The following is a 54932-nucleotide window of genomic DNA, read 5'->3' on the forward strand; positions in this document are numbered from 1 at the left end:
CGCGATGGTGCGAAGTCACCCAGATCCTCGCGTCGAGGTCGGCCACCGAGCGCAGGCTGCGGCGGAAGGCCGTCAGGTCGGAAGTGGCGTCGCCGTAGTACGGCCCGAAACCGGTGAGGTCGATGTCGCCGATGAACGCCAGTCCCACGCCCTCCACCACCAGGGCGCAATGGCCGGCGGTATGGCCCGGCAGGTGGTGCGCCCGGACCGTCACGCCGCCGCCCAGGTCCCATGAGGCGCGGTCGGCATAGCCGGTCGCGTCCGGGCGGGGAGCGTAGTGGAAATCGCGCTCCAGGACCGGGCGGAAGGCCGACAGCACGTCGTGCGGATAGCCGTAGTGTCGCGCGAGCCCTGCCCACGACTGCGCGGCGGCCAGGTCGGCCTCGTGCACCTGCACCTGCGCGCGCGGCACCCGGTGCAGCCCGGCCATGTGGTCCTCGTGCACGTGGCCGAGGATCACCAGGTCGACACCATCGAAGGTCGGGCCGATGCGGTTGGACACGAGCGGCGTGTCGAACGCGACCCGCGTGTCGCTGCCCTGCACCAGCACCTGGTTGCCATCGGGGTACTTGCCGGCTTTGTCGCCGAGGAAGATCGAGACGGGTCCGAAGCGCAGGGAGGGGTCCATGTGTCGGGGCCGGTGTTCTGGCGGACTGTAGCAAGGCCAGGCCAATGGGAAAGGGCGGCCTTTCGGCCGCCCTTCTGGATCCCCGCTTCACGGGGTGGCGCTTCGCGCTCCCTAGATCCCCGCATTCGCGGGGATGACCTCGCGTGCGGCCTGCGGCCGCGCGGCGAAGTCAATTGCGGGTCTGGTCGACGAGCTTGTTCTTCTTGATCCAGGGCATCATCGCGCGCAGCTTCTCCCCGACCACTTCGATCTGGTGCTCGGCGGTCAGGCGGCGGCGCGATTGCAGGGTCGGCGCGCCAGCGCGGTTTTCCAGGATGAAGCTCTTCGCGTACTCGCCCGTCTGGATGTCCTTCAGGGCCTGGCGCATGGCCGCACGGGTCTCGTCGTTCACGATCTTCGGGCCGGTCACGTACTCGCCGTACTCCGCGTTGTTGGAGATCGAGTAGTTCATGTTGGCGATGCCGCCCTCGTAGATCAGGTCCACGATCAGCTTGAGCTCGTGCAGGCACTCGAAGTACGCCATCTCGGGGGCGTAGCCGGCTTCCACCAGCGTCTCGAAGCCGGCCTTGATCAGCTCGACGGTACCGCCGCACAGCACGGCCTGCTCGCCGAACAGGTCGGTCTCGGTCTCCTCGCGGAAGTTGGTCTCGATGATGCCGGCCTTGCCGCCACCGTTGGCCATGGCGTACGACAGCGCGAGGTCGCGCGCCTTGCCGCTGCGGTCCTGGTGCACCGCCACCAGGTGGGGCACGCCGCCACCCTGCGTGTAGGTGCTGCGCACGGTGTGGCCCGGCGCCTTGGGAGCGACCATCCACACGTCCAGGTCGGCACGCGGCACGACCTGGCCATAGTGCACGTTGAAGCCATGGGCGAAGGCGAGCGAAGCGCCCTGCTTGATGTTCGGCTCGACATCGTTCCTGTAGACGGTGGCGATCTGCTCGTCGGGCAGCAGGATCATCACCACGTCGGCCATCTTCACGGCCTCGGCCACCGCCGCGACCTTCAGGCCGGCCTTTTCGACCTTGGGCCAGGAAGCGCCGCCCGGGCGCAGGCCGACCACGACCTTCACGCCGCTGTCGTTCAGGTTCTGCGCATGCGCATGGCCCTGCGAGCCGTAGCCGATGATGGCGACCGTCTTGCCCTTGATCAGGCTCAGGTCGCAGTCCTTGTCGTAGTAAACCTTCATGGTCTCTCCAGGAAAAAAGCGAAATTCAGTGACTTGGGTCCAGTGCCACCGCGGAACCGGCTTTGCCGGGCCGCTGGTGGCGCCCCCTTGAGGGGGAGGCGCCGCAGGCGCTTCGGGGGTGGGTCATACCCGCAGGACGCGCTCGCCGCGGCCAATGCCGCTGGCGCCCGTGCGCACGGTCTCGAGGATGGCGGTGCGGTCGATGGCTTCCAGGAAGGCATCGTTCTTGGACTGCACGCCGGTCAGCTCGATGGTGTAGCTCTTCTCGGTGACGTCGATGATGCGGCCGCGGAAGATGTCGGCCATGCGCTTCATCTCCTCGCGCTCCTTGCCCACCGCGCGCACCTTCACCATCATGAGCTCACGCTCGGTGTAGGCGCCCTCGGTCAGGTCGACCACCTTGACCACCTCGATGAGCCGGTTCAGGTGCTTGGTGATCTGCTCGATCACGTCGTCCGAGCCCGTGGTCTGGATGGTCATGCGCGACAGCGACGCGTCTTCCGTCGGTGCGACCGTCAGCGATTCGATGTTGTAGCCGCGGGCCGAGAACAGGCCCACGACGCGGGAGAGTGCGCCGGGTTCGTTCTCCAGCAGCACGGCGATGATGTGTTTCATGTGCGATTCCTCTTTTCGCCGCCCTCCCCCGGTGCCGGTAAGCCCCGGGCTTGGCGGGCAATAGATTCGTCTTCGGTCCGGGAGCATGCCACCGAGGCTCGACCCGCCATCCATCGCTGTTCGTGGATCGCGGCCCAGGACCGGGATGACGTGCCCCTGGGCCGTTAAAGGTCTTCGCTCCCCACCAGCATCTCGGTGATGCCCTTGCCCGCCTTGACCATCGGCCAGACGTTCTCGGTGGGATCGGTGCGGAAGTCCATGAAGACCGTCCGGTCCTTGAGCTTGCGCGCCTCGCGCAGCGCCGGCTCCACGTCCTGCGGCTTCTCGATCAGCATGCCCACGTGGCCGTAGGCCTCGGCCAGCTTGACGAAGTTGGGCAGTGCGTCCATGTAGCTGTGGCTGTAGCGGCCCTCGTAGTCGAGTTCCTGCCACTGGCGCACCATGCCCAGGTAGCGGTTGTTCAGCGAGATGATCTTGATCGGCGTGCTGTACTGCAGGCAGGTCGACAGCTCCTGGATGCACATCTGCACCGAGCCCTCGCCGGTGATGCAGTACACCTCGGAATCGGGCTTCGCGAGCTTGATCCCCATGGCGTAGGGGATGCCCACGCCCATGGTGCCCAGGCCGCCCGAATTGATCCAGCGGCGCGGCTCGCGGAACTTGTAGAACTGCGCCGCCCACATCTGGTGCTGCCCCACGTCGGAGGTGATGTAGGCGTCGGCGTCGCGCGTGAGGTTCCACAGCGTCTCGATCACGTGCTGCGGCTTGACCACCTCGCGGTTGGCCCGGTCGTACTTCAGGCAGTCGCGCTTGCGCCAGCCGTCGATGGTTTCCCACCACGCCGCGAGCGCCTGCGGATCGGGCCTGGCGCCCGACTCGCGGATGTGGGCCGCCAGGTCGGCCAGCACTTCCTTGACGTCGCCGACGATGGGGACGTCGACCTTCACCCGCTTGGAGATGCTGGACGGGTCGATGTCGATGTGGATGATCCTGCGCTCGGCCGAGCCGAAGTGCTTGGGGTTGCCGATCACCCGGTCGTCGAAGCGCGCGCCCACGGCCAGCAGCACGTCGCAGTTCTGCATGGCGTTGTTGGCCTCGATGGTCCCGTGCATGCCCAGCATGCCCAGGAACCTGGGATCGTTGCCGTCGATGGAGCCCAGGCCCATCAGCGTATTGGTGCACGGGCAGCCCAGCAGGTCGGCCAGCGCCCGCAGTTCGGCCGTGGCGTTGCCCAGGATGGTGCCGCCGCCGGCATAGATGTAGGGCCGCCGGGCCGCCATCAGCAGCTGCATGGCCTTGCGGATCTGCCCGCCATGGCCCTTGCGGACCGGGTTGTACGAGCGCATGTCGACCCGGTCGGGATGGCCCTGCCAGGCGGCCTTGTTGAAGGACACGTCCTTGGGGATGTCCACCACCACGGGGCCCGGACGGCCGCTGCGCGCGATGTGGAAGGCCTTCTTCATCACCAGGGCGAGGTCGCGCACGTCCTTGACCAGGAAGTTGTGCTTGACCACCGGTCGGGTGATGCCGACGGTGTCGCATTCCTGGAAGGCGTCGAGGCCGATCGCCGCCGTCGGCACCTGGCCGGTGACGATCACCATCGGGATGCTGTCCATGTACGCCGTGGCGATGCCGGTCACGGCGTTGGTGACGCCCGGCCCGGAGGTGACCAGCGCGACGCCGACTTCACCCGTCGCGCGCGCATAGCCGTCGGCCGCGTGGACGGCGGCCTGCTCGTGCCGCACCAGCACGTGCTGGATGCTGTCCTGCTTGTACAGCGCGTCGTAGATGTGCAGCACGGCGCCGCCGGGATAGCCCCAGACGTACTTGACGCCCTCGGCCTGCAGCGCGCGCACCATGATCTCGGCGCCGCGCAGTTCGGTGGGTGTATGGGGATCGGCGCCGGAGCCGGCCGCCGCCGCGGAGGTGATCTCCGCCTTCGAGATTTCCATGATCAACCTTTCGGGTTTCGGGAACGAAAAACCAGTTGGGTGCCCCTTCGCGAACTCTCGTGAAGCCGCGTCGGGACTTGGAACCCACAGAACATGGACGGGCCGATTGCGCCGCCGGATCCGGGCTCGTTTGCCTGTGACTTGCAGCGCGCATTATGTCACTGCGGCAGCCACAGGCCCAGCCGCAGGGGGCGGATGCCATAATCGCCGCCGCCTCGACCACCCCGACGGCGAGCCGCTGCGCCCCGAAAGGCCCACCGCCCCTTGGCCACCGAACGAGAACTGTCCGACTTCCTCAAGAGCGTCGAAAAGCGGGCCTTCAAGCGCTCCGTCTACCACGTGCGGGACGAGGAAGCGGCGCTGGACATCGTGCAGGAAAGCATGATGAAGCTGGCCGAGCACTACGGCGACAAGCCGGCGGACGAATTCCCGATGCTCTTCCAGCGCATCCTGTCCAATTGCACGCTGGACTGGTTCCGCCGCCAGAAGACGCGCAACGCGCTGTTCTCCAACATGAGCGACTTCGAGCCGGCCTCCGGCGAGGGCGATTTCGACCTGCTGGAAACTTACCCGGTGCTGCAGGATTCCCAGCAGTCGGAGAGCGCCGAGGATGCCAGCCGCCGGGCCGAGGTGCTAAGGGAGATCGAGGCGCAGGTCAAGGCCCTTCCCCCCCGTCAACGCGAGGCTTTCCTCATGCGTTATTGGGAGGATATGGACGTGGCCGAAACCGCCGCGGCCATGGGCTGCTCCGAGGGAAGCGTCAAGACGCACTGCTCGCGGGCAGTCCAGGCCCTCAGCAAGGCACTGAAGGCAAAGGGAATGCAACCATGAATGACGTCACCGCCCTGGCCCAGCCCCGCCAGGACCAGTTCGGCCGCCGGGTCGCCGCCCGGCTCGACGCCGCGGCTGCCGAGTTGCCGCGCGACATCTCCGAACGCCTGCGCGCCGCGCGCGAGCAGGCCGTCTCCCGCCGCAAGACACCCGCGATGCAACCGGCGCGTCCAGCCACGCCCGCCGGAAACAGCCAGGCCGCCCTGCGCGGGCCGGACCGCTTCAGCCCCTGGCAGCGCATCGCGCTCGCGCTGCCCATCGTCACGCTGGTCGCCGGGCTGGTGACCATCCACGTCGTGCAGGACGAGCGCCGTGCCACCGAGGTGGCCGAGGTCGACGCGGACCTCCTCACCGACGACCTGCCGCCCGCCGCCTACGCCGATCCGGGATTCGTCCAGTTCCTGAAGACCAGCCGCTGATGCAAGGGCACCACTGGCACACCGGGTGCTGCCCGGGCAGCAGCCGGCTCGGCCGGCGCGGGGCGCGCACGCTGGCCGTGCTCGCCTTCTGCGCGCTGGCTCTGCACGGGCCGCTCGCCCAGGGTGGCACCTCCTCGACCGCCGCGTCGGCCGCCCCCTCAGGGGCCACGAAGGCGCCCGCCACGCGCGTCGCGCAGGCCGGCCGCAGCCGGGCGGGCGCCGAAAGGCGCTCCGGCTGGACCGAGCTCAGCGCCGACCAGCGGCAGGCGCTGCAGCCCCTGTCCGGCGCCTGGCCCACCCTGAGCGAAGCACAGAAGCGCAAGTGGCTGGCCCTCTCGCGCAACTACCAGCGCATGTCGCCCGACGACCGGGCCCTGCTGCACAGCCGCATGACCGACTGGGTGGCCCTCAGCCCCCAGCAGCGCACCCAGGCCCGCCTGAATTTCGCCGAAACCCGGGGCCTGTCGGCCGACGACAAGAAGGCCAAGTGGGAGGCCTACCAGGCCCTCTCGCCGGAGGAAAAGAGCAGGCTGGCAGCCGGCGCTCCTGCGCGCACGCCGCCCGCGGCGGCAGCCATCAAGCCGGTCCCTGCGCAGAAGCTGGCCAAGGTTCCGCGCGGCAATCGCAAGGCGAAGCCGCCTCGCATCGCGGCTTCCGGTTCGCCGGCCCCCGTGCAGCCGCACTCGCCGGCGCCGGACGGCCCCAACTAGCCGCTTGCCGATGACGCATCCGCCGGGCCCCGCCCGAGGCACGGGCGTTTCCACGCCCGCTGTCCCCGACCTCACCGCGCCCCCGCTGCGCCGCCGCATGGCCTGCTGGGTGTACGAGGGCATGCTGCTGTTCGCCGTGGTGTTCGTGGCCGGCTGGCTGTTCAGCACGCTGGGGCAGGTGCGCAGCGGCATGGATGAGCGCCGCCACCTCCTGCAGGCTTTCCTGTTCGTGGTGTTCGGCATCTACTTCGCCTGGTTCTGGAGCCGGGGCCAGACGCTGGCGATGAAGACCTGGAACATCCGCGTCGTCGATCGGGCCGGCCGTCCGCTGGCCCAGGGCCGCGCCTTGCTGCGTTACCTGTGCAGCTGGCTGTGGTTCATGCCGCCGCTGCTGGCCCTCGCCCCGTTCCGGCTCGGGGCCGGCGAGTACGCGGTGGTCGTGTTCGGCTGGGTGGCCATCTGGGCGGTGCTCAGCCGGTTCCACCCCCAGCGCCAGTTCTGGCACGACGCCCTGGCCGGCACGAGGCTGATCACGGCCGGCCCGGCAAGGGCCGCGTCCGGCTCGTAGACAATCGGCTGCCATGTCCCGGTCGCCGCAAGCCCTAGCCCCTGCCATCAATCCGTCCCTGTCGCGCACCGGCTCCGGGCCCGGCCCTGCAGCGGCAGGCCGCCTCAACCCCCCACCGTTTTCCATCTGCGTGTACTGCGGCTCGCGCACCGGCCTGGCCGAGAGCTTCGTGCAGGCGGCCCGCGACGTGGGCCGGTGGATAGGCGCACGCGGCGGGCAGCTGGTCTATGGCGGCGGCAACGCCGGACTGATGGGCATCCTGGCCGATGCCACCCTGGCGGCCGGCGGCACCGTCATCGGCGTGATCCCGCAGGCGCTGGTCGACAAGGAGTACGCCAAGCACGACTGCACCGAGCTGCACGTGGTCGCCAGCATGCACGACCGCAAGCGGATCATGGCCGAGCGGGCCGGCGCCTTCCTGGCGCTGGCCGGCGGCATCGGCACGCTGGAGGAGCTGTTCGAAGCCTGGACCTGGCGGCAGCTGGGCTACCACGCCAAGCCGGTGGGGATCCTGGATACCGCGGGCTACTACGCGCCCCTGCTCGATTTCCTGCGCAGCAGCGTGGCGCACGGCCTGATGAACGACTGGCAGATGGACCTGGTGCGCATCGCCGGCGAGCCCGAGCCGCTGCTGCAGGCGCTGGTCGACGAGTCCACGCCGGCGTCGGCGCAGGACCTTTCGCAAATCTAGGGCGGCGGGCCTGCGCCCTCCCTTTCGGCGGAAGGGCGCCCTCAGACCGCCGATTCGTCGGTCTCGCCGGTCCGGATGCGCACCACCCGCTCGACGCTGGTGACGAAGATCTTGCCGTCGCCGATCTTGCCGGTGCGGGCCGCCTTGACGATGGCGTCGACGCAGCGCTCGACGTCGTCGTCCTTGACCACCACCTCGATCTTCACCTTGGGCAGGAAGTCGACGACGTACTCGGCGCCGCGGTACAGCTCGGTGTGGCCCTTCTGCCGGCCGAAGCCCTTGACCTCGGTGACCGTCAGCCCGGTGACGCCGCACTCGGCCAAGCCTTCGCGCACCTCCTCGAGCTTGAATGGTTTGACGATGGCGGTGATCTGTTTCATGGATTCTTTCCTGGGGCCCTAGGCCCCGAACTTTCCAGTTATAGGATAGCGCCAATCCTTGCCGAAGCCGCGGTGCGTGACGCGGATCCCTACCGGCGCCTGCCGGCGCTTGTACTCGTTGATCCTCACCAGCCGCGCCACCCGCTCGACCACCGCGCGGTCGAAGCCCTCGGCCACGATCTGCTCCACGCCCTCGTCCTCCTCCATGTAGCGCGAGAGGATGGCGTCCAGCACCTCGTAGGGCGGCAGGCTGTCCTGGTCGACCTGGTCGGGGCGCAGTTCCGCGCTGGGCGGGCGGGTGATGATGCGATCGGGAATCGGGTGGGCGCCGGTGCCATACGGGTCGTTGGCATTGCGCCAGCGCGCCAGCGCGAACACGCTGGTCTTGAGCACGTCCTTGATCACGGCGAAGCCGCCGGCCATGTCGCCGTACAGCGTGCAGTAGCCGGTGGCCATCTCGCTCTTGTTGCCCGTGGTCAGCACGATGCTGCCGAACTTGTTGGACAGCGCCATCAGCAGCACGCCGCGGATGCGGGCCTGGATGTTCTCCTCGGTCGCGTCCTCCGGCAGGCCCTCGAAATCCTTCGCCAGCGCGGCCTTGAAGGCCTGGAACTGCGGCACGATGGAAATCTCGTCGTAGCGCACGCCCAGGCGGGCCGCCATGTCGCGCGCGTCGATCCAGGAGATGTCGGCCGTGTAGGGCGAGGGCATCATCACCGTGCGCACCTTGTCCCGGCCCAGCGCATCCACCGCGATCGCCAGCACCAGTGCCGAGTCGATCCCCCCCGACAACCCCAGCAGCACGCCCGGGAAGCCGTTCTTGCGGATGTAGTCGTGCACGCCCAGCACCAGGGCATCCCACAGGTCGGCCTCGGGCTCGCGCGCCGACGCCATCGGCGCATTCAGCACCAGGGCCGCTGGCGTGCCGTCGACGTCGACCGTGAACAGGTCCTCGCGGAAGGCCGGCGCGCGACCGGCCAGCGTGCCGTCGGCGGCGACCGCAAACGAGCCGCCGTCGAACACCACCTCGTCCTGCCCGCCCACCAGGTGCGTGTACACGATCGGCAGCCCGACGGCGCGGGCCCGCTCGGCCATCCGCGCAATCCGCTCGCCGCCCTTGCCCATGTGGAAGGGCGACGCATTGATCACCGCCAGCAGCTGCGCGCCGGACTCGGCCGCCAGCAGCGCCGGCTCCTCGAACCAGGCGTCCTCGCAGATGAGCAGGCCCACGTTCAGGTCCCCGACCTGGAACACGCAGCTGCCGCGGCCCGGCGTGAAATAGCGGCGCTCGTCGAACACCTGGTAGTTGGGCAGTTCGCGCTTGGCGTAGGTCTCCAGCACCTTGCCTTCGCTAATGACGCTGGCCGCGTTCAGGCGCCGCTGCACCTGCACCGACCGGCTGCGCACGTCGCCGCCGACCGGGTGGCCGACCACCAGGTGCAGCCCCTTCAACCCCGCCAGTTCGCGGGCCACGGTTTTGACGGCATCATCGCAGGCCGCGATGAACGCCGGGCGCAGGAACAGGTCCTCGGCCGCGTAGCCGCAAATGGAAAGCTCGGGCGTGAGGACCAGCCGCGCCCCGTCCTGGTAGGCCCGGCGGGCGGCTTCGACGATCCTGCGGGCGTTGCCGGGCATGTCGCCCACCACGAAGTTGAGCTGGGCGTTGCAGATCCGGAGGGCCATGTCAGCAGTGCGAAAACAGCCGGACGATTATGTCATTCGACTTCTCCGGGCGCCCGGCGATGTGCCGCGGCGTGCGTGGAACGAACTGCTGGCGGCACAGGATCTGCCCACGCCCTTCATGCGTCAGGAGTACCTGGCGGCGCTGCACGACAGCGGCAGCGCCGCCGCGGCGACGGGCTGGCAGCCGGAGTTCCTGACGCTCTGGCGCGGCGATGCGCTGCAGGCCGCCTGCGCCTTCTGGCTGAAGGCGCATTCGTACGGCGAGTACGTGTTCGACTGGGCCTGGGCCAACGCCTACGAGCAGCATGGGCTGGACTACTACCCCAAGGGCCTGGTGGCGGTGCCGTTCACGCCGGTGCCCGGCTCGCGGCTGCTGGCTCGCGACCGCGCTGCGCGGCGGGCGCTCGTGCAGGCCCTGGTGGCCCTGTGCCGCGGCAACGGACTGTCCTCGCTGCACCTGCTGTTCCTGTCGGATGTCGATGCCGCCGCCTGCGAGGAGGCCGGCCTGATGGCCCGCCACACGGTCCAGTTCCACTGGCTCAACCAGGGGTGGCGGGACTTCGAAGGCTTCCTCGCCGGCCTGGCACAGGACAAGCGCAAGAAGATCCGGCAGGAGCGGCGCAAGGTGGCCGGCGCCGGCGTCAGCTTCCGCGCGCTGCGCGGAAACGCCATCCGCGCAGCCGACTGGGATTTCTTCTACCGCTGCTACGAGCGCACCTACCGCGAGCACGGCAATCCGCCCTACCTGCGGCGCGAGTTCTTCCGGCGCATGGCAATCGACCTGCCAGCGCACTGGGTGCTGTTCATCGCCACGAGAGCGGGCCGCGACATCGCCTGCAGCCTGGTGGCGCTGTCGGACGAGGGGCCCGCGCCGCAAGCCGCCTACGGCCGCTACTGGGGCGCGCTGGAGCGGGTGGACTGCCTGCACTTCGAGGCCTGCTACTACCAGCCGTTGCAATGGTGCATCGAGCACCGCGTCCAGCGCTTCGAAGGCGGCGCCCAGGGCGAGCACAAGATGGCGCGGGCGCTGCTGCCGGTGAAGACGCACAGCGCCCACTGGCTGGCGCAGCCCGCCTTTGCCGATGCCGTGGAGCGCTTCCTGGAACGCGAGGGCGCCGGCATCGACAGCTACATGGAACAGCTGGAAGGGCGCTCGCCCTTCCGCCGCGACGGCGACCGGCCCTAGGCGGCGCGGGGCATGCGCCGGAAGTTCTGGATCCCCTCCAGGACCTCCTTGCGCGCGGCGTCCGGACCCTCCCAGCCCAGCACCTTGACCCACTTGTTGGCCTCGAGGTCCTTGTAGTGCTCGAAGAAGTGGGAGATGGTCTTCAGCCGCAGCGGGTTCAGGTCCTCCGGCTTCTGCCAGTGCGAGTAGATCGACAGCACGCGGTCCACCGGGACCGCCAGCACCTTGGCGTCGTCGCCCGCCTCGTCCTGCATCTTCAGCACGCCCAGCGGGCGGCAGGTGACGACCACGCCGGGAATCAGCGGCACCGGGGTGATCACCAGCACGTCGACCGGGTCGCCGTCGCCGCTGATGGTCTGCGGCACGTAGCCGTAGTTGGTCGGGTAATGCATGGACGTGCTCATGAAGCGGTCCACGAAGATGGCGCCGGAGTCCTTGTCCACCTCGTACTTCACGGGGTCGGCATTCATCGGGATCTCGATGATGACGTTGAAGGCATCGGGGGCCTGGCGGCCCGGCGTGACGTTGTCGAGGGACATGGGTGGGTTCGGGTGGAAGTGAAAACCTAGGACTAACCCTGATTTTACTTTCGCGACCCTTGGGCCAACCGGGCCGTCGCCGGTCCCGGTCGAGTTTGGATTTATAGTCAGCCGGTTGGCCAATCGTCTCCCGACCGGAGGGAAGCGGCGAGGAAGCAACGCAGCGGGGGGACCGCTTGCGGTGCCTCCTCCAAGCAGACAAACGGACAGGAGATCGAAGAAATGAGTGGCAACTCGGCGCTGATACTGGCGCTCGTCTGCGGCCTGGCGGCCGTGGCCTACGGGTTCTGGGCCCGAAGCTGGATTCTCTCGCGCGACCCCGGCAATCCCCGCATGCAGGAAATCGCCGCGGCGGTGCAGACCGGCGCGGCCGCATACCTGGCACGGCAGTACAAGACCATCGCCATCGTCGGCGTGGTGCTGGCCATCCTGATCGGCGTCTTCCTCGATTCGCAGACGGCCATCGGCTTCGTCATCGGCGCGGTGCTGTCCGGCGCCTGCGGCTTCATCGGCATGAATGTCTCGGTGCGCGCCAACGTGCGCACCGCGCAGGCAGCCACCCACGGCATCGGCCCGGCACTGGACGTGGCCTTCCGCGGCGGCGCCATCACCGGCATGCTGGTGGTGGGCCTGGGCCTGCTGGGCGTCTCGGCCTTCTACTGGTTCCTGGTCGGCAACGGCCGCCTCACCCCCGACGCCAGCCTGGCCAACCTGCTCAATCCGCTGATCGGCTTCGCCTTCGGCTCCTCGCTGATCTCCATCTTCGCGCGCCTGGGCGGCGGCATCTTCACCAAGGGCGCCGACGTGGGCGCCGACCTGGTGGGCAAGGTGGAGGCCGGCATCCCGGAAGACGACCCGCGCAACCCCGCGGTGATCGCCGACAACGTGGGCGACAACGTGGGCGACTGCGCCGGCATGGCCGCCGACCTGTTCGAGACCTACGCCGTGACGCTGATCGCCACCATGGTGCTGGGCGCGCTGCTGGTCGGCGCCGCCGCCTCGCAGGCCGTGCTGTACCCGCTGGCCCTGGGCGGCGTTTCGATCATCGCCTCCATCATCGGCTGCTTCTTCGTCAAGGCCAGGCCGGGCATGACCAACGTGATGCCGGCCCTGTACAAGGGCCTGGCCGTGGCCGGCGTGCTGTCGCTCATCGCCTTCTACTTCGTCACCGTCTGGCTGATGCCGGACAACGCGATCAGCGCCAGCGGCTCGCAGATCCGCCTGTTCGGCGCCTGCGCGGTCGGCCTGATCCTGACCGGCCTGCTGGTCTGGATCACCGAGTTCTACACCGGCACCCAGTACTCGCCCGTGCGCCACATCGCGCAGGCCTCCACCACCGGCCACGGCACCAACATCATCGCCGGCCTGGGCGTGTCGATGCGCTCCACCGCATGGCCGGTGCTGTTCGTCTGCCTGTCGATCATCGCGGCTTACTGGCTGGCCGGGCTGTACGGCATCGCGGTCGCCGCCACCTCCATGCTGAGCATGGCCGGCATCGTGGTGGCGCTGGACGCCTACGGCCCGATCACCGACAACGCCGGCGGCATCGCCGAGATGGCCGAAATGCCCTCTTCGGTGCGCGACATCACCGACCCGCTGGACGCGGTGGGCAACACCACCAAGGCCGTGACCAAGGGCTATGCCATCGGCTCGGCCGGCCTGGCCGCGCTGGTGCTGTTCGCCGACTACACCCACAAGCTGGAAAGCTACGGGCGCGCCATCAGCTTCGACCTGTCCGACCCGATGGTGATCGTGGGCCTGTTCATCGGCGGCCTGATTCCCTACCTGTTCGGCGCCATGGCCATGGAAGCGGTCGGCCGCGCCGCCGGCTCGGTGGTGGTGGAAGTGCGCCGCCAGTTCCAGACCATCAAGGGCATCATGGAAGGCACGGCCAAGCCCGAGTACGGTGTTGCCGTCGACATGCTGACCAAGGCCGCCATCCGGGAAATGATGATTCCGTCGCTGTTGCCGGTGGTGGTGCCGATCCTGGTCGGACTGATCCTCGGCCCCAAGGCGCTGGGCGGCCTGCTGATGGGCACCATCGTCACCGGCCTGTTCGTCGCCATCTCCATGTGTACCGGCGGCGGTGCCTGGGACAACGCCAAGAAGTACATCGAGGACGGCAACCACGGCGGCAAGGGCTCCGAAGCCCACAAGGCCGCGGTGACCGGCGACACCGTGGGCGACCCCTACAAGGACACCGCCGGCCCCGCCGTCAACCCGCTGATCAAGATCATCAACATCGTGGCGCTGCTGATCGTGCCGCTGGTGGTGCAGTTCCACGCCGGCGGTGCGGAAACGGCCAAGGCGCAGGCCGCCACGCCGGCCGCCGTGGCGGCTCCGGCTGCCGCCGCGGCCCCGGCCGCAGCACCGGCGGGCGAGACCAAGTAGGCCCGTCGCCCCATGAACGGAAAGGCCCGCCCCGGCGGGCCTTTCCGTTTCCGGCAACCGCCGCCCTTGACTCCGTACGATCCGCCGCCAAGCTTGCACCTGCACCTGTTTGCCGACCCTCGCCATGACCGATCTCGTCGTCCGCCGCCTCCTCGTCGACATGGAAGCGCCCGTCGAGCGCCACTGGTGCGCGGGCGACGCCTTCCGCACCGCGCTGCTGAACGCCTTGTCGATGAGTTTCCCGGTCGGCGAGCAGTTCTTCATCGACAGCGTGCGCGACGGCTTCAAGGCGCTGCCGGCGCCCCTGCAGGACCGGTTTCGCGACGAGGTCCAGGGCTTCGTCGGCCAGGAGGCCACCCACCGGCGCCTGCACGGCCTCTACAACGAGCACCTGGGCCGGCTCGGGCTGGTCAACCGCTGGGAGGCGCGGGCGCGCGACCGCCTGAAGATGATGGAAGGCGTGGACGTGCGCCACTGGCTGGGCATCACCGCGGCCAACGAGCACTTCACCGCCATCCTGGCCGACTGGCTGCTGCACAACCCCGACCTGCTGGGCGACCGCGACCCGCGGCTGGTCACGCTGTGGCTGTGGCACAGCGCCGAGGAGTCGGAGCACAAGGCGGTCGCCTTCGACCTGTACCAGGCGCTGGGCGGCAACCACGACTGGCGGCTGCGCTGGTTCCGGCGCGTGACCGTGTTCTTCCTCACGGACACGCTGCGCCAGACGCTGGGCAACCTGCGGCAGGACGGCACGCTCTGGCGCTGGCGCACCTGGCAACAGGCCGCCTCGTTCCTGTTCGGCCGTCGCGGCCTGGTGCGGCAGACCTTCGGCCCCTGGAAGCAGTACCTGCGGCGCGACTTCCACCCGAACCAGCAGGACAGCTCCGCCTCGCAACGCTGGCTGGCCGCGCACTCGCACCAGTTCGTGCCCGTGGGCCGCTGAGGGTCGACGGGGCTGGCGCACAATCGTCGCCATGCAACTCCACTACATCGCCAACGAAGGCGTCCGCTCCTCCTCCGGCCATACGCTGCCGGTCATCGACCCGTCCGACGGGCAGCCCTTCGACGAACTGCAGCGCGGCAACGCCGAGGACATCGACCTCGCCGTGCAGGCCGCTCGCCGTTGCTACGACAAGGTCTGGAGCAAGCTCAGCGCGGCCGAGCGCGGCCGCCTGCTGATGCGCCTGTCGCACAAGGTCGCCGAGCACGCCGACGAACTGGCGGCGCTGGAGCAGCGCGATTGCGGCAAGCCGACCAAGCAGGCGCGCGCCGATGCCCTGGCGCTGGTGCGCTACTTCGAGTTCTATGCCGGCGCCTGCGACAAGCTGCACGGCGACACCATTCCCTATCTGGACGGCTACAGCGTGCTGACCTGGCGCGAGCCGCACGGCGTCACCGGCCACGTCATCCCCTGGAACTACCCGATGCAGATCTTCGGGCGCAGCGTCGGCGGCGCACTGGCGGCCGGCAACGTCTGCGTGGTCAAGCCCTCGGAGGACGCCTGCCTGTCGCTGATCCGGGTGGCGCAGCTCGCGGCCGAGTGCGGCTTCCCCGCAGGCGCCATCAACATCGTCACCGGCCTCGGCCACGAGGTCGGCGACGTGCTGGCGCGGCATCCCGGGATCGACCACATCAGCTTCACCGGCAGCCCGCGCGTGGGCACGCTGATCCAGCAGGCCGCCGCCGAGCGGCACTGCCCGGTGACGCTGGAGCTGGGCGGCAAGAGCCCGCAGATCGTCTTCGACGATGCCGACCTCGAGGCCGCCCTGCCCGCCGTGATCAACGCCATCGTGCAGAACGCCGGCCAGACCTGCTCGGCCGGCTCGCGGCTGCTGGTGCACCAGCCGCTGTACGAATCGCTGCTCGACCGCCTGGGCAACACCTTCGCCAACCTGCGCGTGGGCCCGGCGGCCATGGACCTGGACGTGGGCCCGCTGATCCGCGCCACCCAGCAGCAGCGCGTCTGGGATTTCCTGTCCGACGCGCAGCACGCCGGCATCCCGATGGTGGCCCAGGGCCAGATCGTCGACGAGGCGCCCGACACCGGCTACTACCAGGCCCCCACCCTGCTGCGCGACGTGCCCGTCAACCACCGGCTGGCCCAGGAGGAGGTGTTCGGCCCGGTGCTGGCCGCGATGCCCTTCAAGGACGAGGACGAAGCCGTGCAACTGGCCAATTCCACCCACTTCGGGCTGGTGGCCGGCATCTGGACGCGCGACGGCGGCCGGCAACTTCGCATGGCCCGGCGCGTGAAGAGCGGCCAGGTGTTCATCAACAACTACGGCGCCGGCGGCGGCGTCGAACTGCCGTTCGGCGGGGTGAAGTCCTCCGGCTACGGTCGCGAGAAGGGCTTCGAGGCCCTGTACGGCTTCACCACGCTGAAGACCGTGGCCATCCGGCACGGGTGAGCGCGCGGGTGGGCAGCGACCCACCAAGCGGCGCCCCGTCAGCCGCGGATGCGCGCGCTGCGCACCACGGCCTCCGCCTTGGGCAGCAGCCGCGGGAAGAAGGCCAGGCGCGGGGCCACGAAGCTGGCGGCAAACAGTTCGTCCTGCCGCACGCTGATCCAGCCGACCCCGCCCAGTTGCAGGTCGTTGCGCTTGCGCACCACGCTGAACTCGAATCGCACCCCCCGCTCGCCCGCAAACTGGAACGGCTCCACCCGGGTGACGCTGACCAGCGAGCCGTCGCTCGAGTACATGGACTCGAACAGGCTCACCAGCTGGTCGGGAGCCATGCCCGCCGCATAGGTGGGCACACGCGGAGCCTTCTGCCCGGCCGGCACGCTGCCCGGCGGCAGCGTCATCAGCGGCTGGCCGGGGCGGATGCCGGCCCACAGGCGCAGCTCGTCCAGGCTGAGGCCTTCCTGGGTCCATCGCTCGTAGGGCTGCGTGTCGCCCGGGATGACGACCTTGTTCCAGGCTTCGGTGAGCTGGATCGCCATGCGCTGGTTGACGAGCTGTTCGCCCTCCACCTTGGCAATGTTGGCGCAGCCGGCAACCAGCGCGGCAAGCAGCAGGGCAATGAGTTTCTTCATGGCTTCAGTTCGGTGAGGTACTGGCGGATCAGCGCGGCATCGACGGCCTGCGGCGCAAGGGCAAGGTACTGCTCGAAGGCGAGCGCCGCGCCGGCCGGATCGGCGAGGCGGCGCAGCACGAGGCCGAGCGAGCGGAAGGCCTCCGTCGGCGGACTCGCGGCGGCGGAGGCGGCGCGCAGATCCTGCCGCGCGAGCTCGAGGTCGCCCTGGCCATCGCGCTGGCGGTAGACCTCGCCGCGAGCGAACTGCACCTGCGCATCGCCCGGCCGGCGCGCCAGCATGCGGCGGAACAGCACCAGGCTTTCCTCGAACTGGCCGCGGCGGATTTCCTCCTGCAGCCAGCCCAGGCGGTGCGGCGCCATCGCCTGCTCGAATTCGTCGGCGCCGATGCGGCCTTCGCCGGCGCCCGCCAGCCGCAGCAACTCGTCGCGCCGGTCGGCTGCAGGCGGGTGCGTGGCCATCATCACGCTGCGTCGCCCGGCGTCCTCGCCGCCGGTGACCTCGAGCTCGCCCAGCAGGTTGTCCCAGACCTGCGCCGCCTGGCGGCCGTCGTAGCCGGCCGCCTGCATCAACCGCATCCCGATCGCGTCGGCGCGCGATTCCTGCTCGCGGCTGAAGGCAAAGCCGCTGGCGACGACGGCCAGGCTGGCGACGGCGCCCGCCAGCCCGAACAGGCCGAGCACCTGGCCCGCCGCGGCCCGGTCCTTGGCGGCACGCAGGAGTTCGAGCTGGTGGCGCTCCAGGTAGTGGCCGATCTCGTGGCCCAGCACGGCCGCGAGCTGGGCCTCGTTCTCCACGCGCAGCAAGAGGCCGGTCCAGATCTGCATCATGCCGTTGGGCGCCATGGTGGCGTTGAACACCGGCGTGCGCACCACGTGCACGCGCACGTCGCGGCAATGCTCGCCGCCCAGGCGGCAGACCAGCTGCTCGAGGTAGGCGGCCAGTGTCTTGTCACGCACCACGAAGGGGCTGCGGCGCAGCCGCGTTTCCTCGCGATCCATCAAGGCCCACAGGCCGCCCTCGTCCGTATCCAGCGCCGGGCGCGCCAGCCGCGCGGGCGGCAGCGTGGGCTCGGCAACCGGCGCCTGGGCCAGCGCCGGCGCGGACAGGCCGGCGCCGCCCAGGCCCAGCGCGGCGCAGTGCCGGCAGGCCGAGCGCAGGAAGGCGCGGCGGCCCTCTTGCGGGTGGCTCATTTCACCGCCGGGAAGCCCTTGAGCAGGGCCTCGACGGTTTCCCGGGCGGGCTCCGCTTCGCGCAGGTCGCCCGAAGCGCGCTGCAGGTTGTTGAACCAGACCACGCGCCCGTCCTTCAGGTCCACCAGCGAGGCATAGGCGATCTGGGCGCCGCCGGAGATGCCCACGCCGAGCAGCGCCAGGGCCACCATGGCGGCCTTGCGCTCGGCACTGGCGTAGCTGTCGCGGATCCAGAAGAACAGCGCGTAGTCGGCGCCCGTCTTCTGGCGCAAGGGCTGCACCGCCTCGCCCAGGGACCAGTCGAGCTTGTCGTCCTTGGTGGGCAGCTTGAGGATGCCCCAGGCGTGGTGGATGAACACGGCGTCGGCCACCGCGCCGTGCAGGGCATTGACCTGGGCGAGTTCGTCCATGTCCGCTTCGCGCAGCTCCGGCACCTGGACCCCCAGGAGCTGGCCCTGGCCGGCCAGGGCGGCCTTGAAGTGCACCTGCGCGGCCTGCGTCCAGTCGGCCCGCGGCTCCTGCACGCCCCCCGCACTGATGGAGAACAGCTCCATGTCGGCCGGCACGATGACCAGGCGGGAATCGGCGGCACGCTGGGTGAAGCCCGGCGCGCGCTGGCGGTCGGACTGGGCGAATGCCCCGGCACAGGCCAGCACCAGCACCGTGAGCAGCGCGCGGCGTGCGCCGGCTGCGATCGCTTGCAACATTCCCGCCTCCCTCCTGAAGCCGGGTGATTCTAGGAGCGGGTCGTAACCAAACCCATCCGTGCGCACCCTCTGTGTTGCCTAGGCAACAATAGCCACCCACAGGAGAACACCATGCGAGTGAAGGACAAATCGATCATCGTCACCGGCGCCGGCCAGGGCATCGGCGAGGGCATTGCCAGGCGGCTGGCCGAGGAAGGCGCGCAGGTCGTCGTCAACGACATCAACACCGCCCTGGGGGAAAAGGTCACGGCGGCGATCCGGGCCGCGGGCGGCCGGGCCTCCTTCCTCGCCGCCGACGTGACGAAGTCGGCCGACATGAAGGCGCTCGTGCAGGCGGCTGTGGACCGGCACGGCAAGCTGGACGTGATGGTCAACAACGCCGGCTGGACCCACCGCAACCGGCCGGCGCTGGAAGTCGGCGAGGAGGAGTTCGACCGCGTCTACGCCATCAACGTGAAGAGCATCTACCTCTCGACCATCCACGCGGTGCCCGCGTTCCGCGCCAACAAGGGCGGCAGCTTCATCAACATCGCCTCCACCGCCGGCATCCGGCCGCGCCCGGGGCTGGCCTGGTACAACGGCTCCAAGGGTGCCGTCATCACCACCAGCAAGTCGCTCGCGGCCGAGTTCGGCCCCGACAACATCCGGGTGAACTGCATCAACCCGGTGTTCAACCCCGACACCGGCCTGTCGGCCGAGTTCGCCGGCGGGCCGGTGGACGAGGCCCGCCGCGCGAAATTCCTCGCCACCATCCCGCTCGGGCGCTTCTCCACGGCGCTGGACGTGGCCAATGCCGCGCTGTACCTGGCCAGCGACGAGGCCGCCTTCATCTCGGGCGTGTGCATCGAAGTGGACGGCGGGCGCTGCGTCTGATCCCCCGGCAACCGTAGGGCTGTCCGCTGCGGCAGAATCGATCCCGTGTCCGAGCGCGCCACCCCTCCCGTCCACCAACGCACCGCCGTTCTGCCGGCGCGGGTGCCGGCGGCGCCGATCGCCGCCGCCGGCCACCTGCAGGACGCCCTGGCGCGGCCCCTGCGCGACCTGCGCATCAGCGTCACCGACCGCTGCAATTTCCGCTGCAGCTACTGCATGCCCAAGGAGGTGTTCGGCAAGGACTACCCCTACCTGCCGCATGCCGCGCTGCTGACCTTCGAGGAGATCACCCGGCTGGCACGGCTGTTCGTGGCGCATGGCGTCCGCAAGATCCGCCTGACCGGGGGCGAGCCGCTGCTGCGCAAGAACATCGAGGTTCTCGTGGAGCAGCTCTCGCAGTTGCGGACGGTGGACGGACAGCCGGTGGAACTGGCGCTGACCACCAACGGCTCGGTACTGGCGCGCAAGGCCACGGCGCTGCGGGCGGCGGGCCTGCGGCGGGTCACCGTCAGCCTCGACGGGCTGGACGACGCCGTGTTCCGGCGCATGAACGACGTCGACTTCCCGGTGTCGCAGGTGCTGGAGGGCATCGAGGCCGCACGGGCGGCGGGGCTGGCGCCCATCAAGGTCAACATGGTGGTGCAGCGCGGCACCAACGAGCAGGAGATCCTGCCGATGGCCCGCCACTTCCGCGGCAGCGGCATCGTGCTGCGTTTCATCGAGTACATGGACGTGGGCGCCACCAACGGCTGGCGCATGGACCAGGTGATGCCTTCCGCCGAGGTCGTCGAACGGCTGCAGCAGCACTTTCCCCTGCGCCCGCTGGAGCCCACCTCGCCGGGCGAAACGGCCCAGCGCTGGGCCTACCAGGACGGCGCCGGCGAGATCGGCGTGATCAGCAGCGTCACCCGGGCCTTCTGCGGCAGTTGCAACCGCGCCCGGCTGTCCACCGAAGGCAGGCTGTACCTGTGCCTGTTCGCCGAGCAGGGCTACGACCTGCGATCGCTGCTGCGCGGTGGTGCCAGCGACGAGGACATCGCCTCGGCCATCGGCCTGATCTGGCAGGGCCGCACCGATCGCTACTCGCAGCTGCGCGGCCAGCAGGGACCCGACACGGGCGGCGGCAGCCGCCGCGTCGAGATGAGCTACATCGGCGGCTGATGGACGCGCAGGAAGTCACCGGCATCGTGCTCGCGGGCGGGCGCGGCTCCCGCATGGGCGGGGTCGACAAGGGCCTGCAGAACTTCAATGGCATGCCGCTGGCGCTGAATGCGCTGCTGCGGCTGCAGCCGCAGGTGGGCGCGTCCATGGTCAACGCCAACCGCAACCTGGCCGCCTACGAGTCGTTCGGCGTGCCCGTGTGGCCCGATGCGCTACCCGACTACGCCGGGCCGCTGTCCGGTTTCCTCGCCGGCCTGGAGCAGTCGGATACGCCCTGGCTGGTGACCGTGCCCTGCGACACCCCGCTGTTCCCGGTCGACCTGGTGCAGCGGCTGGGCGAAGCCGCGCAGCGCGACGGCGCCGAGATCGCCATGGCCAGCGCGCCCGAGGCCGACGGCCAGCAGCGCACCCAGCCGGTGTTCTGCCTGCTGCGCCACGAACTGCTCGAAAGCCTGGTGCGCTTCACCCACGGCGGCGGCCGCAAGATCGACCAGTGGACGGCGCAGCACCGCACGGTGATCGTGCCCTTCGGCCCGCCGGCCGATGAACCACGCGCCTTCTTCAACGCCAACACCCTGGCCGAACTGCGCGCGCTGGAGCGCCCGTGAAGACCCTGGAGCAGATCGCGGCCGAGCTGCAAGGCTACGATCCGCAGGCCCTGCCCGCTTCGACCGTCCAGGATTTCCTGGCCAGGCTGGCCGCCCCCGTCGGCGACACCGAAGAGGTTGCTCTCGGCGATGCACTCGGCCGGGTGCTGGCGCAGGACATCGTTTCACCCTTCAGCGTGCCGCCGCACGACAACTCGGCCATGGACGGCTACGCGTTCGACGGTGCGCAATTGGCGAACGGAGCGGCACTGAACCTGCGCGTGGTCGGCACCGCGCTGGCCGGCAAGGCCTGGCAGGGACAGGTGGGCCCGGGCGAGTGCGTGAAGATCATGACCGGCGCGGTCATGCCGGCCGGGCTGGACACCGTGGTGCCGCAGGAGTTCACCCGTCCGGCCGGCGAGCAGGCCATCGAGGTCCCGGCCGGCGCGCTGCGCCGCGGCGACAACCGGCGCCTGGCGGGCGAGGACCTGAAGGCCGGCCTCCCTGCCCTGCTCAAGGGCGAGCGGCTCGGGCCTGCCGCGCTCGGCCTGCTGGCCAGCCTGGGGTTGCCGGGCGTGCCGGTGTTTCGCCGGCTGCGCGTGGCCTGCTTCTCCACCGGCGACGAGATCCTGAGCCTGGGCGAGCCCCCGCGCGAAGGCGCGGTGTACGACAGCAACCGCTACACGGTGCGCGGATTGCTCACGCGGCTGGGCTGCGAGGTGATGGACCTCGGCGTGGTGCGCGATCAGCCCGTGCAGCTGGAGCAGGCGTTCCGGTCGGCCGCGCCACAAGCCGACGCCATCATCACCAGCGGCGGCGTCAGCGTGGGCGAGGCCGACTTCACCAAGGCCATGATGAAGCAGCTGGGCGACGTGGCGTTCTGGCGCATCGCCATGCGGCCCGGCCGGCCGATGGCGGTCGGGCGCATCGCCTCTTCCGTGCTGTTCGGGCTGCCCGGCAATCCGGTGGCGGTGATGGTCACGTTCCTGGCCTTCGTGCGCCCGGCCCTGCTGCGGATGATGGGTTGCCACGACACGGCGCCGCCGCCCCTGCTGCGCGCCCGCAGCCAGGAAGCGGTGCGCAAGAAGCCCGGCCGCACCGAGTACCAGCGCGGCATCGTGTCCGTGGCGCCCGACGGCGGCCTGCAGGTGCGCACCACCGGCAACCAGGGCTCCGGCGTGCTCAGTTCCATGGTGCAGGCCAACGGCCTGATCGTGCTGCACCACGCCCAGGGCAGCGTGGCGGTCGGCGACGAGGTCGACGTGATGATGTTCGAGGGCGTCGTCTAGCCCTACGCGAACATCCGCCGCGCCTCGTCCGCCAGTTCCTGGCGCTTCATGACGAGCCGGGGCAGGTCCGGGTGCATGGGGTCGATCTCGCGCAGCGCCCAGCCATAGAACGCCTGCGCGAACGTCAGGTGGATAAAGCGGAGGATCTTCATGGGAGCCATCGTGCGCGGGCACGGCAGAGCCATCCCGTCGGCGCCACCCGGAACGCCGCGTCGGCGGCACGCCGCACGCGCTGTCGGACGGCAGCGACCCAGCCGTGGCGACCGGCCGCTCGCGCCGGCCGCCCGTGGATCGGCTACTTGGCGATGAGATCGCCCGCGCCGCGTGCCGGCAGCTCGTCCCTGGCTTCGGATGTGTTGGCGCCCGGCACCTTGCCGCGCGCGAACACCGAGTACATGGTCGGCACCACGAACACCGTGAGCAGCGTTCCCAGCGACATGCCGCCCACGATCACCCAGCCGATCTGGGTGCGGCTCTCGGCGCCGGCGCCGGTGGACAGCGCCAGCGGCATCGCGCCCAGCACCATCGCGCCGGTCGTCATCAGGATGGGGCGCAGGCGCAGCGAGGCGGCTTCGACCACCGCGTCGACCACCTCGCGCCCCTGCTGGCGCAGCTGGTTGGTGAACTCCACGATCAGGATGCCGTGCTTGGTGATCAGCCCCACCAGCGTGATCAGCCCGATCTGCGAATAGACGTTCAGCGATCCGCCGGCCCACTTGAGCGCCAGCAGGGCGCCGATCATGGACAGGGGAACCGACAGCATGATCACCAGCGGGTCGACGAAGCTCTCGAACTGGGCCGCCAGCACCAGGAAGATGAACAGCAGGGCCAGCACGAACACGATGCCCAGTGCGCCCTGCGAGTTGCGGTATTCGCGCGAGGTGCCGTTCAGGTCGGTCGTGTAGCCGGGCTTGAGCACCTTGGCGGCGGTCTGCTCCATGAACTGCAGCGCCTGGCCGAGCGAGTAGTCGGGCGACAGGTTGGCCGTGATGGTGGCCGAGCGGCGCTGTCCGAAGTGGTTGAGCTCGCGCGGGCTGACGCTCTCGCTCACGGTCACCAGCGCCGACAGCGGAATCATGGTGTCGCCGCGGCCGCGCACGTAGATGTCGTCGATGTCTTCCGGCGTCGAGCGGCCGCTGGGGCGGTTCTGGATGATCACGTCGTACTGCTCGGCATCGCGCTTGTAGCGCGTGACCTGGCGCCCGCCCAGCGTGGTCTCCAGCGCGCGGGCGACCACGTCGACGCTCACACCCATGTCGGCGGCCTTCTCGCGATCGACCTGGATGCGCAGTTCCGGCTTGTTCAGCCGCAGGTCCACGTCCACGCCCTGGATGCCGGGGTTCCTGCCGATCTCGTCGACCAGCTGGCGCGCCACCCGGCTCAGGTTCTCGTAGCTGTCGGAGGTCTGGATCACGAAATTGAGCGGACGGTCGCGGAAGCCCTGGCCCAGCGAGGGCGGCGTCAGGATGAAGGCGTTGATGCCGGCCAGGCTGCCCACCTTGGGCTGCAGCTCGCGCGCGATCTCCAGGGTGGTGCGGTCGCGCTTCTCCCAGTCGACGGCCCGGTAGACGACGCTGCCCTGCGAGACCGTGGGGTTGCCCAGGCTGGCGAAGATGCGGTCGAACTCCGGGTAGTCCTGACCCAGCTTCTCCAGCACCCGCGCATAGCGGTCGGTGTACTCCAGCGTGGAGCCGTCCGGCGCATTCATGGTGGCCAGGATGGTGCCGCGGTCCTCCAGGGGCGACAGCTCCGACTTCATCGTCGGCCAGACCGCCGCGATCGCCAGCGCGCTGGCGAGCATCACGCCCACGATGATCCAGCGCGCCTGCAGCAGCTGGCCGGCGCCGCCGGCCGCGCGCGCGGTGAGCACCCAGCGCAGCGCCCGCGCATAGCGGTCGCACAGCGCCGTCAGCCAGCGCTCCATGCTGCGGTCGAACCAGTTCGGGTTCGGGTTGTGCCGCAGCAGCTTGGAGCACATCATGGGCGTGAGCGTCAGCGCCACGAAGCCCGACACCAGCACGGCCCCGGCCAGGGCCAGCGCGAACTCGACGAACAGCCGGCCGGTGCGGCCGGGCGTGAACGCCAGCGGCGCGTAGACCGCCACCAGCGTCAGTGTCATGGTGATGACCGCAAAACCGATCTCGCGCGCGCCCTTGATCGCCGCCGAGAACGGGTCCAGCCCCTCCTCGATGTGCCGGAAGATGTTCTCCAGCATCACGATGGCGTCGTCCACCACCAGGCCGATGGCCAGCACCAGGGCCAGCAGGGTCAGCGTGTTGATGGTGAAGCCGGCCAGCGCCATCATGCCGAACGTGCCGATCAGGCTGACCGGGATGGTGACGATGGGGATCACCGACGCGCGCATCGTGCGCAGGAAGACGAAGATCACCAGCGCCACCAGCAGCACCGCCTCGGCGATGGTGGTGTACACGTTCTTCACCGACCGGTCGATGAACAGCGAGTTGTCGTTGGCGACGTGGACGTCGATGCCGGGCGGCAGGTCCTGCTGGAGCCGGGGGATCATCTCCCGCACGCCCTGCGACAGGGTCAGCGGGTTGGCCGTGGCCTGGCGGATCACGCCGGTGCCGATGGCGGACTTGCCGTTCAGCCGCATGCCGCTGCGCTCGTCGGCCGGCGCCTCCTCCACCCGCGCCACGTCGCGGATCTTCACCGGGAAGCCGTTGACGGTCTTGACGACGATCTCGCCGAACTGCGCCGGCCGCACCAGGTCGGTCTGCGAGGTGACGCTGAACTCCCGCTGCCGCGACTCGATGCGCCCGGCCGGCACTTCCAGGTTGCTGCGCCGCACGGCGTCCTCGATGTCCTGCGTGGTCAGGCGATAGCCGGCCAGCTTGTCGGGGTCGAGCCAGACGCGCATGGCGTACTTGCGCTCGCCGTAGATGCGCACGTCGGCCACGCCGGTGACGGTCTGCAGGCGCGGCTTGATGATGCGGTTGACCAGGTCGTTGATCTGCAGCGGGGTGTAGGTCTCGCTGGTGAAGGCCAGCCACATCACCGGGAAGGCATCGGCCTCGACTTTGGCGATCACCGGTTCGTCGATGGCCTGCGGCAGCTTGTTGCGCACGCGCGAGGTGCGGTCGCGCACCTCGGCGGCCGCGGCATCGGCGTCTTTCTCGAGCCGGAAGCGCACCGAGATCTGGCTCTCCTCGGGCCGGCTGATGGAGGTGATCACGTCCACCGCGTCGATGCCGGCGATCGAGTCCTCCAGCGGCTTGGTCACCTGGGATTCGATCACCTCGGCGGACGCGCCGGCGTACTTGACCCGGACGGTGACCACCGGCTCGTCGATCTTGGGGTACTCGCGCACGGCCAGCCGGTTGAAGCTGACGGCGCCGATCAGCACCACCAGCAGCGACAGCACGGTGGCGAACACCGGCCGCCGGATCGCGATCTCGGGCAGTTGCATGGCGCGCTCCTGGACGTCTTACCGCGCCGCGGCGGCCGCGACGCGGCACGGATGGCTGCTGCCGGTGCCGGCCGCTTCAGCTGGCCCCTGGAGCCGGGCCGTCGCGGTGGGCCCGGCCAGCGCTTGGGCCGGCGCCCCGTTGGCGCCCGTCGCGCCGACCTCCACCACCCGGACCCCCATGCCGTCGCGCTGGATGCGCTGGTGCCCGGCGGTGACGATCAGGTCGCCGGGCTGCAGCCCTTCGGTGATCTCCACCCGCCCCGGCTGCCGGATGCCGGTCTTGACTTCCACCCGCCGCGCCGTCTTGCTGTCCTGGTCGGGCCCTTCGACCAGCCGATAGACGAACTGCCGGTCGCCCTGCGGCACGATCGCTTCCTCGGGCACCACCCGCGCGTCGGGGCGTTCCCCGAACACGGCCGTGATGCGCGCGAACATGCCGGGGCGCAGCACGAGCTGCCGGTTGTCGATGCAGCCGCGGATGCCGATGGAGCGGCCGTTGGCGTCCACCAGCGGATCGATCGCCTGGATCACCGCCTCCCAGCGGCGACCCGGCAGCGCATCGGCCTGCACGAAGGCCGTCTGCCCCACCTTCAGCTTGGTCTGGTAGCGCTCGGGCAGGCGGAAGTCGACGTACAGCGCATCCAGGTCTTCCAGGTTGACCACGTCGGCCCCGTCCTTGAGGTAGTCGCCGACGTTGACGCTGCGGATGCCGGCAATGCCGTCGAAGGGCGCCACGATGCGCAGGCGCGCCGCCGTCGCCTCGGCCAGCGCCAGCCTGGCTTGCGCCACCTGCAGGTTGGCCGCGCTCTCGTCGACCTGGCGCTGGCTGATGAAGTTCTGCGCCACCAGTTCCTGGTTGCGCTTGTGGTTGGCCTGCGCGATCGACAGCTCGGCCCGCGCCTGCTGCACCTGCGCGCGCGGCAGCTGGTCGTCCAGTTGCACCAGCAGTTGCCCGCGCTGCACGCGCTGGCCGTCGCGGAAATTCAGCTGGGTGACGCGCCCGCTCACCTCGGGCCGCACGATGACGCTGCGGCGCGACCGCAGGCTGCCCACGGCCTGGGCGTCGTCGGCCAGCCGCATCACCTCCACGCGCGCGACTTCGACGGCGGGTGCCCGGCCCGCGGTCCCGGCGGCTGGCGAAGCATCGGGCGCGCCAGCGGCCTCCTGCGCCGAGGATGCGGGTGCCTTGTGCTGGTACCACCAGGCGGCCGCCGATGCAGCCGCGATGCCGACGACGGCGATCACCGTGTAGAGGGGCCTGGATGCCATGTACTGCGTGCCTGGGAAAAGTGCCGTGGTCGCGAACACGTCAATGTAGCAGCCGCACCGGGCCCTGCCATGCGCGCAAGCCCGGACCCGGCACCGATCCCGGCCAGGCTTTACCTCAGGTTTACAGCGCGGCCCGCCGTGTCGCCAGGGCCTGCTCGACGCCCCGGTTGGCCAGCGCGTCGGCGCGCTCGTTGCCGGGGTCGCCGTTGTGCCCACGCACCCAGCGCCAGTCGATCACGTGCCCGCTGTCCTGCACCAGGCGGTCGAGCTGCTGCCACAGCTCGACGTTCTTGACCGGCGTCCTGCCCGCCGTTCGCCACCCCTTGGCCTTCCAGCCCGGCAGCCACTCCGTCATGCCCTTGAGCACGTACTGGCTGTCGACATACAGCGTCACCGCACAGGGCCGCTTGAGGGCCGACAGCGCCTGGATCACCGCCATCAGCTCCATCCGGTTGTTGGTGGTGCTGCGCTCGCCGCCGAACAGCTCCTTCTCGGTGCCGCCGGAGCGCAGCAGCACGCCCCAGCCGCCCGGGCCGGGGTTGCCCTTGCAGGCGCCGTCGGTGTAGATCACGACCTGGTTCAAGCAATCTCCTGCTGCATCTCGGGCTGGGGCCGCCGGTTGGCCAGCGGCACGGGGGCGGTGGCCATGGACTTGGCCGGCTTCCACAGGCGTCCCACCAGCTTCATGCCCCGCACCCGCTTGGTGGCGACCACGAAGTACACGGCGCCAAAGATCGGCCACCAGCGCTCGCCGACCGGATCGATCCAGTCGAACCGCTCCAGCCAGCGGTCGGTGGTCAGCGCCGGCCGGTAGCAGCCGAAGCTGCCGGTCTCGACCTCGAAATTGAGCAGCCGCAGCCAGTCGCGCAGGCGACGGTAGCCGATGAACTCACCGCCATCCGGCAGGTACAGCTGGCCGAAACCCAGCCGCCGGTACAAATGCGCGCGGCGCTGGCGCAATCCCCACAGGCTGGCCGGGTTGAGGCAGGAAATCACGACCTTGCCCTCCGGAACCAGGACCCGCTCGACCTCCCGCAAGGTGGCGTGCGGGTCCAGGTTCAATTCCAGTGAATGCGGCAGCACCACCAGGTCCAGGCTGTTGGCCTCGAACGGGAGCGCGGCATAGTCGGTGAGCAGCGCGGGTTGCCGGGTGCCGTCGTCCAGCGGACGCAGGCTGCGCAGGCCCAGCCACCGGTGCGGCATCCGGTTGGCGGCCAGGGCATCGAGTTCCGGCAGACCGAGCTGCAATGCGTGGTAGCCGAAGATGTCGCTCACGGCGACGTCGAATTCGGCCCGCTCCCAGGCCAGCACGTAACGGCCCGGGGGGGTCTCGAACCACTCGTGCATTCCTATAATCGCATCGCTCATGAAGTTGGTTCCTCTGCCCGCCTTCCAGGACAACTACCTCTGGGTGTTGCACGACGGACATCGGGCGCTGGTGGTCGACCCGGGCGACGCGCGACCGGTGCTCGATTTTCTCGCGCAAGCCGGCCTGCAGCTGGAGGCGATTCTAGTCACGCACCACCATGCGGACCACATCGGCGGGCTGGCACAGGTGCGCGAAGCCACCGGCGCAGCGGTCTACGGGCCGTCGCGCGAAGCCATCCCCGGCCCGCTACAACGGCTGGCCCAGGGCGACCGTGCGACGGTGCTCGGCCTGGACTTCCGGGTCATCGACGTGCCCGGCCACACGGCCGGCCACATCGCCTACTTCAGCGACGGCGACGAAGGCGGGCCGCTGCTGTTCTGCGGCGACACGCTGTTCTCCGGCGGCTGTGGCCGGCTGTTCGAAGGCACGCCGGCGCAGATGCTGGCCTCGCTCGACTCGCTGGCCGCGCTGCCGGACGCCACGCGCGTGTGCTGCGCGCACGAGTACACCTTGTCCAACCTGCGCTTCGCGCGCGCGGTCGAGCCCGGCAACGAGGCGCTCGCCGCCTACCAGCGCCACTGCGAGGACCTGCGCGCCCGCGGCGAACCCACCTTGCCGGCCACGATCGGCGAGGAAAGGCGCATCAATCCCTTCCTGCGCAGCCGCGAGCCCGCCGTCGCCGCCGCCGCGCGGGCCTTCAACGGCGCCAGCGCCGAGGATGAAGTGGCCGTGTTCGCCGCCATCCGCCAGTGGAAGAACGAATTCAGATGAGAGTCCTGCTGCAGGCCGCCGGCCTGGCGATCACGCTCTGGCTGGCCGGCTGCGCAAGCACGCCGGGCACCGACGCCCCCTCCCCGCTCGCAAGCGACGGCACCGGGCCGACGCCCGGCATCGCCGCGAAGACGCCCTCCGGGCCCCCGGTGGTGCCCAGCGGGCCGCTCACCCCGATCACGGCCGTCCACGCCAGCTCGCGCAGCGTCGCCGCGCTGCAGCCGCCGGCCGACCTGTGGGAGCGCATCCGCGGCGGCTTCGCCATGCCCGACATCGACTCGGACCTGGTGCGCCAGCACGAGCAGTGGTACGCCAGCCGGCCCGATTACATGCAGCGCATGACCGACCGCTCGCGCAAGTACCTGTTCCACATCGTCGAGGAGCTGGAAGTGCGGGGCATGCCCAGCGAGCTGGCGCTGCTGCCCTACATCGAGAGCGCCTTCAACCCGCAGGCGGTCTCCAGCGCCCGCGCCGCCGGCATGTGGCAGTTCATGCCGGCCACAGGGCGCGACTACGACCTGAGGCAGAACTTCTTCCGCGACGACCGCCGCAACGTGCTGGCCTCCACCCGCGCGGCGCTGGACTACCTGCAGCGCCTGTACGGCATGTTCGGCGACTGGCACCTGGCCCTGGCCGCCTACAACTGGGGCGAAGGCAGCGTCGGCCGCGCCATCGCCGCCAACAAGCGGCGCGGGCTGGGCACGCGCTACGTCGACCTGAACATGCCGGCCGAGACGCGCAACTACGTGCCCAAGCTGCTGGCGGTCAAGAACATCATTTCCGATCCCGACAAGTTCCGCGCCGAGCTGCCCGTCATCGAGAACCACCCGTATTTCGACGTGGTGACGGTGGACCGCGACATCGACATCGAGCTGGCCGCGAAGCTGGCCGACGTGGAGCTGGCGGACTTCAAGGCGCTGAATCCCCAGCTCAACCGCCCGGTGATCCTGGCCGCCGGTACGCCCCAGATCCTGCTGCCCTGGGACAACGCCAAGGTGTTCACGCGCAACCTGGCGGAGTACAGCGAGGGCCGCTTCGCCAGCTGGACGGCCTGGACCGTGCCCGCGACCATGAGCGTGGCCGAGGTCGCCCGGCGGGTCGAGATGAGCGAGTCCGAGCTGCGCAGCGTCAACACCATCCCGCCGCGGATGCTGATCAAGGCCGGCTCGGTGCTCGTCGTGCCGCGCCCGCCCAGCAAGCAGGACGACGTGGCCGGCCATGTGGCGCAGAACGGGCAGCTCGCGCTGGCCCCGGAGGTGAGCCTGCGCCGCCGGGTCGTCAAGGCCGGCAAGCGCGACTCCGTCGCCACGATCGCCAGGCGCTACCGCGTGACGGCTGCGCAGGTCGCCGACTGGAACGACATCGCCGTCGGCGCCAGATTCAAGGCGGGGCAAAGCATCGTGGTCTACGTGCCCGTGCGGGCCAAGGCCGCCCGCTCCAAATCGGGGCACCGGATCAAGCAGGTCAGCAGCCGCAAGAAGGCGGCACCGAAGAAGCGGCGGCGCTGAGCAGCCTTCGGCGCGCCGGAGTCAGTAGCGCCAGAAGAACCGCTCGTCGATCTGCCCCGACGTGCTCAGGTACCGCAACTGCTTCAACCGGGTAAATGGCCGCGCGGAAAAGGTGGCGGCGTCCATCCCGATGCGCTCGAAAACGTCGTGCAGCTGGCGCGCGCCCTTGCGGGCATCCCACGTGCAGCGGAAGCCGGGCAACTGGCGGTGGATCTTGGTGAAGTCGACCCTGTAGCTGCGGTTGTCCCCCCCGCTGGGGCCGAAGCTCACTTCGCAACCAGGATAGACCTGCGCCACGATCTGCGCGATCTCCCGGATCTGGTAGTTGTCGGCGTCGTGACCCACGTTGAAGATCTCGCCGTGGACGTTCTCCTGCGGCGCCTCGAGCACGCAGGCGATCGCCTCGCAGATGTCCAGCACGTGCACCAGCGGTCGCCACGGCGTGCCGTCGCTGGTCATCGCGATCTTCCCGGTCGTGGCTGCAAGCCCGCACAGGTTGTTCAGGACGATGTCGAAGCGCATGCGCGGGGAGGCACCGTAGGCCGTGGCGTTGCGCAGGAAGGTCGGCGAAAAGCCGGGCGATGCCAGAGCTGCCACGTCGCGCTCGACGAGGGTCTTGCAGCGGCCGTACGCGGTCTGCGGGTTGAGCGGCGAGCGTTCGGTCATCGGCTCGGCGCCGTCGGCCACGCCATAGACGCTGCACGAGGAGGTGTAAACGAAGCGCCTCACGCCGGCGGCCTTGGCCAGCTCGGCCAGGCGCACCGAGGCCCGGTGGTTGATCGCGTAGGTCAGCTCGGGGACGTTTTCCCCGAGTGGATCGTTGGACAGTTCCGCCAGGTGCACCACGGCATCGACGCCGTGCAGCTTCGAAGGCTGGACTTCGCGGATGTCGCCGTTGATGGTTCGCGGGAATCCGGGCACGAGCGCGCGGTCGCTGAACAGCCAGCCGTCCCGGTAGTAGCCGGTGTCGAACCCGGTGACTTCGTGCCCGCGCGCCTGCAGCAGGGGCGCCAGCAGGCAGCCGATATAGCCTTCGACTCCGGTGACGAACAGTTTCATGGGCGCTCCAATCCTTGCCTGGGTTGTGGCTCGCCGGCCGCACGGGAGAAGTCCGGCCAGGCTCTGTCCTTGTCCGCGATCAACGTGACGGGCACCGGCCATGCGATGCCGAAGGCCGGATCGTCGTGGCGGGCTCCCCGCTCGGCTCCCGGGGCATGGAAAGCCGAGACCTGGTAGTAGACGACGGCGTCGTCGGACAAGGCGATGAAACCGTGAGCGAAGCCCTTCGGTGCCAGCAGCATGCGGCCGTTCGATTCGCTCAGCTCGACGCCGAGCCATTGGCACCAGGTGGGCGACCCGGGACGGATGTCGACGATGACGTCCCAGATCGCCCCGCGCACGCAACGCACGAGCTTGTCTTCCTGGTGTGGCGCGGCCTGGTAGTGCATGCCGCGCAAGGTGCCGGCGCGTCGCGTCGCCGACACGTTGCTCTGCACCATCCTGGCAGGCAGGCCGTGGTGCTCAAATTCGCGCTCGCAGTAAGTGCGTGCGAAGTACCCGCGCTCATCCTCCCGGCGTTCCGGGTCGATCAACATGGCGCCGGCCAGGTGCGTTGCCGTGAAGATCATGGGCGCTTTCCACAGCCGGGTCCCGCGCGGTCGCGACCCGGCTGCCGTTCTGTCCTCCAGGTGAGGCCAAACCTCGTCGCTGCACTATAGGGACCCCAGCAGCGCAGCGGGGAAGGCGGACGGCAGGTGCAGCAGCCGTCCTACGCCGCGGCGGTGCGCCGTCCGACGTGCCTCGACCGTGTCGTGCGCAGACGCTGGCGTCGTGCACGCCTCCCGTGCCCCGACATGAGCACACCGGACAGCCCCATTGCCGTCCTCACCGGCGCCAGCAGCGGCGTCGGCGAGGCGATCGCGCTCGGGCTGGCTGAGCTGCGCGCCACGCTGTGCCTCATCGGTCGGCACCTGCCCGCCCTCGAAGCGGTCGGGCGGGCCTGTCGCGCCCGGGGCGCACAGTACCGGTGCTATCGGGCCGACCTGGCGCTGGACCACGAAGTCGAGCAACTTGCAGACCGCATCCTGCAGGACGTGCCCGGGGTGGATATCCTCGTGCATGCGGCTGGAGCCATCCGGCGGGGGCCCATCGAGCAGGCCAGCGCGCAGGAACTGGACCTTCAATACCGGACCAACGTACGCGCGCCCTACGTGCTCACCCAGGGGCTGCTTCGCCCTCTCAAGGCCCGGCAGGGCCAAGTCGTCTTCGTGAACTCGACCGCGGGGCTGGCAGCCCGGGCCGGGGTGGGGCCGTACGCTGCCAGCAAGCACGCGCTCAAGGCAGTCGCCGACAGCCTGCGCGAAGAGGTGAACGCGAGCGGGATACGGGTCCTGAGCCTCTTCCTCGGCCGCACGGCCACCCCCATGCAGGCCGCCGTCCATGGCTGGGAAGGCCGGCCCTACCGTCCGGAGTTGCTGATCCAGCCGCAGGACGTGGCCGCCGTGGCCTTGCACGCCCTGTCCCTGCCGCGCAACGTGGAGGTGACGGACATCAGGATGAGGCCAATGGCCAAGTCGTACTGAAGGACCGAGCAACTCCTACACCGCCGCGCAGCGCTGTCCGACACGATGGAGGCCTTCCATCCGTGATGGCGTTCCCATAATCGGCACGGCCCAGCCAAGCCACCACGCAGCCGCGCCCGGCCGGCGCCCATTGAACGGAGGCCATTGCAGCGATGTCCACGACCACGGATCAGCCCCGCGCGGCCTCCTGCCGCTTCTGCGACGCGCCCCTGCGCCACACCTTCGCCGATCTGGGCATGTCGCCGCCCTGCGAGAGCTTCTTGTCGGCCGCGCAGCTGAACCAGCCGGAGACCTTCTATCCGCTGCACGTGCATTTGTGCGACCAGTGCCTGCTGGTCCAGCTGGAGGAGTACGTCAGCCCGGAACGGATCTTCTCCGAGTACGCCTACTTCTCGTCGTTCTCGGACAGCTGGCTGGCCCACGCGCGCAGCTATGTCGAGCGCATGGCCGAAAGCCTGCAACTGGACGGTGACAGCCTGGCGGTGGAGCTGGCGAGCAACGATGGATACCTGCTGCAGTATTTCGTCCAGCGCGGCATCCCCGTGCTGGGCATCGAACCCGCGGCCAACGTGGCCCGGGAGGCCGCGCGCAAGGGCATACCGACCCTGGTGAAGTTCTTCGGCCGCGAACTGGCCACCGAGCTCGTGCAAGACGGTGTCCGGGCAGACTTGATCCTGGGCAACAACGTGTTCGCCCACGTGCCCGACGTGCGCAGCTTCACGCAGGGGATGAAGATCCTGCTCAAGCCTCGCGGCGTGATCACGCTGGAGTTTCCGCACCTGATGCGGCTGATGGAGAGCAACCAGTTCGACACCATCTACCACGAGCATTTCTCGTACTTCTCGTTCCTGACCGCGCGCCGCGTGCTGGCGGCCTCCGATCTGACGGTGTTCGATGTGGAAGAGTTGCCCACCCATGGCGGCTCGCTTCGAATCTTCGCCCGCCACGCGCAGGACGAGTCGCGCCCGGTGAGCGAACGCGTGCACGGGCTGGCCCGCCGCGAGGAGAGCGCCGGATTCGGCCGGTTGGAAACCTACCGTGACTTCGATGAACGGGTCAAGGCCACCAAGCGGCGGATCCTGGCGTTCCTGGTCGATGCGAAGCGCGAGGGCAAGACCATCGTCGGATACGGGGCCCCCGGCAAGGGCAACACCCTGCTCAACTACTGCGGCATTCGCACCGACTTCCTCGACTACACCGTCGATCGCAACCCCTACAAGCACGGGAAGTTCCTGCCGGGCACCCACATCCCGGTCTTTGCTGTCGAGAAGATCCGTGAAACCCGGCCCGACTATGTCTTCATCCTGCCCTGGAACCTGAAGAACGAGATCCGGGAGCAGCTGGCCTACGTCCGCGATTGGGGCGGCCGGCTGGTGGTGCCCATCCCCGACGTGGAGGTCCTTGCGTGATGGCAGCCCGGGGCGGTGGCGCCTTCGCGTCGCTGGGCCCTGAAATGCACGACCTCGTGCGCGAGCTGTACCCGGTCTGCCGCAGCATCACGGGCGACGGCGTTCGCCAGACCCTGGCGCGGCTGGGCAGGGAGATCCCGCTGTCGATCCACGAAGTGCCCAGCGGCACGCAGGTGTTCGACTGGATCGTGCCACCGGAGTGGAACATCCGTGACGCCTGGGTCAAGAACTCGCGCGGCGAGCGCGTCATCGACTTTCGCCGCCACTCGCTGCACGTGGTCAGCTACAGCGTCCCGGTACGGACCCGGATCCCGCTGGCGCAGTTGCGCCCCCACTTGCACAGCCTGCCCGACCAGCCCGACCTCATCCCCTACCGCACGTCGTACTACCAGCCGGCCTGGGGCTTCTGCCTGCCCCATCGCCAGCTCGAGCAGCTGCCCGACGACGAGTACGAGGTCTGCATCGACGCCAGCCTGGCACCGGGCCACCTGACCTACGGCGAGTGCCTGCTCGAGGGCAGCTCGGGCCAGGAGGTGCTCGTCTCCTGCCATGTCTGCCATCCGTCCCTGTGCGACGACAACCTCTCGGGCGTGGTCGTGGCCACTTTCCTGGCGCGCCACCTGCAGCAGGCGCCCCATCGCCATGCCTACCGCTTCCTGTTCGTTCCGGGGACGATAGGCGCGATCACCTGGCTCAGCCGCAACGAGGAGCGGGCACGCGCGACAGCACACGGCCTGGTGCTCACCTGCATCGGGGACCGCGCCGGCTTCACCTACAAGGCCAGCCGGCGCGGCGACGCGCCCATCGACGTCGCGGTGCGGCACGTCTTGCGCCACACCCAGCGCGAGCACACCCTTCTGCCGTTCACGCCGTATGGATACGACGAACGCCAGTACGGCTCGCCGGGCTTCGACCTGCCGGTTGGCTGCCTCATGCGCAGCCATTACGGGCAGTTCCCGCAATACCACACGTCGGCGGACGACCCCGACTTCGTCGAGGCGGGGCAGCTCGCCGATGCGTTGGCCACGGTCGCCAGCGTGTTCGACGTGCTCGAGAACGACGGCCGCTATCGCAACCTGAATCCCAACTGCGAACCGCAGCTGGGCCGCCGGGGGCTGTACGGTGCGATCGGCGGCAGCCGTATCGAGCAGCTGGAGCTGGCGATGCTGTGGGTTCTCAACCTCTCGGACGGTCGCTGGAGCCTGCTGGACATTGCCGAACGCGCCAGCCTGCCGTTCCAGACCGTCCAGGCGGCGGCTCAATTGCTGCTGCGCCATGACCTGCTGGCACCTTGCGATGCCGCACCCGGCGCTTCAGGCCCCCAGCACTAGCTTGCGGCAGTGGAACGCCTCGGCGTGGCGGTCCGGGGCGGCGCACTCGATGCCGCGCAACCGCGCCAGGCCCAGGAAGGTGTCCTCGCTCAGCCACCCCTTGCCGGCCTCGGACCGGAACGCCTCGCAGATGATCCGTGCCTTGCGTTCGCATGCGGACTGCGACAACGGCACGAAGAAGTTGGGATGCCCCAGGTCGCCGTCGTACTTGGGCACCTCGTATTCGAGGACGAGGTGACTTCGCCAGGTGTTCCAGGTCAGGTCGCTGATGGCGCGGTGATCCTGGTGCCGGTCTTCCCGGAAATGGGTGAAGATCAGGTGCGGGTCGATGTCCTTCCTCAGCTGCTCGAAGCACTGCTTGAGCCCGGTGCCCTGGTAGGGCAAGTGGCCGTCCCGGAACCGCTGCACAAGCACCTGCGCCGGCCGCCGCACGCCCGCGAGGAACCGTGCCGCGCTGGCACGCGCCTCCTGCTCGCGGACGTCGGTGGCGCTGAACACGACCCAGGTGACTTCCACGTCCGGGTGGGCGGCCACCAGCCTCAGGACCGTTCCGCCGCAGCCGATTTCGATGTCGTCGCAATGCGCCCCAAGAAACAGCAGACGCAGTGGCGCGGCCGCGTCCCGAGGCAGCAGGAGCGGCAGCATGGCTCAGTGCGGCGCGACGGCTGGCTCGGCGCCGGTACGCCAGAGTTCCCAGGGCGCGGTGCCGCGGGCGTAAAGGCTCTCCAGTTGCTGCTTGTCCTTGTGCGTGTCCATGCTGGCCCAGAAGCCGTCGTAGACGTAGCCCACCAGCTGCCGGTCTCCCGCGAGGCGGCGGAACGGCTCCTCGACGAGTTCCTCTCCCTCCTGCACATACTCGAAAATGTCCTTGCGGAAGGCGAAGAATCCTCCGTTGATTCGCAGGTCTCCATTGTTGATCGGCTGGATGTCGGAGACGAGGCTGCTACCCTGCTGCAGCGACACCACGTGATAGCTGAGGTTCGGGCGCACGCACAGGAAGCTGGCGACCCGGCCCTGCCGGTGGAAATCGTCCAGGTAGCGCGGCAGCGGCAAGTCGGTCAGGCCGTCGCTGTAGTTGGCCAGGAACTCGTCCTCGCCCTCCAGGTATTTGCGCACGGCCCTGAGCCGTTGACCGATGTTGGAGGAAGCGCCGGTATCGGCAAACGTGATGCGCCAGTCGTCGATGTCGCGGCTCATCAGCTCCAGCTTCTTGCCACCGCCGGACAGGACGAAGTCGTTGGAAAGACACTCGTTGTATCCCAGGAAGTAGTCCTTGATCGCATCCGCCCGGTAGCCCAGGCAGAGGATGAAGTCCTTGTACCCGAAGTGGGCGTAGTACTTCATCACGTGCCACAGCAATGGGCGCTGGCCGATACGCACCAGGGGCTTGGGCAGGTTCTCGGCATCACGGATGCGCATGCCGAGGCCACCACAAAACAATACGACTTTCATGCCCTTGTCCTGCCGATGTGCGGATCCACCTGCCCCATGCAGGTGCGAACCAAGGTCAAGTTTGCAGGGCAGATCAGGTGGGCACGCCCCATTGTCCGCCGCAGTTTCAGCGATTACGTATTGCCACTGGATGAATCCAGGCCGGCCGCCGCTACAGCTTCTCGGTCTCGCCCGCCTTGGGCTGCCACTTCATCAGCCGCTTTTCGATGCGCCCGACCAGCCCGTCGAGCGCCAGCGCGAAGGCCGTCAGCACCACGATGCCCGCGAACACCGTGTTGACGTCGAAAGTGCCTTCGGCCTGCAGGATCAGGTAGCCGACGCCGCGCGCCGAGCCCAGGTATTCGCCCACCACCGCGCCGACGAACGCCAGGCCGACCGAGGTGTGCAGGCTGGAGAACACCCAGCTGGTGGCGCTGGGCAGGTACACGGTGCGCAGCAGCTGGCGCTGGTTGGCGCCCAGCATGCGGGCATTGGCCAGCACCACCGGGCTGACCTCGCGCACGCCCTGGTACACGTTGAAGAAGACGATGAAGAACACCAGCGTGACGGCCAGCGCCACCTTGCTCCAGATGCCTAGGCCGAACCACAGGCCGAAGATCGGGGCCAGGATCACCCGCGGCATGGAGTTGGCCGCCTTCACGTACGGATCGAGGATGGCGCTGGCGGTGGGCGCCAGGGCCAGCCAGAGGCCGAAGGCCAGGCCCATCAGGGTGCCGATGCCGAAGGCCAGCACCGTCTCCAGCAGCGTGACGCCCAGGTGGACGTAGATGTCGGCGCGGCCTTCCAGCCCTTCCGCGAACAGGGCGTTGGCGGGCAGGGCGAAGGGCAGGAACCATGACCAGATCCGGCCCGCCACCTTGATCGGCTCGCCGATGAAGAAGGCCGTCTGCTCGTCGCGCGAGGCCAGCTGCCAGATCGCCAGCACGAGGACCAGCACGCCGACCTGCCAGGCGCGCAGGTTCCTGTCGTTGGGGCGCAGGGTGTTCCACATGGTCATGCCTTCTGCAGTTGCTGGGCGTAGCCCTTGAGGACCTCCTCGCGCAGCTCGGCCCAGATGCGCGAGTGCAGCTCCACGAAGCGCGGGTCGTTGCGGACTTCGGCCACGTCGCGCGGCCGTGGCAGGTCGATGACGAACTCGCCGATCGGGCGGGTGGCCGGTCCTGCGGACAACACCACCACGCGATCGCTCATCGCGATGGCTTCGTCCAGGTCGTGCGTGATGAACAGCACCGCCTTGCGCCTGGCGGCCCACAGCTCCAGCACCTCGTTCTCCATCAGCTGGCGCGTCTGGATGTCGAGCGCCGAGAAGGGTTCGTCCATCAGGATGATGTCCGGATCCAGCGCCAGCACCTGCGCCAATGCGGTGCGCTTGCGCATGCCACCCGAGAGCTGGTGCGGGTAGCGGTCCTCGAAGCCGGCCAGGCCCACCCGCGCCAGCCACCCGCTGGCCTGCTCGCGCGCTTGCGCATCGGCGACGCCGCGGTACTGCAGGCCGACCATCACGTTGTCGATCGCGCTGCGCCAGGGCATCAAGGCCTCGGTCTGGAACATGTAGCCGGCGCGACGGTTCAGGCCGGCCAGCGGCTCGCCGAACACGCGCACCTCGCCGGACGAGGCCTGCAGCAGGCCGGCGCCGACATTCAGCAGGGTCGACTTGCCGCAGCCGGTGGGCCCGACCACCGACACGAATTCCCCGGCGGCGATGCGCAGGGTGGTGTCGGCCACCGCGGTGTAGCGCTGGCCGGGATCGTCCTTGGACCGGAAGGTGACGGTGATGTCCTGCAGTTCGAGCGCGTGCGGCATGGGTCGCAAGCCTACCAAACGGAAGAGCCGCCGCGGCGGGCGAAAAAAAACCGGCCCGCAGGCCGGCTTCGGCGGAGGCCGTGGATCAGGCCTTGTACCTTTCCTTGGCCCGGCGCGCGAACTCGTTGGTGTAGGTCTTGGCCAGGTCGATGCGGTCGCTCTTGACCGCCGGCAGGAAGCTGGAGAGCGCGCGCAGCGCCGTGCGCGCGCCTTCGTCGGGCAGCACGCCGTCGAGCGAAATCGCCTCGCGCACCTTGTTGAACGAAGCCAGGTACAGCGCGCGGTCGCCGAGCAGGTAGGCATCGGGCACCGTCTTGATGATGTCGCTGGGCCCGGCGGTCTGCAGCCACTTGAGGGCGTGCACCACCGCGTTGGCCAGCGCCTGGCAGGTGTTGGGGTTCTTCTGCACGAACTCGGTATGCGTGTAGAAGCAGGCGGCCGGCATGGGGCCGCCGAAGACCTCCTGCGTGCCCTTGAGCGTGCGGGTGTCGCTGATGATCTTGACGTCGCCCTTCTGCTCGAGCATGGTCATCACCGGGTCGGTGTTGCTCATGGCGTCGACCTGGCCCGAGCGCAGGGCCGTCAGCGCGCCGGCCGAGGTGCCCACGCCCACGTAGCTGACGTCGGCGGCCTTCAGGCCGGCCCGCGACAGCACCAGGTTGGCCACCATGTTGGTGGACGAACCCGGCGCCGACACGCCGATCTTCTTGCCGCGCAGGTCGGCCACCGACTTGAACGCAGGCATGGCCTTGGTCGATACGCCCACGGCGATCTGCGGCGCACGCCCCATCAGCACGATGGACTGGATGAACTGGTTCTTGCTTTGCAGGTTGATGGTGTGCTCGTACGCGCCGCTGACCACGTCGGCCGAGCCGCCCATGAGTGCCTGCAGCGAGCGCGAGCCGCCGGCGAAATCGGAGATCTCGACGTCCAGGCCCTCGGCCTTGAAGTAGCCCAGCTGCTCGGCAATGGTGAGCGGCAGGTAGTAGAAGGCCGCCTTGCCGCCCACGGCGATGGCCACCCGGGTCTTCTCGAGCCGGTTCTGCGCGAGCAGCGCGGGCGCCGCCAGCACGGCGGCGGAGGCGGTGGCCGCCAGCGCGAAGCCGCGGCGGGTGATGGTGCTTTTCATTGTCTTCAAACCTCTCTGATGCAGCTCAGGCGAGGTTAGTCGGAGCCCCCTGCAACCGCATCCGGAACATCCCGTGCGGGTTTCCACGTAAAGGAAAACGTAACGCAACCACGCGTGCGTCCTGCTGCGCGCCACTGTCGCGCGCTACCGCACCGCCGACAGCAGGATCGCCAGGTTCGCCAGCAGGCCGGCGGCCCAGACGGCGGAGCGCACGGTCGGCAGCCCGGCCACGTACATCGCGATGTAGATGGCGCGAAGCGTGACGAACAGCACCGCCAGGATGTCGATCCGCGTCTGCGGAGCCCCGAGCTGGTGCGCGATGATCACCGCGCCGATGAAGAGCGGCAGCGCCTCGAAGCTATTGGCCTGCGCGGCATTGGCGCGCGCGCGCCAGTCGCTCTGGCGGGCCAGCCAGCCGCGCGGATCGCGGTTGTCGAAGCCGCCCTGGCTGCGCGGCTTGCCCAGGCCGCCCGACTTCGCCAGGTAGGCGCAGGCGTAGGGCAGCAGCGCGGCGACCAGCACGCACCAGTAGGCCACGGTGAAGCGGGTGGAACCCATTTGGTCATTTTCCTTTCGGGCAAGCCGCTTCGGGCGGGGCCATGTCCTAGCGCCGGTCCACCAGCGCGTGGGCGATGGTTCCCAGGTCGACGTACTCGAGCTCGCTGCCGGCGGGCACGCCCCGGGCCAGGCGCGTGACGGCCAGCCCACGCTGCTTGAGGGCCTCGCCGATCACGTGCGCGGTGGCCTCGCCCTCGGCGGTGAAGTTGGTGGCGAGGATCACTTCCTGCACCTTGCCGTCGGTGGCGCGTTCGAACAGCTTGCCCAGGCCGATGTCGCGCGGGCCGATGCCGTCCAGCGGGCTCAGCTTGCCCATCAGCACGAAGTAGCGGCCCCGGTAGGCGGCCGTGCGCTCCACCGCCGCCTGGTCGGCCGGCGTCTCCACCACGCACAGCTTGCTGGCGTCGCGCTGCGGGTCGCGGCAGGTGGCGCAGACCTCGTCCTCGGTGAAGGTGTGGCACAGGCTGCAATGGCGCATGCGCGCCACCGCCTGCTGCAACGCCTGCGCCAGCAGCTGGGCGCCCTCGCGGTCGTGCTGCAGCAGGTGGTAGGCCATGCGCGAGGCGGACTTCACCCCCACGCCGGGCAACCGGCGCAGCGCTTCGACCAGCGCGTTGAGGGTGGAGTCGGCCATCGTTGCCTGTCATGCCGGGGCTCGACCCCGGCATCCTCTCCCGCAGCCGGTTCGACCGCCGGAGATGGACGGCGGGCCCGGCCCGCCATGACACGTTTCAGAACGGCAGCTTCATCCCGCCCGGCAGGCCCGGCATGCCGGCGGTGATCTTCGCCATCTTTTCCTGCGAAGTCTCCTCGGCCTTGCGCACGGCCGCATTGAAGGCGGCGGCCACCAGGTCTTCCAGCATGTCCTTGTCGTCGGCCAGCAGGCTCGGATCGATCTCCACGCGCCGGACGTCGTGCTTGCACGTCATGGTGACCTTGACCAGGCCGGCGCCCGACTCGCCCGTCACCTCGATCGTGGCGAGTTCGTCCTGGGCCTTCTTCAGGTTGTCCTGCATGGCCTGGGCCTGCTTCATCAGGCCGGCGAGCTGTCCCTTGTTGAACATGTGGATTCCTTCTGCGGCACGGCGCCGCGCATGGGGTGGATTGTGCCTATCAGGTGGGCCGGATGCCGCCCGGCGCGATCCTCGCGCCCAGTTCGCGGACCATCTGCTGCACGAACGGATCGTTCTGCACCGTTTCCTCGGCCTGGCGCTGGCGCTCGGCCGCCGCGGCGGCGTTGCGCCGGGCCGGGCTGTCGGAGACCGCGCCGACCTCGACGCCCAGCGTGACTTCGTGTCCGGCTGCGACCAGCGCCGCCTGCAGCCGCTCGCGCGAATGGCCCTGGTTGAGCGACTCGCGTTCCACCCGCAGCAACCAGTGGCCGTCGTCCCGGGCGACCAGTTGCGACTGCAGCGCGAGCTCCCGCACCAGCGCCGCGATGGCATCGGCCGCCAGCAGCTGCTGCACGGTGCCGTACCAGAAGTCGCCGTCCTCGCTGGGCACGAAGCTGGCGGCGGGCAAAGCCGCCTCGCGCGCCGACTCGGGCTGCTGGCGCACCGGCATGCCCACGACGTGCGACTTGGGCAGGGACCGCTCGGCCGTGGCCCCGGCGGGCACTCGCGAGGGCGGCTCCACCACGGGGAGCACGCGGCCCGGGGGGATCGCACGCATCGGGGCAGACTCGGGTGCGGGCGAAGCGGCGGCCGGAGCAGGACCTGCGCCCGGAATGCCGGGCTTGTCGGGCGCGGCCGGAACGGGCACCGCCGGGGCCGGAGCGGCCGCGGGCGTGCGCCGCTCAGGCGGCGACCCTGTATTCAGTGTTTTTTTTTCCGCCGTGGCCACTGCCGCGCCGGGCTTGAAGGCCAGCAGCCGCAGCAGCACCATGGTGAGGCCGGCGTACTCATCGGGCGCCAGCCCCAGTTCGGCCCGCCCATGCAGGCACAGGGTGTAGAGCAGCTGGGTCTCGTCGGCCGGCATCGATCCGGCCAGCCGGGCGATCTCGGCATCGTCGGGATCGCCGGCATCGCCGGCTTCGGGCACTGCCTGCACCACCGCCATGCGCTGCAGCACCACCGCCATCTCCTCCAGCGCGCCGGCGGCCGACAAGCCATGGGTGCGCAGCGCTTCCGAGATCTCCAGCACCGAGCGCGCATCCGCCGCGGCGAGCGCCTCGACCAGCCGGAACACGTGCGTGCGGTCCACGCTGCCCAGCATCTGGCGCACCGACTCTTCCCGCAGCTCGCCGTCGCCGAAGGCAATGGCCTGGTCGGTCAGGGACAGCGCGTCGCGCATGGAGCCGCGGGCCGAGCGCGCCAGCAGGCGCAGGGCCTGCGGCTGGGCCTGCACGCCCTCGGCCGCGAGCACGCGTGCCAGGTGCTCCTGCACCGTCTCCGGCGCCATGGGCCGCAGGTTGAACTGCAGGCAGCGCGAGAGCACCGTGACGGGCACCTTCTGGGGGTCGGTGGTGGCCAGCACGAACTTGAGGTACTCCGGCGGCTCCTCCAGCGTCTTGAGCATCGCGTTGAACGCATGCCCGGTCAGCATGTGCACCTCGTCGATCATGAAGACCTTGAAGCGCCCCTGCACCGGCTTGTAGACCGCCTGCTCCAGCAGGGACTGCACCTCGTCGACGCCGCGGTTGGAAGCGGCGTCCAGCTCGGTGTAGTCGACGAAGCGGCCGGCATCGATCTCGGCGCAGGCCTGGCACACGCCGCAGGGGGTGGCGGTGATGCCGCCGTTGCCGTCGGGACCCTGGCAGTTGAGCGACTTGGCCAGGATCCGCGACACCGTGGTCTTGCCCACGCCGCGGGTGCCGGTGAACAGGTAGGCATGGTGCAGCCGCTGCTGCGCCAGCGCGTTGGAGAGCGCCTGCACCACGTGCTCCTGGCCGACCATCTCGCCGAAGGTCTTCGGCCGGTACTTGCGGGCGAGCACGAGATAGGACATCGCGGCGATTCTAAGGTTGCGTTCACGCAGGGACCGCGCCCCACTCGCCTACAATCGACCCTGACGGGCCTCCCCGCATGGTGAAGTGGCCAACCGGGTCAGGTGGGGAACCAAGCAGCCCTAACTGCGGAGCCAGTGCCGGGGTAAGGCTCGTCACCCCTCCCCTCCCGTGCCTCTTGCGTCGTTCGCGCCGGCCTGCGCGGCTGCCCGACAGCGCCGACACCCGGCTGCGGAGGCGTCCCACAAGCCCGGCGCTGAGCCAGGCCGACACTGCCGTGGCATCCGAGGGAGATCGCCATGTGCCACCGGGCTTCCCCGTCCTGCCGCCCGCAGCCGTGCGCGCGCCGCGCGCCGCGCGCGATGTTCTGGATCCTTGCATGCAGCACGCCGATGGCACTGGCGCAGGCGCCCGGCACGCCCGACCTCGCGGTGCAAGGCTTCGACGGGTCGGTGTCCCTGGTCGATCGTCCGCACGTGCCACCCTTGGCGCTGGCCGTGTTGCCTTCGCTGCCGTCGGCCCTGCCGGGGCAGTCCGGCCACGACATCGGCCTGAACTGGCGCACCCGGCTGGCGGACGACCGGGTGATCGACATCACCGCGTGGCGACGCGTGCCGCAGCAGCCGTTCAACGCCATCAGCCAGATCCGGCAGCGCGACCTCCTTTACGGCGCGCGCGTGGAGATGAAGCTGACGCCGGCGCGCTCCCGGTTCGCGACCGAGCTGCGCGCCATCGGGCTGCAGCTGGACAACGGCGCCCGGATCCTGCTGCGCCGCAAGGACGGCAACCCCACGCTGTATTACCGGATGCAGTTCTGAGGCGGCCCTGTCGCGCCGATCAAGGCGTGCTCCCGGTCCACAGCCGGGAGGGGCAAGGGTTTCTGCCAAAATCGTCCGGACCCAAGGCCTCGTACCCCAAGAAAGGATTCCCCCATGGCCAGCGACCTCATCAAGCATGTCTCCGACGCGAGCTTCGAAGCCGACGTCCTGCAAGCCGGCAAACCCGTGCTGGTGGACTACTGGGCCGAGTGGTGCGGCCCGTGCAAGATGATCGCGCCCATCCTGGACGAGGTGTCCGCCACCTACCAGGACAAGCTGCAGATCGCCAAGATGAACGTGGACGAGAACCGCGACATCCCGGCCAAGTTCGGCATCCGCGGCATCCCGACGCTGATGCTGTTCAAGGACGGCCAGCTGGCGGCCACCAAGGTCGGCGCCCTGAGCAAGGCGCAGTTGACCGCTTTCCTGGACCAGCAGCTGGGCTGAGGCTCGCGCAAGGCTGCGCATGCGCTCGCAGGGACTAGGGACTGGGGACTAGGGGAACAGCCAAACAGCCCTGGCCCTAGTCCTAGCCCTTAGCCTGGCCCCTGCCACTAGCCCCTATAATTTCCTCGTTGACGCCGCAAAGCCGGCGGCAGCTTCCCAGAGTTCCCGGTCTGCAAGGCGCCTTCCGCCTTGGCGAAAGACCCTCCCCCACAACACCGAATACAGCGCCCCGCCGGGGTGCACCCACCGCAGCCGCAGCCATGCATCTGAACGAACTCAAGGCGCTCCACGTCTCCGAAGTCCTCAAGCAAGCCGAAGAGCTGGAGATCGAAAACACGGGCCGCATGCGCAAGCAGGAGCTGATGTTCGCGATCATCAAGAAGCGCGCCCGCGCCGGCGAGCAGGTGTTCGCCGACGGGGTGCTGGAGATCCTGCCCGACGGTTTCGGCTTCCTGCGCAGCCCCGACACCAGCTACACGGCCAGCACCGACGACATCTACATCTCGCCTTCGCAGGTGCGCCGCTTCAACCTGCACACCGGCGACATGATCGAAGGGGAGGTCAGGACGCCGAAGGACGGCGAGCGCTACTTCGCGCTGACCAAGCTGGACAAGGTCAACGACGGCCCGCCCGAGCAGAACAAGCACAAGGTGATGTTCGAGGCCCTGACGCCGCTGTTCCCCAAGGAGCAGATGAAGCTGGAGCGCGAGAACTTCAAGGGCGACGAGAACATCACCGCCCGCATCATCGACATCATCGCGCCGATCGGAAAGGGCCAGCGCGCGCTGCTGGTGGCCCCGCCCAAGAGCGGCAAGACGGTGATGATGCAGCACATCGCGCATGCCATCGCGGCCAACTACCCGGACAGCCACATGATGGTGCTGCTGGTGGACGAGCGCCCCGAGGAAGTGACCGAGATGCAGCGCTCGGTCAAGGGCGAGGTCATCGCCTCCACCTTCGACGAGCCGGCCGCGCGCCACGTGCACGTGGCCGAGATGGTGATCGAGCGCGCCAAGCGCCTGGTGGAACTCAAGCGCGACGTGGTGATCCTGCTGGACTCGATCACCCGGCTGGCCCGCGCCTACAACAATGTGGTGCCCTCGTCCGGCAAGGTGCTCACCGGCGGCGTCGACGCCAACGCACTGCAGCGGCCCAAGCGCTTCCTGGGCGCGGCGCGCAACGTGGAGGAAGGCGGCTCGCTGACCATCATCGCCACCGCGCTGATCGACACCGGCTCGCGCATGGACGAGGTGATCTTCGAGGAGTTCAAGGGCACCGGCAACTCCGAGATCCACCTGGACCGGCGCCTGTACGAGAAGCGCGTGTTCCCCTCGATCCAGCTCAATCGCTCGGGCACCCGGCGCGAGGAGCTGCTGCTGGCCCCCGAGATCCTGCAGAAGACCCGCATCCTGCGCCAGTTCATGTACAACATGGACGAGATCGAGGCGATGGAGATGGTGCTCAAGTCGATGAAGGCCACCAAGACCAACGTCGAGTTCTTCGACATGATGCGCCGGGGCGGCTGAGGCGGCCGGCCGCTATAATGGCGGGCTTACCCGCGGAAAGTAGGACGGACGGTCCGGCCCGGCTCCCGCACGCGAAACGAGGAATTCCCATGGCCAAAGAAGGCATCCACCCGAACTACCGCGAAGTGCTCTTCGTGGACCTGTCCAACGGGTTCAAGTTCGTCACGCGCTCGTGCGTCGCGACCCGCGAGACGGGCAAGACCGACGACGGCCGCGAGCTGCCCCTGTTCAAGCTGGACACCTCCAGCGAGTCGCATCCCTTCTACACCGGCACCCAGAAGTCGGTCGACAACATGGGCGGCCGCGTCGAGCGCTTCCGCAACCGATTCGGCAAGACGGCCGCCAAGTAAGGCGCCGCCGGCCGCACCGGGCAGCTCGGGAGACCGCGCTGCCCTTTTTCTTGCCCGCAAGGCGCATGGCACACTTGCCCGCGTGAACCAGCCGACCCCCGCAATCGTCGCCCAGAGCGCCGTGCGACGGCTGCCGCGGCTGGCCTTGCTGCTGTTCTGCGCCGCCTACATCGTCCCGGGCTTCATCGGCCGCGATCCCTGGAAGAACGCCGATGTCACCGCCTTCGGGTACATGCTCGAGTTGGCAGCGGGCCGCAGCGACTGGCTCTCGCCCACGCTGCTGGGGCAACCTCCCGAGTTCGACGCCCTGCTGCCCTACTGGCTGGGCGCCTGGGCGATCCGCCTGTCGCCATCCTGGGTCCCGGCGGACTTCGCCGCCCGCCTGCCCTTCGCGGCCTTGCTGGTGCTGGCGCTGGCCGCCACCTGGTACGCCGTCTACTTCCTGGCCCGCACGCCACGCGCACAGCCGGTGCCCTTCGCCTTCGGCGGCGAGGCCCAGCCCAGGGACTACGCGCGCGCCATCGCCGACGGCGGCCTGCTGGCGCTGATCGCGTGCCTGGGGCTGGCGCAGCTGTCGCACGAGACCACGCCGGCGCTCGCGCAACTCGGGTTCAGCGCCCTCGCCTTCTTCGGCGCCGCCGCCCTGCCCTATCGCACGGCCAGCCCGCTGGTGGCCATCGTGGCCGGCCTGGCCGGGCTGGCCCTCAGCGGCGCGCCCAGCACGGCGGTCCTGCTCGGTGCCGGCAGCGCGCTGGTGACCGTGCTGGACTCGCCGGAGGAAGACCGCCTGCGCCGCCGCCGCTGGCTCTGGGCCGCCCTGTTGCTGGCGACCACGGCGGGCGTGGCCTGGCTGGCCGGCACGCTCGACCTGTGGCGCTGGCGCATTCCCGCGCCCGGCGACCGCGACTGGCATCCGGCGGTGCGCCTGCTGGTCTGGTTCACCTGGCCCGCCGGGCCCCTGGCCGCCTGGACGGTCTGGCGCTGGCGCCGGCAGCTGACGGCGCGCCACGTGGCGCTGCCGTTGTGGTTCGCGCTGGTCGCCATCGGATCCACCCTGCTGACGCACGCCTCCGACCGCTCGCTGTTGCTGGGGCTGCCCGCACTGGCGACGCTGGCCGTGTTCGCGCTGCCGACCCTGCGGCGCAGCGTCGCCTCGCTGATCGACTGGTTCACCCTGCTGTTCTTCACGGGCTGCGCCATCGTGATCTGGGTGGTCTGGATCTCGCTGCACACCGGCGTGCCGGCCAAGCCGGCCGCCAACGTCGCCAAGCTGGCATCGGGGTTCGAGCCGAGCTTCTCGCTGCTGGCGTTCATTGCGGCGCTGGCCGGCACCGTCGCCTGGGGCTGGCTGGTGCGCTGGCGCGCCGGCCGGCACCGCGCCGCCATCTGGAAAAGCCTGGTGCTGCCGGCCGGCGGCGCCGCGCTGTGCTGGCTGCTGCTGATGACGCTGTGGCTGCCGGTGCTGGACTACGCCCGCAGCTACACCGCGGTGGTGCGCGGCGTGACGCAGGCGATGGACGAACCGGGCTGCGTCGAAGTGTTCGGCCTCACGCGCGGGCAGCTGGCCGCGCTGCGCTACCACGGCAAGCTGGATCTCAGGCCGGCCGCAGCGCCGGCCCGGTGCCCCTGGCTGGTCATGGGCTCGGAGTACCAGCCGGCCGCCGGGCTGGCACTGGACATGAAGCAATGGCGCCTGGCCGCCACCGTGCGGCGCCCCACCGACGCCAAGGACAACGTCCTGCTCTACGAACGGCAGTCGCGGGGCGGCTGATGTCCGAGCGCAGTGCCATCGCCCGCCACGCGGGCACCGTGCTGGTGGGCCAGCTCGCCACCATGGCCTTCGGCGTCGCCGACACCCTGATCGCCGGCCGCTACGCCCCGGAGGCGCTGGCGACGCTGTCGGTCGCCTCGGCGGTCTACATCAGCATCTTCGTCGCGCTGCAGGCCATGGTGCAGGCACAACTGCCGGTCTGGGCCGAGCTGCGTGGCGGTGGCCGCGGCCCCGAGATGGGCCGCTCGGTGCGGCAGGCCGTCTGGCTGTGCCTGGCCGGCATCGTGCTGGGCATGGGCGCGCTGCTCTTCCCCGGGCCGCTGCTGCGCTGGGCGGAGGTGCCCCCGCACCTGGAGCAGCAGGTGCTGGCCTACCTGGCCGTGCTGTCGCTGTCGCTGCCGCCCGCCATGCTGTTCCGCGCCTATTCCACCCTGAACCAGGCGCTGAGTCGGCCGGTGATGGTGACCTGGCTGCAGGCGGCATCGCTGCTGGTGAAGGTGCCCCTGTCGATCTGGTTCACCTTCGGCGGGGCCGGCGTGCCGGCGATGGGCCTGGTCGGCTGCGCGTGGGCGACCGTGGCCGTCAACTACCTGCTGGTGGCGCTCGCCGCCTGGACGCTGCGCACCCATTCGCTCTACGAGCCGTACCGGATCTGGGGGGCCCTCGAGCGACCCGACTGGCAGGTGCAGCGCGCCTTTGCGCGCCTGGGCGTGCCGACGGCGCTGGCGGTGATGGTGGAAGTGACCTCGTTCACGCTCATGGCCCTGTTCATCGCACGCCAGGGCACGGTGGCCGCCGCCAGCCACCAGATCGCCAGCAACCTCACCGCCGTGCTCTACATGGTGCCGCTGTCCCTGGGCCTGGCCACCAGCGCCCGCGTCAGCTACTGGCTGGGCGCGCGCGAGGACGGGCGCGCACGCGAGGCCCTGCGCACCGGCCTGCGCCTGACGCTGCTGCTGGCCTGCGCGAGCGCGGCTCTGATCGTGCTTTCGCGCAACGGGCTCGCCCGCCTGTACGCCGGCGACAACCCGCGGGTGGTGCAGATGGCCGCCGGGCTGCTGATGTGGGTGGCGCTGTACCACATCGCCGATGCGATGCAGGCGCTGTGCGTGTTCCTGCTGCGCAGCTTCGGCGTGGCGACCCGGCCGCTGGTGGTCTATTGCGTGCTGCTGTGGGGCGTCGGCCTGGGCGGAGGCTACCTGCTCGCCTACCGTGGGCTGGGGCCGTGGCCGCCCCTGCAGACACCGGCCGCCTTCTGGGGCGCGGGCGGGGTGGCGCTGGCGCTCACGGCCGCCGCGTTCACGGCGTTGCTGTGGCGCGTGGTGCGCTCGCACCGTCCCGTTCCGGCGTGACGATGCGCACCCGCGCCGGCGGCAGCAGGATGGCGAAGGTCGACCCCTCGCCGGGCCGGCTGTCGATGCGCAGTTCCCCGCCATGGCGTTGCACCACGTGCTTGACGATGGCCAGGCCCAGCCCGGTGCCGCCGGTCTCGCGCGAGCGGCTGCGATCGACCCGGTAGAAGCGCTCGGTCAGGCGCGGCAGGTGCTCGGGCGGGATCCCTGGCCCGGTATCGCGCACCGAGAACTCGGCGCGGCCATCCGGCAGGAGCCGCCAGCGCACCTCGATGCGGCCACCCACCGGCGTGTAGCGCACCGCGTTGCTGGCCAGGTTGGACATGGCGCTGAGCAGTTCCGGCGCGGCCCCGGCCACTTCCAGCCCGGCGGGCGCTTCGAACGCGAGTTCGTGCGAGTCCTTGCCCAGCACCGACGACAGCGAACGGGTGTCCTGCTCGCACTGGGCCAGCAGCGCGCCCGCGGCAACCCACTCCGACACGCCGGGCGACGGGCTGCCCTCCAGCCGCGACAGCGTGAGCAGGTCGCTGACCAGCGACTGCATGCGGCGGGCCTGCTGCGCCATCAGCGCGAGATAGCGGACGCGGTCGGCCTCGCCCAGCGGCAGTTGCTGCAGCGTCTCGATGAAGCCGGCCAGCACCGTCAGCGGGGTGCGGACTTCGTGCGAGACGTTGGCGACGAAATCGCGCCGCATGGCGTCGGCCTGCTCGATCGCCGTGACGTCGCGCGCCAGCAGCAGCTTGCGTCCCTCGCCGTACGGGTGCAACTGCAGCGACAGGCGCACCGGCCGGCCCGGCGAGCTGTCGCGGGCGGTGATCACCACGTCGCGGACGTAGTCGCCGGCCGCGTTGTAGTCGGCGAACACCGGGTCGCGCACCAGGTTGCCCACGTGCTGCAGCAGGTCGCGTTCCGGATCGATGCCCAGCTGCCCGGCCGCCGTCTGGTTGCACCACTCGATGCGCCCCTGCGCGTCGAGCAGGACGACGCCGTTGGGCGAGGCCTGGATCGCCGACAGGAACGCCTGCAGGCGCTCGGCCGCCTCCGCCGACGCACGCTCGCGCAGGCGCAGGGCGCGGCGGATGCGGTCGGCGCTTTCGCCCCATGGCCCGGCCACCGCCGGCGGCTCGCCTTCGGCGCCGCCGCGCAGCCAGTTCAGCACGCGCCAGCCCCGCGCCAGGTCGGCCAGGAACCAGGCCATGGCGCCGGCCAGCGCACCGGCCAGCGCGCCGCGCTCGCCGGCCAGCCAGCCGCCCAGCGCCGCGCCCGCGGCTTGCCACAGCACGAACGCAAGCAGGCGGACCGGCATGGGATGGGCGGGGACTCAGTTGCCGCGCGGCGCCACGGCCGGCTGGGCGGCAAAGCGGTAGCCCGCGCCGCGCACGGTTTCCACCATCGCGCCGGCCGGACCCAGCGCCTCGCGCAGGCGCTTGACGTGGACATCGACGGTGCGCTCCTCGATGAACACGTGGTCGCCCCAGACCCTGTCCAGCAGTTGCGAGCGGCTGTGCACCCGCTCGGGATGCCGCATCAGGTAGTTGAGCAGCCGGAACTCGGTCGGTCCCAGCTTGAGCGGCTCGCCGCGCCAGCGCGCCCGGTGCGCCTGCGGGTCAAGCGACAGCTCGCCGATCTGCAAGGCGTGGCCGTCCTGCTCGGGCGCCCGGCGGCGCAGCACCGCGCGGATGCGCGCCAGCAGCTCCTGGGTGGAAAAGGGCTTGGTGATGTAGTCGTCGGCACCGGCGTCCAGCCCGGCCACCTTGTCCGGCTCGTCGCCGCGTGCGGTCAGCATCAGGATGGGAATGGCGCGGGTGCGCTCGCTGGCGCGCCACTTGCGCGCCAGCGCCAGGCCGCTCTGGCCGGGCAGCATCCAGTCCAGCAGGATGGCGTCGGGCAGCACCGCGTCCAGTTCGCGCTGCGCCTGCTCGGCGTCGCCGGCGCAGACCGGCTGGAAGCCGCCGTGGCGCAGGTTCACCGCCACCAGTTCGGCGATGGCCGGCTCGTCCTCCACCACCAGGACGCGGGGATGCTGCTTCATCGGCCTTCCTGGCGCAGCGCGGACTCGACTTCCGCCATGGAGGAATGGCGCACGTCGGCGCCCTTGACCACGTAGATGATGAACTCCGCGATGTTCTTGGCGTGGTCGCCGATGCGCTCCAGCGCCTTGGCCACGAACAGCAGGTCCAGGCTGGCCGAAATGGTGCGCGGGTCTTCCATCATGTAGGTGATGAGCTTGCGCACGAAGCCGTCGAACTCCTGGTCGATCTGGTCGTCGGCCTTGAGGATGGCCAGCGCCGACTCGGTGTCCAGCCGGGCGAAGGCGTCGAGCGCGCGCCGCAGCAGCTCCGATGCCAGGTCGGCCGCCACGCGCAGCTCCGACGCGGGCAGCGAGCGGGAGGCGCCGCTGTCGATGATGGAGTGCACCATGCGCGCGATCTTCGCGGCCTCGTCGCCGACGCGCTCCAGGTTGGCGGTGGTCTTGGAGATCGCCATCAGCAGCCGCAGGTCGCGCGCCGTTGGCTGCCGGCGCGCGATGACGGACGACAGCTCGCGGTCGATGTCCAGCTCCATCGCGTTGACGCGCTGCTCGGTCTGCAGCACCTCCGAGGCGGCGTCGGCGTTGAACTGCGACAGCGCGTACACCGCTTGCCGGATCTGCGATTCGACCAGGCCGCCCAGCTCCATCACGCGCGCGGAAGCGCCGCGCAGGTCGCTGTCGAACTGGGTGGAAAGGTGCTTGTCGGGCATGGGCTTCTCCTGCCGGTTCAGCCGAACCGGCCCGTGATGTAGTCCTCGGTCTCCTTGCGGGCCGGCTTGAAGAAGATCTGCTCGGTCTCGCCCATCTCCACCAGGTCGCCGAGATACATGTAGGCGGTGTAGTCGCTCACGCGGGCCGCCTGCTGCATGTTGTGGGTGACGATGACCACGGTGTACTCGTCCTTGAGCTCGCCGATCAGTTCCTCGATGCGCCCGGTGGAGATCGGATCCAGCGCCGAGCAGGGCTCGTCGAGCAGCAGCACCTCGGGCCTGATGGCGATGCCGCGGGCGATGCACAGGCGCTGCTGCTGGCCGCCGGACAGGCCGGCGCCGCTCTGGCCCAGCTTGTCGCGCACCTCGTTCCACAGCGCCGCCTTGCGCAGCGCCCACTCGACCCGCTCGTCCATGTCGGTCGCGCCCAGGTCCTCGAACAGCCGCACGCCGAAGGCGATGTTGTCGTAGATCGACATGGGAAAGGGCGTGGGCTTCTGGAACACCATGCCGATGCGGGCGCGGATCAGCGCCACGTCCTGTTTGGAGGCCAGCAGGTCCTCGCCATCCAGCACGATCTGCCCCTGCGCGCGCTGGTCCGGGTACAGCTCGTACATGCGGTTGAAGGTGCGCAGCAGCGTCGACTTGCCGCAGCCGGAGGGCCCGATGAAGGCCGTGACCTTCTTCTCCGGGATCTCCAGGTTGATGCCCTTCAGGGCGTGGAACTTGCCGTACCAGAAGTTCAGGTCCTTGACCGCGATCTTGGCGGAGGGCGTTTGCATCGGATTCATGGGGATCAGGTCCGGTTGCGCGTCAGCAGGCGCGCCAGGATGTTCAGGCCCAGCACGGCGGCGGTGATCAGGAACACGGCCGCCCACGCCAGTTGCTGCCAGTTCTCGTAGGGGCTCATGGCGAACTTGAAGATGGTCACCGGCAGGCTGGCCATGGGCTCGCCCATGTCGGAGGTCCAGAACTGGTTGTTCAGCGCGGTGAACAGCAGTGGCGCGGTCTCGCCCGAAATACGCGCCACCGCCAGCAGCACGCCGGTCACCACGCCGGCACGCGCGGCCCGCAGCGTGATCAGCGTGATCACCTTCCACTTGGGCGCGCCCAGCGCGTACGCCGCCTCGCGCAGGCCGGCCGGCACCAGCAGCAGCATGTTCTCGGTGGTGCGGATCACCACCGGGATCACGATCAGCGCCAGCGCCAACGCGCCGGCCCAGCCGGAGAACTGCTTGAAGCGCGCCACCACCACGGCGTAGATGAACAGGCCGATCACGATGGAGGGCGCCGACAGCAGGATGTCGTTGACGAACCGCGTGGTCGAGCCCAGCCAGCCCTGCGGGTCGTACTCGGCCAGGTAGATGCCGGCCAGGATGCCGATCGGGGTGGCGATCAGGGTCGCCGCCGCCACCATCAGCAAGGAGCCGTAGATGGCGTTGGCCAGGCCGCCCGCCTCGTTCGGCGGCGGCGTCATCTCGGTCAGCGTGGACCAGGCCAGGCCGGCGACGCCCAGGTTCACGGTCTCCCACAGGATCCACAGCAGCCAGAACACGCCGAAGGCCATCGCGCCCAGCGAGAGCGCAAGGGCCACCTCGTTGACCCGCTTGCGCGCGGCATAGCGGCGCTCGCGCATCGAGGCTGCATCGGCACGGGCGATCAGCCGCGCGCCGGTTCCGGTATCGCTCATGCCCGCGCCCCCTCGCCCTTGCGCAGGCGCATCAGCAGCAGCTTGGACAGCGCCAGCA

Annotated in this window: 56 protein-coding genes and 1 other RNA gene (2 of these 57 cut by a window edge); 25 read left to right on the forward strand and 32 right to left on the reverse strand. The window is 69.6% G+C overall.

The features are described from left to right. The 4 genes from V6M57_RS13720 to V6M57_RS13735 form a co-directional block, all read right to left on the reverse strand. A protein-coding gene (locus tag V6M57_RS13720; RefSeq protein ID WP_332815559.1) for an MBL fold metallo-hydrolase crosses the window boundary here: on the reverse strand, positions 1-628 show its 5' portion. Its footprint begins 266 nt before the window's first position; 628 of the gene's 894 nt are visible here — the first part of the coding sequence; it begins with the start codon at positions 626-628; its stop codon lies beyond the left edge, outside the window. Positions 629-797: 169 nt separating this feature from the next. Beyond that, a complete protein-coding gene (gene ilvC, locus V6M57_RS13725) occupies positions 798-1814 on the reverse strand; it encodes a ketol-acid reductoisomerase (protein WP_332815560.1) in 1017 nt (338 codons plus the stop codon). Positions 1815-1937: 123 nt separating this feature from the next. Next, on the reverse strand, positions 1938-2429 hold the full coding sequence (ilvN, locus tag V6M57_RS13730) for an acetolactate synthase small subunit (protein ID WP_332815561.1): 492 nt from the start codon (positions 2427-2429) through the stop codon (positions 1938-1940). 164 nt (positions 2430-2593) lie between these two features. After that, on the reverse strand, positions 2594-4381 hold the full coding sequence (locus V6M57_RS13735; RefSeq protein ID WP_332815562.1) for an acetolactate synthase 3 catalytic subunit: 1788 nt from the start codon (positions 4379-4381) through the stop codon (positions 2594-2596). 264 nt (positions 4382-4645) lie between these two features. Between V6M57_RS13735 and V6M57_RS13740 the strand changes: the two genes are divergently transcribed. The 5 genes from V6M57_RS13740 to V6M57_RS13760 are packed head-to-tail and all read left to right on the forward strand — an operon-like array spanning position 4646 to position 7600. Further along, a complete protein-coding gene (locus V6M57_RS13740) occupies positions 4646-5212 on the forward strand; it encodes an RNA polymerase sigma factor (RefSeq protein WP_332815563.1) in 567 nt (188 codons plus the stop codon). Next, positions 5209-5631, forward strand: a complete 423-nt coding sequence (locus tag V6M57_RS13745) for a DUF3619 family protein (protein ID WP_332815564.1) — start codon at positions 5209-5211, stop codon at positions 5629-5631. The genes V6M57_RS13740 and V6M57_RS13745 overlap by 4 nt, the downstream gene beginning before the upstream one ends. Then, positions 5631-6341 (forward strand): DUF3106 domain-containing protein, encoded by a 711-nt coding sequence (locus V6M57_RS13750; protein ID WP_332815565.1) that lies wholly within the window; start codon positions 5631-5633, stop codon positions 6339-6341. The genes V6M57_RS13745 and V6M57_RS13750 overlap by 1 nt, the downstream gene beginning before the upstream one ends. A 10-nt stretch (positions 6342-6351) precedes the next feature. Further along, entirely contained in the window at positions 6352-6909 is a 558-nt protein-coding gene (locus tag V6M57_RS13755) for an RDD family protein (RefSeq protein WP_332815566.1), read from the forward strand. 13 nt (positions 6910-6922) lie between these two features. Beyond that, the gene (locus V6M57_RS13760) at positions 6923-7600 is read left to right on the forward strand and encodes a TIGR00730 family Rossman fold protein (protein WP_332815567.1); all 678 of its coding nucleotides are present in this window, start codon (positions 6923-6925) and stop codon (positions 7598-7600) included. A 41-nt stretch (positions 7601-7641) separates the two neighbouring features. Here V6M57_RS13760 and V6M57_RS13765 read toward each other — a convergent pair whose 3' ends face one another. Then, positions 7642-7980 carry a P-II family nitrogen regulator gene (locus V6M57_RS13765; protein ID WP_271234749.1) on the reverse strand — a complete coding sequence of 113 codons (339 nt, stop codon included), beginning with the start codon at positions 7978-7980 and terminating at the stop codon, positions 7642-7644. Between the two features lie 18 nt (positions 7981-7998). Next, the gene (locus V6M57_RS13770) at positions 7999-9663 is read right to left on the reverse strand and encodes an NAD+ synthase (protein ID WP_332815568.1); all 1665 of its coding nucleotides are present in this window, start codon (positions 9661-9663) and stop codon (positions 7999-8001) included. Here V6M57_RS13770 and V6M57_RS13775 point away from each other — a divergent pair. Continuing rightward, positions 9662-10849: a GNAT family N-acetyltransferase gene (locus V6M57_RS13775; RefSeq protein WP_332815569.1), complete on the forward strand. Its 1188-nt coding sequence runs from the start codon at positions 9662-9664 to the stop codon at positions 10847-10849. The genes V6M57_RS13770 and V6M57_RS13775 overlap by 2 nt on opposite strands. On the opposite strand, the gene ppa is transcribed toward V6M57_RS13775, so the two are convergent. Continuing rightward, positions 10846-11388: an inorganic diphosphatase gene (gene ppa, locus V6M57_RS13780; protein WP_332815570.1), complete on the reverse strand. Its 543-nt coding sequence runs from the start codon at positions 11386-11388 to the stop codon at positions 10846-10848. The genes V6M57_RS13775 and ppa overlap by 4 nt on opposite strands. A gap of 222 nt (positions 11389-11610) precedes the next feature. Here ppa and V6M57_RS13785 point away from each other — a divergent pair, with 222 nt between their 5' ends. From V6M57_RS13785 to V6M57_RS13795, 3 genes are all read left to right on the forward strand, one after another. Next, positions 11611-13779 (forward strand): sodium-translocating pyrophosphatase, encoded by a 2169-nt coding sequence (locus V6M57_RS13785; RefSeq protein ID WP_332815571.1) that lies wholly within the window; start codon positions 11611-11613, stop codon positions 13777-13779. Between the two features lie 124 nt (positions 13780-13903). Then, a complete protein-coding gene (locus tag V6M57_RS13790) occupies positions 13904-14722 on the forward strand; it encodes a metal-dependent hydrolase (protein WP_332815572.1) in 819 nt (272 codons plus the stop codon). A 31-nt stretch (positions 14723-14753) separates the two neighbouring features. Continuing rightward, complete coding sequence (locus V6M57_RS13795; protein WP_332815573.1) at positions 14754-16187, forward strand: aldehyde dehydrogenase family protein; 1434 nt, start codon at positions 14754-14756, stop codon at positions 16185-16187. A gap of 38 nt (positions 16188-16225) precedes the next feature. Here the strand turns inward: V6M57_RS13795 and V6M57_RS13800 are convergent, their stop codons facing one another. From V6M57_RS13800 to V6M57_RS13810, 3 genes are read right to left on the reverse strand one after another with little or no spacing between them, the layout of a single operon-like run. Next, positions 16226-16816 carry a hypothetical protein gene (locus tag V6M57_RS13800; RefSeq protein ID WP_332815574.1) on the reverse strand — a complete coding sequence of 197 codons (591 nt, stop codon included), beginning with the start codon at positions 16814-16816 and terminating at the stop codon, positions 16226-16228. Then, positions 16813-18009: a M48 family metallopeptidase gene (locus V6M57_RS13805; RefSeq protein ID WP_332815575.1), complete on the reverse strand. Its 1197-nt coding sequence runs from the start codon at positions 18007-18009 to the stop codon at positions 16813-16815. Before V6M57_RS13805 ends, V6M57_RS13800 begins: the two co-directional genes overlap by 4 nt. Further along, positions 18006-18716 (reverse strand): hypothetical protein, encoded by a 711-nt coding sequence (locus V6M57_RS13810; protein WP_332815576.1) that lies wholly within the window; start codon positions 18714-18716, stop codon positions 18006-18008. The genes V6M57_RS13805 and V6M57_RS13810 overlap by 4 nt, the downstream gene beginning before the upstream one ends. A 111-nt stretch (positions 18717-18827) precedes the next feature. Here V6M57_RS13810 and V6M57_RS13815 point away from each other — a divergent pair, with 111 nt between their 5' ends. Genes V6M57_RS13815 through moeA form a run of 4 tightly spaced genes read left to right on the forward strand, consistent with a single transcriptional unit; the run spans position 18828 to position 22626 of the window. Continuing rightward, entirely contained in the window at positions 18828-19589 is a 762-nt protein-coding gene (locus V6M57_RS13815) for an SDR family oxidoreductase (protein ID WP_332815577.1), read from the forward strand. 45 nt (positions 19590-19634) lie between these two features. Then, on the forward strand, positions 19635-20750 hold the full coding sequence (gene moaA, locus V6M57_RS13820; RefSeq protein ID WP_332815578.1) for a GTP 3',8-cyclase MoaA: 1116 nt from the start codon (positions 19635-19637) through the stop codon (positions 20748-20750). Next, entirely contained in the window at positions 20750-21358 is a 609-nt protein-coding gene (mobA, locus tag V6M57_RS13825) for a molybdenum cofactor guanylyltransferase MobA (RefSeq protein WP_442968828.1), read from the forward strand. The genes moaA and mobA overlap by 1 nt, the downstream gene beginning before the upstream one ends. Beyond that, complete coding sequence (gene moeA / locus V6M57_RS13830; protein ID WP_332815579.1) at positions 21355-22626, forward strand: molybdopterin molybdotransferase MoeA; 1272 nt, start codon at positions 21355-21357, stop codon at positions 22624-22626. Before mobA ends, moeA begins: the two co-directional genes overlap by 4 nt. A gap of 2 nt (positions 22627-22628) precedes the next feature. Here moeA and V6M57_RS13835 read toward each other — a convergent pair whose 3' ends face one another. The 5 genes from V6M57_RS13835 to V6M57_RS13855 form a co-directional block, all read right to left on the reverse strand. Further along, positions 22629-22778, reverse strand: a complete 150-nt coding sequence (locus V6M57_RS13835; RefSeq protein WP_324918682.1) for a hypothetical protein — start codon at positions 22776-22778, stop codon at positions 22629-22631. Positions 22779-22921: 143 nt separating this feature from the next. Next, positions 22922-26053: an efflux RND transporter permease subunit gene (locus tag V6M57_RS13840; protein ID WP_332815580.1), complete on the reverse strand. Its 3132-nt coding sequence runs from the start codon at positions 26051-26053 to the stop codon at positions 22922-22924. 18 nt (positions 26054-26071) lie between these two features. Then, positions 26072-27322: an efflux RND transporter periplasmic adaptor subunit gene (locus V6M57_RS13845; RefSeq protein ID WP_332815581.1), complete on the reverse strand. Its 1251-nt coding sequence runs from the start codon at positions 27320-27322 to the stop codon at positions 26072-26074. A 121-nt stretch (positions 27323-27443) separates the two neighbouring features. Continuing rightward, on the reverse strand, positions 27444-27905 hold the full coding sequence (gene rnhA, locus V6M57_RS13850; protein WP_332815582.1) for a ribonuclease HI: 462 nt from the start codon (positions 27903-27905) through the stop codon (positions 27444-27446). Then, positions 27902-28690: a class I SAM-dependent methyltransferase gene (locus tag V6M57_RS13855; protein ID WP_332815583.1), complete on the reverse strand. Its 789-nt coding sequence runs from the start codon at positions 28688-28690 to the stop codon at positions 27902-27904. Before V6M57_RS13855 ends, rnhA begins: the two co-directional genes overlap by 4 nt. Here V6M57_RS13855 and gloB point away from each other — a divergent pair. Further along, the gene (gene gloB / locus V6M57_RS13860) at positions 28689-29462 is read left to right on the forward strand and encodes a hydroxyacylglutathione hydrolase (RefSeq protein WP_332815584.1); all 774 of its coding nucleotides are present in this window, start codon (positions 28689-28691) and stop codon (positions 29460-29462) included. The genes V6M57_RS13855 and gloB overlap by 2 nt on opposite strands. Continuing rightward, a complete protein-coding gene (locus V6M57_RS13865) occupies positions 29459-30970 on the forward strand; it encodes a transglycosylase SLT domain-containing protein (RefSeq protein WP_332815585.1) in 1512 nt (503 codons plus the stop codon). The genes gloB and V6M57_RS13865 overlap by 4 nt, the downstream gene beginning before the upstream one ends. A gap of 21 nt (positions 30971-30991) precedes the next feature. Here the strand turns inward: V6M57_RS13865 and V6M57_RS13870 are convergent, their stop codons facing one another. Further along, complete coding sequence (locus tag V6M57_RS13870; protein ID WP_332815586.1) at positions 30992-32029, reverse strand: NAD-dependent epimerase/dehydratase family protein; 1038 nt, start codon at positions 32027-32029, stop codon at positions 30992-30994. After that, positions 32026-32598, reverse strand: a complete 573-nt coding sequence (gene rfbC, locus V6M57_RS13875) for a dTDP-4-dehydrorhamnose 3,5-epimerase (RefSeq protein WP_332815587.1) — start codon at positions 32596-32598, stop codon at positions 32026-32028. The genes V6M57_RS13870 and rfbC overlap by 4 nt, the downstream gene beginning before the upstream one ends. 225 nt (positions 32599-32823) lie before the next feature. Between rfbC and V6M57_RS13880 the strand changes: the two genes are divergently transcribed. The 3 genes from V6M57_RS13880 to V6M57_RS13890 all read left to right on the forward strand — a co-directional run bounded on the left by V6M57_RS13880 (position 32824) and on the right by V6M57_RS13890 (position 36292). Continuing rightward, positions 32824-33552 carry an SDR family NAD(P)-dependent oxidoreductase gene (locus V6M57_RS13880; RefSeq protein ID WP_332815588.1) on the forward strand — a complete coding sequence of 243 codons (729 nt, stop codon included), beginning with the start codon at positions 32824-32826 and terminating at the stop codon, positions 33550-33552. Between the two features lie 152 nt (positions 33553-33704). Then, positions 33705-34961, forward strand: a complete 1257-nt coding sequence (locus tag V6M57_RS13885) for a class I SAM-dependent methyltransferase (protein WP_332815589.1) — start codon at positions 33705-33707, stop codon at positions 34959-34961. Beyond that, entirely contained in the window at positions 34961-36292 is a 1332-nt protein-coding gene (locus V6M57_RS13890) for a DUF4910 domain-containing protein (protein WP_332815590.1), read from the forward strand. Before V6M57_RS13885 ends, V6M57_RS13890 begins: the two co-directional genes overlap by 1 nt. On the opposite strand, the gene V6M57_RS13895 is transcribed toward V6M57_RS13890, so the two are convergent. From V6M57_RS13895 to dnaX, 9 genes are all read right to left on the reverse strand, one after another. Then, positions 36275-36937, reverse strand: coding sequence for a PIG-L deacetylase family protein (locus V6M57_RS13895; protein ID WP_332815591.1), 663 nt, complete (start codon positions 36935-36937; stop codon positions 36275-36277). The two genes, V6M57_RS13890 and V6M57_RS13895, sit on opposite strands and share 18 nt — an antisense overlap. 3 nt (positions 36938-36940) lie before the next feature. Next, a complete protein-coding gene (locus V6M57_RS13900; RefSeq protein ID WP_332815592.1) occupies positions 36941-37744 on the reverse strand; it encodes a glucose-1-phosphate cytidylyltransferase in 804 nt (267 codons plus the stop codon). 151 nt (positions 37745-37895) lie between these two features. Continuing rightward, positions 37896-38735, reverse strand: coding sequence for an ABC transporter permease (locus V6M57_RS13905; protein WP_332815625.1), 840 nt, complete (start codon positions 38733-38735; stop codon positions 37896-37898). A 2-nt stretch (positions 38736-38737) separates the two neighbouring features. Further along, positions 38738-39547: an ABC transporter ATP-binding protein gene (locus V6M57_RS13910; protein ID WP_332815593.1), complete on the reverse strand. Its 810-nt coding sequence runs from the start codon at positions 39545-39547 to the stop codon at positions 38738-38740. An 85-nt stretch (positions 39548-39632) separates the two neighbouring features. Then, positions 39633-40676: an ABC transporter substrate-binding protein gene (locus V6M57_RS13915; protein ID WP_332815594.1), complete on the reverse strand. Its 1044-nt coding sequence runs from the start codon at positions 40674-40676 to the stop codon at positions 39633-39635. Between the two features lie 144 nt (positions 40677-40820). Next, positions 40821-41234 carry an MAPEG family protein gene (locus tag V6M57_RS13920; protein WP_332815595.1) on the reverse strand — a complete coding sequence of 138 codons (414 nt, stop codon included), beginning with the start codon at positions 41232-41234 and terminating at the stop codon, positions 40821-40823. A gap of 46 nt (positions 41235-41280) precedes the next feature. Continuing rightward, complete coding sequence (recR, locus tag V6M57_RS13925) at positions 41281-41868, reverse strand: recombination mediator RecR (protein ID WP_332815596.1); 588 nt, start codon at positions 41866-41868, stop codon at positions 41281-41283. A 97-nt stretch (positions 41869-41965) separates the two neighbouring features. Beyond that, positions 41966-42298, reverse strand: a complete 333-nt coding sequence (locus V6M57_RS13930) for a YbaB/EbfC family nucleoid-associated protein (RefSeq protein ID WP_332815597.1) — start codon at positions 42296-42298, stop codon at positions 41966-41968. 49 nt (positions 42299-42347) lie between these two features. Then, positions 42348-44180 (reverse strand): DNA polymerase III subunit gamma/tau, encoded by a 1833-nt coding sequence (gene dnaX / locus V6M57_RS13935; RefSeq protein ID WP_332815598.1) that lies wholly within the window; start codon positions 44178-44180, stop codon positions 42348-42350. A gap of 62 nt (positions 44181-44242) precedes the next feature. Between dnaX and ffs the strand changes: the two genes are divergently transcribed. The 7 genes from ffs to V6M57_RS13970 all read left to right on the forward strand — a co-directional run bounded on the left by ffs (position 44243) and on the right by V6M57_RS13970 (position 50442). Then, positions 44243-44338: signal recognition particle sRNA small type (gene ffs, locus V6M57_RS13940), an RNA gene on the forward strand. Between the two features lie 202 nt (positions 44339-44540). Continuing rightward, positions 44541-44996: a hypothetical protein gene (locus V6M57_RS13945; protein ID WP_332815599.1), complete on the forward strand. Its 456-nt coding sequence runs from the start codon at positions 44541-44543 to the stop codon at positions 44994-44996. A 114-nt stretch (positions 44997-45110) separates the two neighbouring features. Beyond that, positions 45111-45443, forward strand: coding sequence for a thioredoxin TrxA (gene trxA / locus V6M57_RS13950; protein ID WP_332815600.1), 333 nt, complete (start codon positions 45111-45113; stop codon positions 45441-45443). A gap of 260 nt (positions 45444-45703) precedes the next feature. Then, positions 45704-46969 (forward strand): transcription termination factor Rho, encoded by a 1266-nt coding sequence (rho, locus tag V6M57_RS13955; protein WP_332815601.1) that lies wholly within the window; start codon positions 45704-45706, stop codon positions 46967-46969. Positions 46970-47058: 89 nt separating this feature from the next. After that, on the forward strand, positions 47059-47319 hold the full coding sequence (locus tag V6M57_RS13960; RefSeq protein WP_332815602.1) for a type B 50S ribosomal protein L31: 261 nt from the start codon (positions 47059-47061) through the stop codon (positions 47317-47319). An 82-nt stretch (positions 47320-47401) separates the two neighbouring features. Then, positions 47402-49090: a hypothetical protein gene (locus V6M57_RS13965; protein ID WP_332815603.1), complete on the forward strand. Its 1689-nt coding sequence runs from the start codon at positions 47402-47404 to the stop codon at positions 49088-49090. Further along, positions 49090-50442 carry an MATE family efflux transporter gene (locus tag V6M57_RS13970; RefSeq protein WP_332815604.1) on the forward strand — a complete coding sequence of 451 codons (1353 nt, stop codon included), beginning with the start codon at positions 49090-49092 and terminating at the stop codon, positions 50440-50442. Before V6M57_RS13965 ends, V6M57_RS13970 begins: the two co-directional genes overlap by 1 nt. Here the strand turns inward: V6M57_RS13970 and phoR are convergent. The 6 genes in view from phoR to pstC are tightly spaced (at most 50 nt apart) and all read right to left on the reverse strand, a layout consistent with a single transcriptional unit that may run on beyond the window. Further along, positions 50390-51748, reverse strand: coding sequence for a phosphate regulon sensor histidine kinase PhoR (phoR, locus tag V6M57_RS13975; RefSeq protein ID WP_332815605.1), 1359 nt, complete (start codon positions 51746-51748; stop codon positions 50390-50392). The genes V6M57_RS13970 and phoR overlap by 53 nt on opposite strands. Before the next feature lie 15 nt (positions 51749-51763). Beyond that, positions 51764-52474 carry a phosphate regulon transcriptional regulator PhoB gene (gene phoB / locus V6M57_RS13980; RefSeq protein ID WP_332815606.1) on the reverse strand — a complete coding sequence of 237 codons (711 nt, stop codon included), beginning with the start codon at positions 52472-52474 and terminating at the stop codon, positions 51764-51766. Further along, entirely contained in the window at positions 52471-53184 is a 714-nt protein-coding gene (phoU, locus tag V6M57_RS13985; protein WP_332815607.1) for a phosphate signaling complex protein PhoU, read from the reverse strand. The genes phoB and phoU overlap by 4 nt, the downstream gene beginning before the upstream one ends. Positions 53185-53201: 17 nt before the next feature. Then, the gene (gene pstB / locus V6M57_RS13990) at positions 53202-53975 is read right to left on the reverse strand and encodes a phosphate ABC transporter ATP-binding protein PstB (protein ID WP_332815608.1); all 774 of its coding nucleotides are present in this window, start codon (positions 53973-53975) and stop codon (positions 53202-53204) included. 5 nt (positions 53976-53980) lie between these two features. After that, on the reverse strand, positions 53981-54820 hold the full coding sequence (gene pstA, locus V6M57_RS13995; RefSeq protein ID WP_442968829.1) for a phosphate ABC transporter permease PstA: 840 nt from the start codon (positions 54818-54820) through the stop codon (positions 53981-53983). Between the two features lie 50 nt (positions 54821-54870). Then, positions 54871-54932, reverse strand: the 3' portion of a protein-coding gene (gene pstC, locus V6M57_RS14000; RefSeq protein WP_332815626.1) for a phosphate ABC transporter permease subunit PstC. Its footprint extends 895 nt past the window's final position; only the last 62 of its 957 coding nucleotides appear in the window; its start codon lies beyond the right edge, outside the window; it ends in the stop codon at positions 54871-54873.

This window comes from Ramlibacter sp. (genome assembly GCF_036676645.1).
Taxonomy (GTDB): Bacteria; Pseudomonadota; Gammaproteobacteria; order Burkholderiales; family Burkholderiaceae_C; genus Ramlibacter.

Coding starts and splice junctions, on each gene's coding strand:
- V6M57_RS13915 (WP_332815594.1), bottom strand. CDS start 40,676: ATGAAAAGCACCATCACCCGCCGCGGCTTCGCGCTGGCGGCCACCGCC.
- V6M57_RS13800 (WP_332815574.1), bottom strand. CDS start 16,816: ATGAAGAAACTCATTGCCCTGCTGCTTGCCGCGCTGGTTGCCGGCTGC.
- V6M57_RS13810 (WP_332815576.1), bottom strand. CDS start 18,716: ATGTTGCAAGCGATCGCAGCCGGCGCACGCCGCGCGCTGCTCACGGTG.
- V6M57_RS13785 (WP_332815571.1), top strand. CDS start 11,611: ATGAGTGGCAACTCGGCGCTGATACTGGCGCTCGTCTGCGGCCTGGCG.
- V6M57_RS13970 (WP_332815604.1), top strand. CDS start 49,090: ATGTCCGAGCGCAGTGCCATCGCCCGCCACGCGGGCACCGTGCTGGTG.
- gloB (WP_332815584.1), top strand. CDS start 28,689: ATGAAGTTGGTTCCTCTGCCCGCCTTCCAGGACAACTACCTCTGGGTG.
- rho (WP_332815601.1), top strand. CDS start 45,704: ATGCATCTGAACGAACTCAAGGCGCTCCACGTCTCCGAAGTCCTCAAG.
- V6M57_RS13750 (WP_332815565.1), top strand. CDS start 5,631: ATGCAAGGGCACCACTGGCACACCGGGTGCTGCCCGGGCAGCAGCCGG.
- V6M57_RS13960 (WP_332815602.1), top strand. CDS start 47,059: ATGGCCAAAGAAGGCATCCACCCGAACTACCGCGAAGTGCTCTTCGTG.
- V6M57_RS13920 (WP_332815595.1), bottom strand. CDS start 41,234: ATGGGTTCCACCCGCTTCACCGTGGCCTACTGGTGCGTGCTGGTCGCC.
- V6M57_RS13795 (WP_332815573.1), top strand. CDS start 14,754: ATGCAACTCCACTACATCGCCAACGAAGGCGTCCGCTCCTCCTCCGGC.
- V6M57_RS13900 (WP_332815592.1), bottom strand. CDS start 37,744: ATGAAAGTCGTATTGTTTTGTGGTGGCCTCGGCATGCGCATCCGTGAT.
- V6M57_RS13845 (WP_332815581.1), bottom strand. CDS start 27,322: ATGGCATCCAGGCCCCTCTACACGGTGATCGCCGTCGTCGGCATCGCG.
- phoU (WP_332815607.1), bottom strand. CDS start 53,184: ATGCCCGACAAGCACCTTTCCACCCAGTTCGACAGCGACCTGCGCGGC.
- V6M57_RS13910 (WP_332815593.1), bottom strand. CDS start 39,547: ATGCCGCACGCGCTCGAACTGCAGGACATCACCGTCACCTTCCGGTCC.
- ilvN (WP_332815561.1), bottom strand. CDS start 2,429: ATGAAACACATCATCGCCGTGCTGCTGGAGAACGAACCCGGCGCACTC.
- V6M57_RS13885 (WP_332815589.1), top strand. CDS start 33,705: ATGTCCACGACCACGGATCAGCCCCGCGCGGCCTCCTGCCGCTTCTGC.
- V6M57_RS13765 (WP_271234749.1), bottom strand. CDS start 7,980: ATGAAACAGATCACCGCCATCGTCAAACCATTCAAGCTCGAGGAGGTG.
- V6M57_RS13905 (WP_332815625.1), bottom strand. CDS start 38,735: ATGTGGAACACCCTGCGCCCCAACGACAGGAACCTGCGCGCCTGGCAG.
- rfbC (WP_332815587.1), bottom strand. CDS start 32,598: ATGATCTTCACGGCAACGCACCTGGCCGGCGCCATGTTGATCGACCCG.
- V6M57_RS13775 (WP_332815569.1), top strand. CDS start 9,662: ATGTCAGCAGTGCGAAAACAGCCGGACGATTATGTCATTCGACTTCTC.
- V6M57_RS13745 (WP_332815564.1), top strand. CDS start 5,209: ATGAATGACGTCACCGCCCTGGCCCAGCCCCGCCAGGACCAGTTCGGC.
- pstB (WP_332815608.1), bottom strand. CDS start 53,975: ATGAATCCGATGCAAACGCCCTCCGCCAAGATCGCGGTCAAGGACCTG.
- V6M57_RS13805 (WP_332815575.1), bottom strand. CDS start 18,009: ATGAGCCACCCGCAAGAGGGCCGCCGCGCCTTCCTGCGCTCGGCCTGC.
- mobA (WP_442968828.1), top strand. CDS start 20,750: ATGGACGCGCAGGAAGTCACCGGCATCGTGCTCGCGGGCGGGCGCGGC.
- phoR (WP_332815605.1), bottom strand. CDS start 51,748: ATGCCGGTCCGCCTGCTTGCGTTCGTGCTGTGGCAAGCCGCGGGCGCG.
- V6M57_RS13870 (WP_332815586.1), bottom strand. CDS start 32,029: ATGAAACTGTTCGTCACCGGAGTCGAAGGCTATATCGGCTGCCTGCTG.
- V6M57_RS13815 (WP_332815577.1), top strand. CDS start 18,828: ATGCGAGTGAAGGACAAATCGATCATCGTCACCGGCGCCGGCCAGGGC.
- trxA (WP_332815600.1), top strand. CDS start 45,111: ATGGCCAGCGACCTCATCAAGCATGTCTCCGACGCGAGCTTCGAAGCC.
- V6M57_RS13735 (WP_332815562.1), bottom strand. CDS start 4,381: ATGGAAATCTCGAAGGCGGAGATCACCTCCGCGGCGGCGGCCGGCTCC.
- V6M57_RS13835 (WP_324918682.1), bottom strand. CDS start 22,778: ATGAAGATCCTCCGCTTTATCCACCTGACGTTCGCGCAGGCGTTCTAT.
- V6M57_RS13945 (WP_332815599.1), top strand. CDS start 44,541: ATGTTCTGGATCCTTGCATGCAGCACGCCGATGGCACTGGCGCAGGCG.
- V6M57_RS13840 (WP_332815580.1), bottom strand. CDS start 26,053: ATGCAACTGCCCGAGATCGCGATCCGGCGGCCGGTGTTCGCCACCGTG.
- V6M57_RS13770 (WP_332815568.1), bottom strand. CDS start 9,663: ATGGCCCTCCGGATCTGCAACGCCCAGCTCAACTTCGTGGTGGGCGAC.
- phoB (WP_332815606.1), bottom strand. CDS start 52,474: ATGAAGCAGCATCCCCGCGTCCTGGTGGTGGAGGACGAGCCGGCCATC.
- V6M57_RS13890 (WP_332815590.1), top strand. CDS start 34,961: ATGGCAGCCCGGGGCGGTGGCGCCTTCGCGTCGCTGGGCCCTGAAATG.
- V6M57_RS13755 (WP_332815566.1), top strand. CDS start 6,352: ATGACGCATCCGCCGGGCCCCGCCCGAGGCACGGGCGTTTCCACGCCC.
- dnaX (WP_332815598.1), bottom strand. CDS start 44,180: ATGTCCTATCTCGTGCTCGCCCGCAAGTACCGGCCGAAGACCTTCGGC.
- recR (WP_332815596.1), bottom strand. CDS start 41,868: ATGGCCGACTCCACCCTCAACGCGCTGGTCGAAGCGCTGCGCCGGTTG.
- V6M57_RS13880 (WP_332815588.1), top strand. CDS start 32,824: ATGAGCACACCGGACAGCCCCATTGCCGTCCTCACCGGCGCCAGCAGC.
- pstA (WP_442968829.1), bottom strand. CDS start 54,820: ATGCGCGAGCGCCGCTATGCCGCGCGCAAGCGGGTCAACGAGGTGGCC.
- V6M57_RS13855 (WP_332815583.1), bottom strand. CDS start 28,690: ATGAGCGATGCGATTATAGGAATGCACGAGTGGTTCGAGACCCCCCCG.
- V6M57_RS13790 (WP_332815572.1), top strand. CDS start 13,904: ATGACCGATCTCGTCGTCCGCCGCCTCCTCGTCGACATGGAAGCGCCC.
- ppa (WP_332815570.1), bottom strand. CDS start 11,388: ATGTCCCTCGACAACGTCACGCCGGGCCGCCAGGCCCCCGATGCCTTC.
- V6M57_RS13760 (WP_332815567.1), top strand. CDS start 6,923: ATGTCCCGGTCGCCGCAAGCCCTAGCCCCTGCCATCAATCCGTCCCTG.
- V6M57_RS13930 (WP_332815597.1), bottom strand. CDS start 42,298: ATGTTCAACAAGGGACAGCTCGCCGGCCTGATGAAGCAGGCCCAGGCC.
- V6M57_RS13865 (WP_332815585.1), top strand. CDS start 29,459: ATGAGAGTCCTGCTGCAGGCCGCCGGCCTGGCGATCACGCTCTGGCTG.
- V6M57_RS13895 (WP_332815591.1), bottom strand. CDS start 36,937: ATGCTGCCGCTCCTGCTGCCTCGGGACGCGGCCGCGCCACTGCGTCTG.
- ilvC (WP_332815560.1), bottom strand. CDS start 1,814: ATGAAGGTTTACTACGACAAGGACTGCGACCTGAGCCTGATCAAGGGC.